The sequence below is a fragment of the Pseudomonas sp. MWU16-30322 genome (assembly GCF_020515535.1).
Taxonomy (GTDB): domain Bacteria; phylum Pseudomonadota; class Gammaproteobacteria; order Pseudomonadales; family Pseudomonadaceae; genus Aquipseudomonas; species Aquipseudomonas fluorescens_H.
The window spans coordinates 1-57,671 of sequence record NZ_JAIWYL010000016.1 but is presented as its reverse complement, the minus strand read 5'-3'; the positions used below and the strand labels follow the sequence as shown (position 1 = coordinate 57,671).

Annotated in this window: 39 protein-coding genes (1 of these 39 running past the window's edge); 20 read left to right on the top strand and 19 right to left on the bottom strand. The window is 62.1% G+C overall.

Features of this window, described 5'->3' with window-relative positions; translation table 11 throughout:
* On the bottom strand, positions 1-8,311 hold the 5' portion of the coding sequence (locus LCH64_RS26805) for a non-ribosomal peptide synthetase (protein WP_226501803.1). The gene continues 4,703 nt to the left of window position 1, outside the view; the window shows 8,311 of its 13,014 coding nt (coding positions 1-8,311); the start codon lies at positions 8,309-8,311; its stop codon lies off the left edge, out of view.
* 185 nt (positions 8,312-8,496) lie between these two features.
* A complete protein-coding gene (locus tag LCH64_RS26800) occupies positions 8,497-14,910 on the bottom strand; it encodes a non-ribosomal peptide synthetase (protein ID WP_226501802.1) in 6,414 nt (2,137 codons plus the stop codon).
* Between the two features lie 488 nt (positions 14,911-15,398).
* Here LCH64_RS26800 and LCH64_RS26795 point away from each other — a divergent pair, with 488 nt between their 5' ends.
* The 4 genes from LCH64_RS26795 (at position 15,399) to LCH64_RS26780 (ending at position 18,925) form a co-directional block, all read left to right on the top strand.
* The gene (locus tag LCH64_RS26795) at positions 15,399-16,193 is read left to right on the top strand and encodes a helix-turn-helix transcriptional regulator (RefSeq protein WP_201137895.1); all 795 of its coding nucleotides are present in this window, start codon (positions 15,399-15,401) and stop codon (positions 16,191-16,193) included.
* Between the two features lie 84 nt (positions 16,194-16,277).
* On the top strand, positions 16,278-17,684 hold the full coding sequence (locus tag LCH64_RS26790; RefSeq protein ID WP_201137896.1) for an efflux transporter outer membrane subunit: 1,407 nt from the start codon (positions 16,278-16,280) through the stop codon (positions 17,682-17,684).
* Positions 17,685-17,840: 156 nt separating this feature from the next.
* Positions 17,841-18,446, top strand: coding sequence for an SCO family protein (locus tag LCH64_RS26785; protein WP_226501801.1), 606 nt, complete (start codon positions 17,841-17,843; stop codon positions 18,444-18,446).
* Positions 18,446-18,925, top strand: a complete 480-nt coding sequence (locus LCH64_RS26780) for a copper chaperone PCu(A)C (RefSeq protein ID WP_226501800.1) — start codon at positions 18,446-18,448, stop codon at positions 18,923-18,925. The genes LCH64_RS26785 and LCH64_RS26780 overlap by 1 nt, the downstream gene beginning before the upstream one ends.
* A 65-nt stretch (positions 18,926-18,990) precedes the next feature.
* On the opposite strand, the gene LCH64_RS26775 is transcribed toward LCH64_RS26780, so the two are convergent.
* The gene (locus LCH64_RS26775) at positions 18,991-19,611 is read right to left on the bottom strand and encodes a hypothetical protein (protein WP_226501799.1); all 621 of its coding nucleotides are present in this window, start codon (positions 19,609-19,611) and stop codon (positions 18,991-18,993) included.
* Between the two features lie 22 nt (positions 19,612-19,633).
* Positions 19,634-20,125, bottom strand: a complete 492-nt coding sequence (locus LCH64_RS26770) for a hypothetical protein (protein ID WP_226501798.1) — start codon at positions 20,123-20,125, stop codon at positions 19,634-19,636.
* Between the two features lie 183 nt (positions 20,126-20,308).
* Between LCH64_RS26770 and LCH64_RS26765 the strand changes: the two genes are divergently transcribed.
* The 3 genes from LCH64_RS26765 (at position 20,309) to LCH64_RS26755 (ending at position 23,417) form a co-directional block, all read left to right on the top strand.
* Entirely contained in the window at positions 20,309-20,683 is a 375-nt protein-coding gene (locus tag LCH64_RS26765; protein ID WP_103521077.1) for a hypothetical protein, read from the top strand.
* A complete protein-coding gene (locus LCH64_RS26760) occupies positions 20,680-20,877 on the top strand; it encodes a helix-turn-helix transcriptional regulator (protein ID WP_003224191.1) in 198 nt (65 codons plus the stop codon). The genes LCH64_RS26765 and LCH64_RS26760 overlap by 4 nt, the downstream gene beginning before the upstream one ends.
* A gap of 329 nt (positions 20,878-21,206) precedes the next feature.
* Positions 21,207-23,417: an LTA synthase family protein gene (locus LCH64_RS26755; protein ID WP_226501797.1), complete on the top strand. Its 2,211-nt coding sequence runs from the start codon at positions 21,207-21,209 to the stop codon at positions 23,415-23,417.
* Between the two features lie 121 nt (positions 23,418-23,538).
* On the opposite strand, the gene LCH64_RS26750 is transcribed toward LCH64_RS26755, so the two are convergent.
* Complete coding sequence (locus tag LCH64_RS26750; RefSeq protein ID WP_226501796.1) at positions 23,539-25,575, bottom strand: TonB-dependent receptor; 2,037 nt, start codon at positions 25,573-25,575, stop codon at positions 23,539-23,541.
* A gap of 336 nt (positions 25,576-25,911) precedes the next feature.
* Here LCH64_RS26750 and katG point away from each other — a divergent pair, with 336 nt between their 5' ends.
* Entirely contained in the window at positions 25,912-28,182 is a 2,271-nt protein-coding gene (katG, locus tag LCH64_RS26745) for a catalase/peroxidase HPI (RefSeq protein ID WP_226501795.1), read from the top strand.
* 230 nt (positions 28,183-28,412) lie between these two features.
* Here the strand turns inward: katG and pepN are convergent, their stop codons facing one another.
* From pepN to LCH64_RS26715, 6 genes are read right to left on the bottom strand one after another with little or no spacing between them, the layout of a single operon-like run.
* The gene (gene pepN, locus LCH64_RS26740) at positions 28,413-31,070 is read right to left on the bottom strand and encodes an aminopeptidase N (protein WP_226501794.1); all 2,658 of its coding nucleotides are present in this window, start codon (positions 31,068-31,070) and stop codon (positions 28,413-28,415) included.
* A gap of 10 nt (positions 31,071-31,080) precedes the next feature.
* Positions 31,081-31,911: a DUF2797 domain-containing protein gene (locus tag LCH64_RS26735; protein ID WP_226501793.1), complete on the bottom strand. Its 831-nt coding sequence runs from the start codon at positions 31,909-31,911 to the stop codon at positions 31,081-31,083.
* Positions 31,908-32,168, bottom strand: coding sequence for a DUF1315 family protein (locus LCH64_RS26730; protein ID WP_003224178.1), 261 nt, complete (start codon positions 32,166-32,168; stop codon positions 31,908-31,910). The genes LCH64_RS26735 and LCH64_RS26730 overlap by 4 nt, the downstream gene beginning before the upstream one ends.
* A gap of 33 nt (positions 32,169-32,201) precedes the next feature.
* Positions 32,202-33,071, bottom strand: a complete 870-nt coding sequence (locus LCH64_RS26725; RefSeq protein ID WP_226501792.1) for a rhomboid family intramembrane serine protease — start codon at positions 33,069-33,071, stop codon at positions 32,202-32,204.
* A complete protein-coding gene (locus LCH64_RS26720) occupies positions 33,068-34,039 on the bottom strand; it encodes a metallophosphoesterase (protein ID WP_226501791.1) in 972 nt (323 codons plus the stop codon). Before LCH64_RS26720 ends, LCH64_RS26725 begins: the two co-directional genes overlap by 4 nt.
* The gene (locus tag LCH64_RS26715) at positions 34,039-34,929 is read right to left on the bottom strand and encodes an NAD(+) kinase (RefSeq protein ID WP_003224174.1); all 891 of its coding nucleotides are present in this window, start codon (positions 34,927-34,929) and stop codon (positions 34,039-34,041) included. Before LCH64_RS26715 ends, LCH64_RS26720 begins: the two co-directional genes overlap by 1 nt.
* A 115-nt stretch (positions 34,930-35,044) precedes the next feature.
* Here LCH64_RS26715 and LCH64_RS26710 point away from each other — a divergent pair, with 115 nt between their 5' ends.
* Positions 35,045-35,995 carry a DUF1853 family protein gene (locus LCH64_RS26710; RefSeq protein WP_226501790.1) on the top strand — a complete coding sequence of 317 codons (951 nt, stop codon included), beginning with the start codon at positions 35,045-35,047 and terminating at the stop codon, positions 35,993-35,995.
* A 103-nt stretch (positions 35,996-36,098) separates the two neighbouring features.
* Here the strand turns inward: LCH64_RS26710 and LCH64_RS26705 are convergent, their stop codons facing one another.
* Together LCH64_RS26705 and LCH64_RS26700 are read right to left on the bottom strand one after the other, a co-directional pair.
* Positions 36,099-37,382 (bottom strand): arsenic transporter, encoded by a 1,284-nt coding sequence (locus tag LCH64_RS26705; protein ID WP_226501789.1) that lies wholly within the window; start codon positions 37,380-37,382, stop codon positions 36,099-36,101.
* Positions 37,383-37,542: 160 nt separating this feature from the next.
* Entirely contained in the window at positions 37,543-38,100 is a 558-nt protein-coding gene (locus LCH64_RS26700; protein ID WP_003224170.1) for an NAD(P)H-dependent oxidoreductase, read from the bottom strand.
* Between the two features lie 183 nt (positions 38,101-38,283).
* Between LCH64_RS26700 and LCH64_RS26695 the strand changes: the two genes are divergently transcribed.
* Both LCH64_RS26695 and LCH64_RS26690 read left to right on the top strand, forming a co-directional pair.
* Positions 38,284-38,520, top strand: a complete 237-nt coding sequence (locus tag LCH64_RS26695; protein WP_003224168.1) for a hypothetical protein — start codon at positions 38,284-38,286, stop codon at positions 38,518-38,520.
* Between the two features lie 85 nt (positions 38,521-38,605).
* A complete protein-coding gene (locus LCH64_RS26690; protein WP_226501788.1) occupies positions 38,606-39,499 on the top strand; it encodes a LysR substrate-binding domain-containing protein in 894 nt (297 codons plus the stop codon).
* Here the strand turns inward: LCH64_RS26690 and LCH64_RS26685 are convergent.
* The 5 genes from LCH64_RS26685 to LCH64_RS26665 all read right to left on the bottom strand — a co-directional run bounded on the left by LCH64_RS26685 (position 39,465) and on the right by LCH64_RS26665 (position 44,873).
* Positions 39,465-40,079 carry a GNAT family N-acetyltransferase gene (locus tag LCH64_RS26685; protein ID WP_003224167.1) on the bottom strand — a complete coding sequence of 205 codons (615 nt, stop codon included), beginning with the start codon at positions 40,077-40,079 and terminating at the stop codon, positions 39,465-39,467. The genes LCH64_RS26690 and LCH64_RS26685 overlap by 35 nt on opposite strands.
* A gap of 14 nt (positions 40,080-40,093) precedes the next feature.
* The gene (locus LCH64_RS26680; protein ID WP_226501787.1) at positions 40,094-42,349 is read right to left on the bottom strand and encodes an Orn/Lys/Arg decarboxylase N-terminal domain-containing protein; all 2,256 of its coding nucleotides are present in this window, start codon (positions 42,347-42,349) and stop codon (positions 40,094-40,096) included.
* Between the two features lie 243 nt (positions 42,350-42,592).
* Positions 42,593-43,351, bottom strand: a complete 759-nt coding sequence (dnaQ, locus tag LCH64_RS26675) for a DNA polymerase III subunit epsilon (protein ID WP_003224164.1) — start codon at positions 43,349-43,351, stop codon at positions 42,593-42,595.
* Positions 43,352-43,561: 210 nt separating this feature from the next.
* A complete protein-coding gene (rnhA, locus tag LCH64_RS26670; RefSeq protein ID WP_003224162.1) occupies positions 43,562-44,023 on the bottom strand; it encodes a ribonuclease HI in 462 nt (153 codons plus the stop codon).
* Between the two features lie 91 nt (positions 44,024-44,114).
* Entirely contained in the window at positions 44,115-44,873 is a 759-nt protein-coding gene (locus tag LCH64_RS26665; RefSeq protein WP_003224159.1) for a methyltransferase domain-containing protein, read from the bottom strand.
* Positions 44,874-44,939: 66 nt separating this feature from the next.
* Here LCH64_RS26665 and gloB point away from each other — a divergent pair, with 66 nt between their 5' ends.
* From gloB to fabI, 8 genes are all read left to right on the top strand, one after another.
* Complete coding sequence (gene gloB / locus LCH64_RS26660; RefSeq protein WP_226501786.1) at positions 44,940-45,707, top strand: hydroxyacylglutathione hydrolase; 768 nt, start codon at positions 44,940-44,942, stop codon at positions 45,705-45,707.
* A gap of 99 nt (positions 45,708-45,806) precedes the next feature.
* On the top strand, positions 45,807-47,273 hold the full coding sequence (locus LCH64_RS26655) for a LysM peptidoglycan-binding domain-containing protein (protein ID WP_003224155.1): 1,467 nt from the start codon (positions 45,807-45,809) through the stop codon (positions 47,271-47,273).
* Positions 47,274-47,599: 326 nt separating this feature from the next.
* Positions 47,600-49,432 carry an extracellular solute-binding protein gene (locus LCH64_RS26650; RefSeq protein ID WP_226501785.1) on the top strand — a complete coding sequence of 611 codons (1,833 nt, stop codon included), beginning with the start codon at positions 47,600-47,602 and terminating at the stop codon, positions 49,430-49,432.
* Positions 49,429-51,270, top strand: a complete 1,842-nt coding sequence (locus LCH64_RS26645; protein WP_003224151.1) for an extracellular solute-binding protein — start codon at positions 49,429-49,431, stop codon at positions 51,268-51,270. The genes LCH64_RS26650 and LCH64_RS26645 overlap by 4 nt, the downstream gene beginning before the upstream one ends.
* A 4-nt stretch (positions 51,271-51,274) precedes the next feature.
* Positions 51,275-52,348 carry a microcin C ABC transporter permease YejB gene (locus tag LCH64_RS26640; RefSeq protein WP_003224148.1) on the top strand — a complete coding sequence of 358 codons (1,074 nt, stop codon included), beginning with the start codon at positions 51,275-51,277 and terminating at the stop codon, positions 52,346-52,348.
* Between the two features lies 1 nt (position 52,349).
* A complete protein-coding gene (locus tag LCH64_RS26635) occupies positions 52,350-53,369 on the top strand; it encodes an ABC transporter permease (protein ID WP_103485052.1) in 1,020 nt (339 codons plus the stop codon).
* A 1-nt stretch (position 53,370) separates the two neighbouring features.
* Positions 53,371-54,981 (top strand): ABC transporter ATP-binding protein, encoded by a 1,611-nt coding sequence (locus LCH64_RS26630; RefSeq protein WP_103485053.1) that lies wholly within the window; start codon positions 53,371-53,373, stop codon positions 54,979-54,981.
* 19 nt (positions 54,982-55,000) lie between these two features.
* Positions 55,001-55,795 (top strand): enoyl-ACP reductase FabI, encoded by a 795-nt coding sequence (gene fabI / locus LCH64_RS26625; protein ID WP_003202751.1) that lies wholly within the window; start codon positions 55,001-55,003, stop codon positions 55,793-55,795.
* A gap of 169 nt (positions 55,796-55,964) precedes the next feature.
* On the opposite strand, the gene LCH64_RS26620 is transcribed toward fabI, so the two are convergent.
* Positions 55,965-56,819, bottom strand: a complete 855-nt coding sequence (locus LCH64_RS26620; protein ID WP_226501784.1) for a LysR family transcriptional regulator — start codon at positions 56,817-56,819, stop codon at positions 55,965-55,967.
* Between the two features lie 109 nt (positions 56,820-56,928).
* On the opposite strand from LCH64_RS26620, the gene LCH64_RS26615 reads away from it, so the two are divergent.
* A complete protein-coding gene (locus LCH64_RS26615; protein WP_103522343.1) occupies positions 56,929-57,354 on the top strand; it encodes a VOC family protein in 426 nt (141 codons plus the stop codon).
* The last annotated feature ends 317 nt before the right edge of the window (positions 57,355-57,671 follow it).

Genomic DNA, 57,671 nt, shown 5'->3' with positions numbered 1-57,671 from the left:
CCGGCACATAACCGGCGCCGGCCTTGAGAATCGCCAGCAGCGCCACCAGCATCTGCGGGCCGCGTTGCAGGCACACGGCAATCCGGTCGTCCGGCTGCACGCCGAGGCCGAGCAAGTGCTGCGCCAGGCGATTGGCCTGCTGATTGAGTTGCGCATAGGTCAGTTGCTGCGTGCCCTGCACCACCGCCAATGCCTGCGGCTGCTGCTCGGCCTGCGCTTGCACCAGCGCCTGAATCGTTGCACCGCGCGGATACGCCGCCGCGGTCGGGTTGAATCCGACCAGCAAGCGCTCGTATTCCTCCACCGAAAGAATCGGCAAACGGTTGAGCGCACGCTGTGGCGTCTGCTCCAGTGCGTGCACCAGATGTTCCAGCGCGGTGTGCATGTAGCCGCAGATCCGTTGCGCGCCGATCTGCGCCAACGCCAGCACCGACAGGGAAAAGGCTTCGCCGAGATCGTCGACGCTGAGGGTCAGCGGATAGTTGCTGCGCTCTTCGCCACCGAGCAATTGCACGCCTTCCCAGATGCCCTGACCGTCACGCGGCTGCGCCTCGGCGGCGCTATGCCGATAGTTGAGCAAGGCGCTGAACAGCGGCGCCCCGGACACCGCGCTGCAACGCTGGGCCAGCGCCAGTGGCGCATGTTCATGGGCCAGCAGCGCGGTCAGCCGTGCATGGGTGGTCTTGACCGCAGCGCGCACGCCTTCGCTGACATCCACCCGCAGCGGCAAGGTGTTAATGAACACGCCGAGGGTGCGATCCGCGCCTTCACCGCCCTGCAGGCGACCCAACAGCACCGTGCCGAACACCACGTCGCGGCGGTTGGCAAGCACGCCCAACACCTGCGCCCAGGCCAGGTGCATCAGGCTCGCCGGGCTGACACCCAACTGCCGCGCCTGTTCTCGCAGGCGCAGGGTCAACCCGGCATCCACGGCTTGCTGCGCCTCCTCGATGTCGCCGCCATCGCCTTGCACGTCGTGCAGGCCGAACGGCAGGGTCGGTTCGTCGATATCGCCGAGCATGTCGCGGAAGAACGTTTCGTGCTCCTGCTCGCTGGCACCCAGACGCGCCTGCGCCACGTAGTTGCGATACGGCATCGGCGTGCCGAGGCTGTCGGCCTGATTGAACATGAACGCGCGCATTTCCTGGCCCACCACCTCCATGGCGGTGTGGTCGAGAATCAAGTGCTGGAACAGGATGATCGCCACCACCCGTTGCTGCGCCGGATCCTCGGCGTAGACGATGCGCATCAGCGGCGCCTGACTCAGGTCGAGGCGGTTGTGCCGGGCATCGAACCGCGCGTGCAACTGCTCGAGGAGGTCGCCCTGCGCCGGATCCAGCGGCACCGCTTGCACCACCAGCGGCGCCTGACGCCAGACCACTTGCTGCGGACTCGCCAGCCCTTCCCAGACCACACTGGTGCGCAGAATGTCGTGGCGCTCGATGACCTGCTGCAAGGCATGACTGAAGGTGCGCAGGCGCTCGACGCTGTCGAAGATCAGCCGCGATTGCAGCAAGTACGGATCGCCCTGTTCGGCGCTCAGGTGGTGGTAAAGAATGCCTTCCTGCAACGGTGCCAGCGGATAGATGTCCTGCACGTTGGCGGCCCCGCCCGGCACGGTGGCGACGATGCGCTCGATGCTGGCCTGATCGAGTTCAGTCAGGCTGAGCATGTCCGGGGTGATGTGCGTGCAGCCCGGCGGAATGCGGTTGGCCGGCACCTCGATTTCGCGACCGCTGCCCACGGCAGCCGCCAATGCGGCCAGAGTCGGCTGATTGAACAGCACGCGCACGTCGGCCGCGAGGTCGATCTGGCGCATGCGTTCGATCAGGCTCACCGCCAACAGCGAATGCCCGCCCAATTCGAAGAAGTTGTCGTGACGCCCGACCCGCTCGACTTTCAGCACGTTGATCCAGATCTGCGCCAGCGCCGTCTCGACCGGCCCTTGCGGGGCTTCATATTCGCGGCTGAGCCACGCGCCATGCTCCGGTTCCGGCAAGGCCTTGCGGTCGATCTTGCCGTTGGCGGTCAACGGCAATGCGTCCAGCCGCACGTAAGCCGACGGCAGCAGCGCACCCGGCAAGCGTGCCTGTAAATGCGTATGCAACTGTTGAATATCGACCGCCGTGCGCTCGGTGAACCACGCAATCAGCCGCCCGTCGCGGACCAGCACCACCGCTTCCTGCAGCGCAGCGTGGCTGCCGAGCGCGGCTTCGATTTCACCGAGTTCGATACGCACGCCACGCAATTTGACCTGATCGTCGTTGCGCCCCAGGTACTCGATGTTGCCGTCGGCCAGCCAACGCGCCTGATCGCCGGTACGGTACATGCGTGCCTGCGGCTCGTCGCTGAACGGATCGAACAGGAAATGCGCAGCGGTCAGCTCGGGCCGATTCAGATAACCGCGCGCCACGCCCGCCCCGCCGACATACAACTCGCCGGCCACACCCACCGGCACCGGGCGCTGCTCAGCGTCCAGCACGTAGACTTTGGCATTGGCGATCGGGCGGCCGATATGCAACGGCTGGTCAAGCTCTACCCGCCCCGAGGTGGCGACCACCGTCGCTTCGGTCGGGCCATAGTTGTTGATCACTGCGAAGGTTTGCTGGCGACTGAACTGACGCAGTCGGTCGCCACCGATCAGCAACGTACGCAAGGTCGGATGCTGCAATTGCCGGCTGAACGCGTATTCGGCCACCGGCGTCGGCAAGAAGCTGACCTGCAACGGTTGCGCGCACCACCAGTCGAGCAGCTCGTCGAGGTGCTCGTTGCGGATCGACGCCGGCGGCAGGTGCAAAGTGGCGCCGACACACAGTGCCGGCCAGACTTCCCAGGCCATCGCATCGAACCCGAAGCCGGCGACACTCGCGGTCTGGCTGCCGGCCTGCAAGTCGAAGGCTTCAGCGTGCCAGTGCACGAGGTTTTCCAGGGTCGCATGCTCGACCATCACCCCTTTCGGTTGGCCGGTGGAGCCGGAGGTGTAGATCACATAGGCCAGATTGGCCGGCGTCAGCGCCGGTACTCGCGGATTGATGTCGGGCTGACGCTGCCAGTCGTTGCCATCCAGATCGATGACCGGCACCGCACCCAGCAGATCACGGGTTGACGCCTGCGCCACGACGGCCACCGGGGCGCAGTCCTGCAACAGATAGGCGATGCGTTCCGGCGGATACGCCGGATCGACCGGCACATAACCGGCGCCGGCCTTGAGGATCGCCAGCAACGCGACCAGCATGTCCGGGCTGCGCCGGGCACACAGGGCGACCCGATCATCGGGCTGCACGCCAAGGCCGATCAGGTGATGCGCCAGGCGATTGGCCCGCTGATTGAGTTCGCCATAGCTCACCTGCTGCGCACCTTGCACCGCCGCCAATGCCTCGGGGTGCGCGGCCGCCTGGGCCTCGAACAAACGCGGCACGGTCTGCGCCTGCGGATAGTCGCGACCGGTGATGTTGAACCCGACCAGGACCCGCTGGCGCTCGCTCGGCGACATCACCGAAATCTGCCGCAGCGGCGTGGCCGGATTGTGCTCGAGGGCGGTCAGCAGGTTGTGCAGCGCGGTCTGCAAGTAATCGCAGACCCGTGCGCCATCCACTTGCGGCACCGCCTGCACGCTCAGGCGGAAACCGGTGCCGAGGTCATCGACGCTGACCACCAGCGGATAGTTGCTGCGCTCGCGCGAGCTGAGAATCTCGATCCCGTCCCAGGTCACGCCTGCCGGTTCCGCCGCGCTGTGGCGATAGTTGAGCAAGCTGCTGAACAGCGGCAGCGACGCGGCAACACCGCTGCAACGCTGGGCCAGCGACAGGGAGGCCTGCTCATGCGCCAGCAATTGCGCCAGACGTTCGTGAGTAGCGCGCACGCCTTGCTGCGCCGCGCTCGCGCCGACGCTGACCCGCAGCGGCAAGGTATTGATGAACATGCCGAGTGCGCGATCGGCGCCCTCGCCGCCCTGCATGCGCCCGAGCAGCACGGTGCCGAACACCACCTCTTCGCGCCCCGAAACCTGCGCCAGCACCTGGCCCCAGGCCTGGTGCACCAGACTGGCGGCGCTGATACCGAGGCGGCGCGCCTGCTCGCGCAACCGCTCGGCCACGCCAGCGTCCAGCGCCTGCTCACTGTCAATGATGGTACTGCCATCGCCATGTACGTCCTGCACACCGAAGGCCACGGTCGGCTCGTCGATGTCGCCGAGCATGTCGCGGAAGAACGCTTCATGCGCCTGGGCATTGGCCTGTTGTTGCGCCTGTGCCACGTAGTTGCGGTACTGCACCGGCGGCGGCAGATCGACGCCGCTCGGGTACAGGCTGTCGTTCATTTCCGCGAGCAACACCTCCAGTGCGGTGTGATCGAGCACGATGTGGTGCAGCAACAGGATGCCGACCCAGCGCTGCTGTTCACGGTCTTCGGTGTAGGCCAGACGCATCAGCGGTGCGCGGCGCAGGTCGAGGCGATAGTGCCGCGGATCGAAACGTGCCTGCATCTGCTCCAGCACATCGCCCTCCAGCAAGTCGGCATCAACCCGTTCCAGCGCCAGCGGCGCCTCGCGCCAGACCACTTGCACCGGTTCTTCAAGCCCTTCCCAGACCACGCTGGTGCGCAGAATGTCGTGGCGCTCGATCACCGCGTTCAACGCACGGACGAAGGCCTTGATCTGCGCCAGTCCGGCGAAGGCGAATTGCGCCTGCAACACGTACGGGTCACCGGCGCTGGTCGCCAGATGGTGATAGAGAATCCCCGCCTGCAACGGTGCCAGGCCATAGATGTCCTGCACATTGGCAACGCCGCCGGGCACAGTGGCGACCACGCGGTCGATGGCGGCCTGATCCAGCGTCGCCAGGGGCAGCATGTCCGGGGTGATCCGCGGGCAATCGGCAGGAATCAGATTGTCCGGCACTCGCAGGGCGTGACGGTGACTCAAGGTCGCCGCCAGTGCCGCCACGCTCGGCTGGCCGAACAGCACGCGCACGTCGCACTGCAAGTCGTGCTGACGCATGCGTTCGATCAGTTTCACCGCCAACAGCGAATGGCCGCCAAGTTCGAAGAAATTGTCATGCCGCCCGACCTGCTCGACACCGAGCAGGGTCTGCCAGATCCCGGCGATCAGCTCTTCCACTGGTCCCAGCGGAGCTTCGAAACCGCGACGGGCGAACGCCTCGCTGTCCGGTTGTGGCAAGGCTTTGCGATCGAGCTTGCCGTTGCTGGTCAGCGGCAACGTATCGAGGCGCACAAACGCGCTCGGCACCATGTAGTCGGCCAGCGACAGCAGCAACTCGTCGCGCAATTGCGCAGCGCTCGGCTCAGCGCCTTCGGCGGCCAGCCAGTAGGCGACCAGACGCTGATCGCCGGGGCTGTCTTCGCGGGCGATCACCACCGCTTCGCGCACCCCGGCGCAGGCTGCCAGGCGAGCTTCGATTTCACCGAGTTCGATGCGGAAACCACGGATCTTCACTTGATCGTCGTTACGCCCCAGGTACTCAAGGCTGCCATCCGCCGTCCGGCGTGCGAGGTCACCGGTCTTGTACAGACGCGCCTCGGCACGGCCGCTGAACGGGTCGGCAATAAAGCGCTCGGCTGTCAGCGTCTCGCGGTTGAGGTAGCCGCGGGCAACCCCGACGCCGCCGACGTACAACTCGCCGATCACACCGACCGGCACCGGTTCGCGCTGCGCATCGAGCACGTACAGCTGCAGGTCGGGGATGGCGACGCCAATCGGGCTGCGTCCGACCAGCAGCGCGTCCGCTGCTTCCAGTGGGCGATAGGTCACGTGCACCGTGGTTTCGGTGATGCCGTACATGTTCACCAGCCTTGTACCGGCATTGCCGACCCGCGCGTACCACGGTTTGAGCAGGCCCGGTTCCAGGGCCTCGCCGCCGAAAATCACTTCGCGCAACGAGTGCTGCAACGGGCTGCGCCCCTGCGCGGCGATCAACTGGCGGAAGGCGCTCGGGGTCTGATTGAGCACGGTGACGCCGCTGCGGCACAGCAGCGCGTAGCAGTCGTCCGGCGAGCGGCTGACCGCCTGCGGCACCAGCAACAATTGCCCGCCAAACGCCAGCGCGCCCCAGATTTCCCAGACCGAGAAATCGAAAGCGAAGGAATGGAACAGCGCCCACACATCTTGCGGGTTGAAGTTGAACCAGTCGTGGGTCGCCGAAAACAGCCGCACTACGTTGCGGTGTTCGACCATCACGCCTTTGGGCAATCCGGTGGAGCCCGAGGTGTAGATCACGTAGGCGAGATGACTTGGAGTCAGCTCGGGAATCTGCGGATTGCTGCTGAGTTCAGCCTGCAACTGCAGGCTGTCCAGATCGATGATCGGCACGTTGAGCGCGCCAACCCGGTCCAGCGTATCGGCCTGAGTCAGCACCGCCACCGGGGCGCTGTCCTGCAGGGTGTAGGCGATGCGCTCCAGTGGATACGCCGGGTCAATCGGCACGTAACCGGCGCCCGCCTTGAGGATACCGAGCAGGCCGATGATCATGTGCGGGCCACGCTCGACGCAGATCGCCACGCGCTGATCCGGGCGAATCCCCTGTGCCAGCAGGTGATGGGCAAGCTGATTGGCGCGGCGGTTAAGCTCGCCGTAGCTCAGCGTCTGCGCCTCGAACAGCAGCGCTGTGGCCTCCGGGCGCGCCGCCGCATGGGCTTCGAATTGCTGATGAATCAGCGGCGTTTCCGGGAACTGCGGCAACGGCGAGTTGACCCCGTGCAGCAGGTATTCGCGCTCGGCGGCCGGCAGAATATTCAGGCGTTGCAGCGGCGCATCCGGAGTCGATTGCAAGGCCTGCAGCAGGCTGTGCAACGCGGTCTGCAGATAAGCGGCGATGCGTTCGGCGCCCAGCGCCGCATCGGCTAGCGCGGTGATCCGCAAGTCTTCGCCGAGGTCGTCGATGTTGATCGTCAGCGGGTAGTTGGTGCGCTCGCGGGCGCCCAGCACTTGCACGCCGGGGGCCAGTTCGCTGACTTCGGCGATTTCTTCGCTGCTGCTGTGGCGATAGTTGAGAATCGCGCTGAACAACGGCGTCGGCACCGCCACCGCGCTGCAACGCTGGGCCAGTGCCAGCGAGGTCTGCTCATGGCCGAGCAACGCGGTCAGGCGCCGATGGGTCGCCAGAACCCCGGCACGCGCGCCGTCCTGCCCGACATCCACGCGCAGCGGCAAGGTGTTGATGAACATCCCCAGCGCCTGTTCGCCACCCTCTCCCGCCGCCATCCGCCCCAGCAGCACGGTGCCGAACACCACCGCCGTACGCCCGGACAACTGACCGAGCACCCGCGCCAGCGCCAGGTGCATCAGGCTGGCGACGCTGACGCCGAGCTGACGCGCCTGCCCGCGCAATTGCCGGCTGAAGTCGGTGTCGAGCATCAGCAAGGCTTCTTCAATGGCTTGGCCGTCGCCCTGCACATCCTGCAAACCACAGGGCAAGGTCGGCTCGTCGATGTCGGCAAGCATCTCGCGGAAAAACGCTTCGTGCACCTGCTCGTCCAGTCGCAGACGGGCCTTGGCCAGGTGATCGCGGTACGGCACCGCCGGCCCGACCTGCGCGGTCTGGCCGAGCAGATGCGCGCGGGTTTCGCGGCGCACCACATCGAGGGCGACGTGGTCCATGATCAGGTGATGAAACAGCAACAGCGCGACCACGCGACCGTTGTCCGGGTCCATGGCGTAGACCAGACGCAGCAGCGGCGCCTGCTGGATGTCGAGGCGGAAGAACCGTGGGTCGTGGCGTTCCAGCAATTGCGTCAGTGCATCCGCACCCGGGTCGAGGGCGATTTCTTCGCAATACAGACGAGCCTGCCGCTGCACCACTTGCAGCGGTTCATCCAGGCGTTCCCAGACGAATGAGGTGCGCAGGATGTCATGCCGTTCGATCATCCATTGCAGCGCCTCGGCGAAGGCGTCCAGATGTTCGCGGCTGTCGAAGGCGAACCGCGCCTGCGACACGTAAGGGTCGCCGGCGGGCGCCGACAGATGCAGATAGAGCATGCCTTCCTGCAGCGGCGCCAGCGGATAAATGTCCTGCAGGTTGGCGGCGCCGCCGGGCACATTGGCGACCAGCCGATCGATGGTCGACTGATCCAGCGTCACCAGCGGCAGCATGTCCGGGGTGATGCGAAACGCCGGGCTCAGCCAGTCGCCACCGTGTTGCGCGACCAGTTCCAGCAGCTGCGCCTTGTGTTCGCTGAGGCTGTCCCACAACGCATCGTCCAGCGCGTCGTCGCTGCCCAGAATGACCAGGTCTTCATCTTCCTGTTGAAGGCGGATCGCATGGGTGGAAATAACAGCCATCAGTTCGCTGAAATGCATGGGATAACCTGCTGTAAATACGAGAAAAAGGAGCGCGCAGCCGCGAGTCCGTGCCTGCTGCGCGCAGCCTGGAAAAACTAAAACATCGGGGCTTGCGGGGCTGACATGGGAAGCGGGGACAAGCCACAGGCTCGGCCGCCGCAAGCCCGCTCCCACAGGGTTTGGTTTACACAATCAATTCCGGGCTAGAGCCGGCGTTTGCGATTGAGGCTCGGGATGGTGGTTTGCGGGATGACCACTTGCTGCGCCTCGGGTGTGGTGCTGAGCGCCAGCGCCGCCAGGGTCGGCTGGCTGAACAGCGCCCGGGCGTCGGTGTGCAAACCGCTCTGACGCATGCGCGCCACCAGACTCACTGCCAGCAGCGAGTGCCCACCGAGTTCGAAGAAGTTGTCATGGCGACCGACCTGTTCGACGCCGAGGACTTCAGCCCAGATCTGCGCCAGCGCGGTTTCGACTTCACCCTCGGGCGCCACGTATGGGCGGTTGATCACCGCGTCTGCACCCGGTTCCGGCAAGGCTTTGCGATCGATCTTGTCGTTCGGTGTCAGCGGCAAAGCGTCGAGCAACACGAACGCGCCCGGCACCATGTATTCCGGCAGGCGCTCCAGCACATGGCTGCGCAACGTCTCAAGACTCGGTGCTTCCACGCCCGAGCGCACGGTGTACCAAGCCACCAGACGCTCATCACGGACCATCACCACCGCCTCGCGAATCGCCGGATGTTCGATCAGCCGCGCCTCGATTTCCCCCGGCTCCAGGCGCAAGCCACGCAGCTTGATCTGGAAGTCGTTGCGCCCGAGGAATTCCAGCTCGCCGTGGTGGTTGCAGCGCGCCAGATCTCCCGTGCGGTAAAGGCGATCCCCCGCCACAAACGGGCTGTCGATGAAGCGCTCGGCCTGCATTTCCGGCAACCCGTGATAACCACGCGCCACGCCGACGCCGCCAATGTGCAACTCACCGCTGACGCCTTGTGGCACTGGTTGACCGTACGCATCAAGCACATACAGCCGCGTGTTGCTCAGTGCTGTGCCGATTGGCACCACGTTGCCCGGCACCGGCATGTCTGGCTCCAGCGTCCAGCCCGTGCTGTCCACCGTGGTTTCAGTCGGTCCATAAACGTTATGCAACCGCACCCACGGCAGGCGATCGCGCACTTGGCGCGCCAGCGCTGCACTTAGTTCGCCGCCACCGTTAAGTACATCGGTCAGGCTGGTGCACTGCTCGACACCGTCCTGTTCGATGAACTGCTGCAATAGCGCCGGAACGAACTTGACTACGGTTACCTGCTGCTCGCGAATGGTCTGCACCACATACGCCGAATCGCGGTTGCCGTCCGGTCGCGCCAGCACCAGACGCATCCCGGAGCACAGCGGCCAGAAGATCTCCCACACCGAACTGTCGAAGCTGAACGGCGCTTTTTGCAGCAGCGCGCCGTGTTCGGTCGGAGTACTGAGCTGCGAACCCCAATGCACCATGTTGCAGGCGCTGCGATGCTCGATCATCACCCCCTTCGGCAGCCCGGTAGAACCGGAGGTGTAGATCATGTAGGCAAGGTTAGAAGCACTCAGGCCCGGCACCTGCAAGTTGCCTGCCGGCTGCTGCTCCCAACTGCCGTGATCCAGATTGATCAGCGTCACACCCCGCTCGCCCAGCAGTTGTCGCGTGGCGCCATGCACCAGCAGTGCGACAGGCGCGCTGTCCTGCAACATGTAGTTCAGGCGCTCCAGCGGATAGTCCGGGTCCAGCGGCACATAGGCGCCGCCCGCCTTGAGGATGCCGAGCAGGCCGACCAGCAGATCCAGCCCGCGCTCGACGCAGATCGCCACACGCGAGTCCGGTTGCACGCCGACTTCGCGCAGGTGATGGGCCAGGCGATTGGCGCGCTCGTTGAGTTGCGCATAGGTCAGGCTTCGCTCGCCGGCCTGTGCGGCAACGGCGTGCGGTTTGCGCTGTACCTGTGCTTCGAACAACCTGTGCAACGGCTGCTCCAGCGGACAATCGACCTCGGTGGCGTTGAACGTGATCAGCAAGCGTTGCAACTCCTCCGGCTGCAGGATCGGCAACTGATTCAGCGGCTGTTGCGGTGTCTGTTCCAGAGCCTGCAGCAAACCGTGTAACGCGGTTTGCATGTAGCCGCAAATCCGTTGCGCGCCGATCTGGACGACGGCCCTGCCGGTGAGGCGCATGCCGTTGCCAAAATCGTCCACGCTCATGGTCAGCGGGTAATTGGTGCGCTCCTCGTTGGCCAGGGTTTCGATGCCTTGCCAGGCCTGGCTGGATGGTTCCAGCAGTTCGGATTCGTCACTGTGCCGATAATTGAGCAGCGCGCTGAACAGCGGTGACGGCGAGGCCACGCCGCTGCAGCGTTGGGCCAGTGCCAGCGAAGCGTGTTCATGCCCGAGCAGCGCGGTCAGCCGCGCATGGGTGGTGCGCACCGCGTCCAGCACCCCGGCGTCGACATCGATGCGCAGCGGCAAGCTATTGATAAACACACCCAAGGCGCGGTCGGCACCCTCGCCCCCCTGCATGCGCCCCATCAGCACGGTGCCGAACACCACGCGCTGCTGGCCCGAAGTCGCCGCCAGTACCCGCGCCCACGCCAGATGAATGAGACTGGCGACGCTGACACCGGCCTGTCGCGCCTGGGTGCGCAAACGCTGATACACGTCCGCCGGCAGCACCTGCTGCGCTTCCTCGATACCGTTACCGTCGCCCTGCACTTCCTGCAGCCCGAACGGCAGGGTCGGCTCGTCGATGTCCGCCAGTTGCGCGCGGAAAAACACCTCGTGTTCCTGCTCCGTGACACCCAGCCGCGTCTGCGCCACGTAATTGCGATACGGCACCGGCGGCGCCAGCGCCACGTCCTGCCCCGACAGGCTGGCCTGCATCTCGCCGCGCATTACTTCAAGAGCGATGTGGTCCATGGCCAGGTGATGGAACAGCAGAATGCCCACCACCCGATCCAGCGCCGGATCGCGGGCATACACCAGACGCATCAGTGGCGCCTGACTGACGTCGAGGCGATAACGCCGGGCGTTGAAGCGCGCGTGCAACTGATCGAGGATCGGGCCGTTGGCCGGGTCCAGCTCGACCTCCTGCAACGGCAGAATCGCCTCGCGCCACACCACCTGCACCGGGGTGGTCAGGCCTTCCCAGAGCACCGCGGTGCGCAGAATGTCGTGGCGCGCCATGACCTGGCGCAGCGCAGCGGCGAAGGCTTCGACGCGTTCAAGACTGTCGAACGCCAGTTGCGATTGCAGCAGGTACGGATCGCCCTGAGCGGCGGTGATGTGGTGATAGAGAATGCCTTCCTGCAGCGGTGCCAGCGGATAAATGTCCTGCACGTTGGCGGCGCCGCCCGGCACAGTGGCCACGATCCGGTCGAGCGTCGGCTGATCCAGTTGCAGCAGGGGCAGCATATCCGGGGTGATGTGGGTGCAATCGGCGGTGATGCGGTTGGCCGGCACTTCGATCTCGCGACCGCTACCGACTGAAGCCGCCAGCGCCGCCAGAGTCGGTTGACTGAACAGCACACGCACGTCGCTGCTCAAATCGAGCTGACGCATGCGTTCGATCATGATCACCGCCAGCAACGAGTGTCCGCCGAGTTCGAAGAAATTGTCGTGACGCCCGACCCGCTCGACTTGCAGGACTTCGGCCCAGATCTGCGCCAAAGCGATTTCGACCTCGCCTTGCGGCGCCTCGTATTCGCGGCGGATCAAATCTTCCGCCCCAGGGGCCGGCAGCGCCTTGCGATCGACCTTGCCGTTGGCGGTCAGCGGCAACACCGCCAGACGCACATAAGCACTGGGCAACATGGCGCTGGTCAGGCGCGTTTTCAGGTGCGCGTGCAACGCGTTGATGTCCAGCGGCGCCTGCTCGGTGAACCACGCCAGCAGTTGCCCGTCGCGCACCAGTACCACCGCTTCGCGCACCGCCTTATGGCTGGCGAGTGCGCTCTCGATCTCGCCCGGTTCGATCCGTACGCCACGGATTTTCACCTGATCGTCGTTGCGCCCCAGATACTCCAGATTGCCGTCGGCGCGCCAGCGTGCAAGGTCGCCGGTGCGGTAAAGGCGCGCGCCCGGTTCAGCGCTGAACGGATCACGCAGGAAGCGCTCGGCGCTCAAGTCAGCGCGGTTCAGGTAACCGCGAGCCACCCCGGCCCCGCCGACGTACAACTCGCCGCTCACGCCAATCGGCACCGGTTGCTGCTGCTCGTCGAGCAGATACACCGTGGCATTGCTCACCGGTTTGCCGATGTGCAGCGCCTGCCCGGCGTCAATGCGCCCTGAAGTCGCCACCACGGTGGCTTCGGTCGGTCCGTAGTTGTTGATCACTTCGAACGATTGCTGACGCGGGAACTGACGCAAGCGATCGCCACCGATCAGCAGCGTGCGCAACGTCGGGTGATCGAGCTGGCGGCTGAACGCGTATTCAGCGATCGGGGTCGGCAAAAAACTCACGTCCAGCGGCTGCGCACGCCACCAGTCGAGCAGCGCATCAATGTCTTCGTTGCCATCGCTGAGCGGCGCCAGGTGCAGGATCGCGCCCACGCACAGCGCCGGCCAGACCTCCCAGGCCATAGCATCGAAACCGAAACCGGCCAGGCTTGAGGTATGGCTGCCGGCATGCAGGTCGAAGACATCAGTGTGCCAATCGACCAGATTGCACAGGGTGCGGTGCTCGACCATCACCCCTTTGGGCAGGCCGGTAGAGCCGGAGGTGTAAATCACATACGCAAGGTTTTCCGGGGTCAGCCCCGGCACCTTCGGTGCGCCGACATGGGCGGTGGACCAGGTCGGGTGATCCAGTTCGATCACCGGCACCGCCAACGCCGGCAGGTGCCCGCGCAACGCACTCTGGGTCAGCACCGCGATTGGCGAGCTGTCCTCCAGCAGATAGCTCAGGCGCTCGGCAGGATGCGCCGGGTCGAGCGGCACATAAGCGGCACCCGCCTTGAGAATGGCCAACAGCCCGACCAGGGTGTCGAGCCCGCGCCGGGCGACGATGGCCACCCGGTCATCCGGCCGTACACCGAGATCGAGCAGATGATGAGCGAGTGCGTTGGCGCGCTGATTGAGCTCGGCATAGGTCAGGCAATGCCCTTGATGAACCGCCGCCAGCGCCTGTGGTCGTTGCGCGGCCTGGGCCTCGATACGCTGATGGATGGTCGTCGCGCTCGGGTATTCCACTCGTGTCGCATTCCACTGCTGCAGCAGCGCACTTTCTTCGGGCGTGCTCAGCGCGAAATCCGCGACAGGCAGGTTCACCGCCTCCAGCCCTTGCTCCAGAATCAGCAACCAGCGGTCGGCCAGCGCCTTGACCTCATCGGCGGCAAAAAACGCTTCGCTGTAGATCAGGTAGAGGCGCGCGTCGTCATTGGTCAGATTACTCAGCAGGTGCACCGCAAGCGGCGTGGCCTCTTCCTGGTTCGAGGCCTTGATCATCCGCCCCGACGCCTCGCCATAGCGATAATCGTGAGTGCCCTGCTCGTAGGACACCGTGACCTCGAACAACTGCGAGCGCTCCTCACGCAGCAGGCCCAGGGCACGGTTCATCTCACTCACGGAAAAACGCTGATGGCGGAAATCCTTGCGCAGTTCCTCACGGATCGTACTGATCAATTCAGCGAAGGTGCGTTCGCGGCCGAAGCCCATGCGTACCGCACTGACCTGGGCGAACAGCCCAAGCGTGGACTTGAAGCGCGCGCCGGAGCGATTGAGGATCGGCAGCCCGACGACCCATTCGTCACGCTCGGCGGTACGGCTGAAATACACGTGCAGCGCCGCCAGCAACACATGGAATGCCGAAGCGCCAAATTCCCGGGCAACCTGTTTCATGCGCTGGTGCAGCAGCGCCGGCATGGGCTGCGCATGGACCTGCGTCTGCGCGGCATTGCCGGCCAGGCTCTGCTGATATCGCGGCAGCAACAGCGGCTCGGGCAATTGTCGGTACTTGTCCAGCCAGTAGGTGCGGTCCTGCGCATAACGCGGCGACGCGTGATAGCGCGCATTGTCTTCGATGAAGTCGATGTACGACGGCGCCGAAGCCGGCACAGGCCGGCCCTGCGCCAGCGCGTTATAGATTTCGTCCAGCGACTTGAACATTTCGCCGAAGCTCCAGCCATCGACGATCAAGTGATGAGCCTGAGCGGACAACCAATGGCGCTCGCCATCAAGGCGGATCAACAGAAAACGGAACAGGCAGCCGCCGTCCAGCACGAAGGGCTGATTGATGCGCGCCTGCACCAGGGCCCGCGCTGCCGCCTCCGGGTCAGTGTGCGTCGACACATCGTCGATCGGCATCGGCACCGGTAATGAGCGGGCAAACTGCTGCAGAGGCAAGCCATCGACACCGGCGCCCGGCAGCAGGATCGTGCGCATCGCGTCATGCCGGGCCACCAGCGCTTCGAGGGCGGCGTGCATGAGTGCCGGATCCAGCGGGCCGCTGAGGTCCATGTACCCGCCAATGTTGTACAGCGGCGAATCACCGCGACTCAGCTGATCCAGCCAGATATCCAGCTGCGCAGCGGTCAGCGGATACGTCTGGAGCGATGCGGACGGCGTGGCCGCCGCAGGAGCAGAAATAGGCGGCATAAGATCCTTCTCATGTGATTTTGCGCCTATTCAAGCATCGGCCCCGTTGCCGACATGACACGTGAAACCCGGACAACCCCACCCCGTGCGCGGGCCTGTCAGTGCTTGTTGACCCTGACTGGGCGGGAACTATCTAAAAGTTCGGACAGGAAACACTGAAAAACTTGTAGGAAAAATGCCACACATCAGCGCTGCCATCGGCCCTCTCAGTTACCTCACAACAACGTAAATGTCCCGGTTTTCAAGACTTTTCCGTGACCAAACAGTCAGACAGCGCACGACATCTGTACCAAATGGCGTCAGAAGCCCGGCGCCAAGTTTCAGAAATGATGGCACTTTGTGTCCCTGTTTTCCCCTACAGACGTAGGACAAATCCATAGGCTTAAATCCCGCCCCAGATCAGTTTCAAGGAGGGACGATTGCGTGGGCGGCTTTTGCATAAACAGCGGACGACTCGGTGATGACTCGGAACCAGGGATGACAAGGATATGAATCTGACCGGCAGCATTCGCAACATGGAAAACCCGCACTTCTACTGGCAACTGGGGGAACTGATTGCCAGCACGGGCGACGATCATTTCGCCAGCAATATGTTCCAGTTGGTCGACACCCTGGTGCCGGTCAATCGCGTCGACCTCAGCGAGTGGATCCTCGACGAGCGCCAGGCCAGCGTGGTCGAGATCAAGGCACTGGGTAGCGCCGGCCTGCCCCAGACCTTCCCGCCACCGGACCCGCTGAAGAGTCCGGACGATCATCCGTTGTTGCAGAAGATGATCGAGATGAATGATTCCCTGCTGATTCAACTCAAAGCATCACTTCAGCCACGACATCCGCAGCACAGCGTCCACCAGTGCAATCTGGTGTCCCGCACCTCCAACCGCCGCTGTGTCATCTCGTTCTACCGACCGCATACGCAACGGGTGTTTTCCCTGCCGGAGCTGTCGTTTCTCAAAAGTCTGTCCGACACCCTGCTGCCGCTGATTGAACGGCACGCACACCTCAGTCGGCAAATCATCGCCAAACAGCCGCGCCCACCGTTGGCCGATCTGGAGCAGGCACCGTTACAACAAATGCTGGATGAGCGCCTGGCGCTGGGCGGCATCGTGCTGTCGGCGCGGGAGAAGGAAGTCTGCCTGGGCCTGCTGACCGGCGGCACCGTGCCGCAACTGGCCGAGAAGCTGCGGGTCAAGAGCAGTTCGATCGAGACCTATCTCAAACGGGCGACCGCCAAACTCGGGGTCAGCGGACGGCACGGGCTGGCGCGCTGGATGGCCGGCGCGTAACCGCGGGGTCATGGTTCAGCGGTGTTCGATAGTGGTGTGGGGACTCAGTTCCCGGCACGTGTTTTTTCTGCATGAGAGCGTCCGATGTTGCGCATTTCCCTGCTGTCCTTCGCCGTCCTGCTGGCCGGTTGTTCGTTGATTCCCGAGTACCAGCGCCCTGCCTCACCGAGCGCTGCGCAGTATCCGCAAGGCACCGTTTACCCGGCACCGACACAGGCTGCACCGCGCACTGAAGACTGGCGCACCTTGTTCAACGACCCGGCGCTGCAACAGTTGATCGAAAGCGCGCTGGTCAACAATCGCGATCTGCGGGTGGCGGCGCTGAACGTCGAAGCGTTCCAGGCGCAGTACCGGATTCAGCGTGCCGATTTGCTGCCGGCGGTGTCGGCTACTGCCAGCGAATCGCGCCAGCGCATGCCGCCCAGCGTGACCCGCGGCAAAGCGCTGATCAATTCCACTTACGCGGTGAATCTGGGCGTCAGTGCCTATGAACTGGATTTTTTCGGCCGGGTGCGCAGCCTCAGTGAGCAGGCGTTGCAAACCTGGCTGGCGACCGAGCAGGCGCGACGCAGTGCCGAGCTGAGTCTGGTGGCCAACGTCGCCAATGCCTACCTGACCTGGCGCGCCGATCAGGAGCTGCTCGAGCTGAGCCGCCAGACCCTGGCCGCCGATGAGCAAAGCCTGCGCCTGACCACGCGCAACCGTGACGCTGGCAAGTCCTCGGCGCTGGAACAGGCGCAGGCGCAAACCAGCGTCGACAGTTCGCGGGCCAATCTGGCGCGTTATAAACGCCAGGTGGCGCAGGATCTGAACAGCCTGACGCTGCTGGTCGGCGCTCAGGTCCCCGAGAAACTGCCGGCGCGGCCACTGTCCAGCGATCTGGTGCAACAACTGCCGGCCGGGTTGCCGTCGGATCTGCTGCAACGACGCCCGGACATCCTTCAGGCCGAGTACAAACTGAAGGCGGCCAACGCCAATATCGGTGCGGCGCGGGCGGCGTTTTTTCCCAGCGTCAGCCTGACCGCCAGCGCCGGCACTTCCAGCCGCGACCTCTCCGGACTGTTCAGCGGCGGATCGGGGGGCTGGACTTTCCAGCCACAAATCAACCTGCCGATTTTCAACGCCGGCAGCTTGCGCGCGAGTCTGGATTACTCGAAGTTGCAGAAAGACGTGGCGGTTGCCGAATACGAGAAATCGATTCAAACCGCGTTTCAGGAAGTCGCCGATGGCCTGGCGGCGCGCAGCACTTATCAGCAGCAATTGCAGGCGCAGCGCGACCTGGTGCAGGCCACTCAGGACTACTACAACCTGGCGCAGCACCGTTATCAGAATGGCGTCGACAGCAGTCTGGTGTTCCTCGATGCGCAACGTTCACTGTTCAGTTCGCAACAGGGTCTGATCACTGACCGGCTGGCGCAACTGGTGGCCGAGGTCAATCTGTACACCGCGCTGGGCGGCGGCTGGCGGGCCGATGAGGCGAGTGTTCAGTAGTCACTCGTCACTTTTTCTTACACCTTTTGTCGCCCGATCCTGCGCCGCGCGGCGATCCGTGGCCGGGGTCTGCCTTCAGTTTGGTATCATGCGCCGCTTTTACGGTTAACCCCCCGCCAGTCCTGCCGACTGACGGGCTGCAAAAGGCGGTATTAGATGACGGCTTTGTTGACTCGCCGCAAGGTGCTTGCGGGAATGGGCGTGCTGGGACTGGGCCTGCTCGCCGGCTGCGACACCCGTGGCCAACTGTCGTACAAGTACGGCAAGGACCTGAGTGACAAGATCCTCGGACGCACCTTCAAGCTGAGGAACACCGACGGCGAAACCATGACGCTGTCGAGCTTTCGCGGGATGATGCCGATGATCTTCTTCGGCTTCACCCAATGCCCGGCGGTGTGCCCGACCACCCTCGCCCGCGCCGCGCAAATCAAGAAGCTGATGGGCAAGGACGGCGACCGTCTGCAAGTGATCTTCATCACCCTCGACCCGGAACGCGATACGCCGCAGATCCTCGACGCCTACGTCAAAGCCTTCGACCCGAGCTTCGTCGCACTGTACGGCACGCTGGAAGAAACCCAGGCCACCGCCAAGGAATTCGACGTGTTCTTCGAGAAAGTGCCGGCGGGCGACACCTACACCATCTCCCACACGTCCACCAGTTACGTCTATGACTCACGCGGCCAGTTGCGCATGGGTCTGTCTGTATCGCTTTCGGCACAAGAGTGCACGGAAGATTTGCTCACTGTTATGGAGGTCTGCTGATGCACACCGTTTTGAACAACATCAAACGCGCCATTTTCGCTGTGTCCCTGCTGGGCCTGGCTTTTCAGGCTAGCGCTCAGACCAAGGTCGACGACGCCTGGGTGCGTGCGACCGTGCCGACCCAATCGGCCAGCGGCGCGTTCATGACCGTCACCGCTGACAGCGACAGCAAACTGCTGAGCGTTGCCTCGCCGGTGGCCAAAGATGTGCAGATCCACGAAATGTCGATGAAGAACGACGTGATGAGCATGGGCCCGGTCAAATCGGTCGACCTGCCGGCCGGCAAGGCGGTCACCTTCGACCCGAACGGCTACCACGTGATGCTGATGGGCCTGACCGGCCAGCTCAAGGAAGGCGAAAGCGTGCCGCTGACCCTGACTGTGGAAAACGCCAAGGGCGAGAAAGAAACCGTCGAAGTCAAAGCTGAAGTCCGTGCGCTGACGCACATGGAAGGTCACGATCACAGCAAGATGCATTGATCTGACTTGGCGGCAATAAAAAGGGGCGGCCTGATCGATGATCAGGTCGCCCCTTTTTTTGCGCGTTACGCGTCTCGCGCAATCGCCAGCGAATCACTGTCCTGCTTGTTCAAATTCAACGGTGCAGTCATTCGAGGATTTCGCGCCAGCAACCGCTTGATCCTGCCCCGCAATGCTTGATGCAAATAGCGCTTGCTCAACTTCTCCAGGTGCAGGTCCAGACCACTGACCAGAAGCATTTTGCGTTTGGCGCTCTCGGCCTTCAGCAGGTAGTAGACGACCAATCCCGCCGGCGCGCCCCACCAGTTGAAGAACGCCCCCGCCACTGCCGAGGTCGCCAGGCAGGCAACATACGGGAGGCTGACCGGGATGCGATGAATGAATTCTTCGTGAAGCATTTTCCCCTCCGACAGCGGCGTGAGCCGACCCTCGCAGTGGTTGAACACACAGACCGCGCTCTTGCGTTCGCCACCCGGCAGGCAACCGTAGAGCACCGAGATCTCTTCGCCCCGCTTGACCGGCAAATGCTTGTTGAACAGATCCAGCGGCAGATCACCCTGTGCAGTCCTGACCCAATACCGATCCTGATACTCGCCGGCAGGCATCAAAAACCGTTCATGGCGAACCATCGTTCCTCTGAAATCACCGAACTCGATGACGACCTTTCCACTTGTGAACGCTTGCATGGCTATTCCTGACATGTCGTCTTCAACGCTTTCGAGCCAATGCGTCACGCACACTTTCTCGGGACATCCCCGAGCTGGACCGCGGCACGGCTTGATCCACTGGCGCCTGTGCCAGCGATTTCTTGCGCTTTGCCACCTGACGCCATTGATAGCCGAAGTACCCGGCGGCAATGAAGAACCCCGGCCAGCCTGCAACCGAGCCGACAACGATCCACAGCCCGAGGGTGATCAGCACGGATTTCCAGGTGAACAGCTTCAGGCTGTCATCGACGGGCACCGTTTCAACCGGCGTCTGCTGCGCCAGCGGCATCTGCTGCACCCCATCCAGATCAAAGCGCAATGAGAAGTCCGCACCCGGTACCTGGACATTTATTTGATTGCCTTCAGCGGTATGCACCCGAACTTCGCCATTGACGACCGACACCGAACTGAAACTGATCTGGGTTTCGTGATGAATCTCGCCGTTGACCAAGGTCACGACCGTTCGTTGTTCGCCTTTAGTGGTTTCACGCATGTCGATTCCTTGAGCATTCCACGTCGGACGACGTGCAGAGGGAAAGTCCGTTGGGCTCGAATGCTACTGAGTGGCCATTAGGCTGTCCAGAAACAACCCGGTCGAGGTTTATGGAAAGCTTGCTTTACATAAGGAAAAATTTTAGCAAGTATGTAAAGGGTCTTTTACATAGGAAGTTGAAGAATGAACCGGTACTACCTTGAAATGGGCACAGCGCTGATCCTCTATATGCTGGTGTTGACGGCCTCAGTGATCGCTACGCAATACCTGACGGATGCCAACATGATTCTGCGTTCAGCCGTCGCGCTGACACCGATTATCCCGGCAGGATTGATGTGCTGGAGCATCGTGCGCAACATGCGGCGCATGGACGAAATGCATCTGCGTATACAGTTCGAAGCGCTGGGATTTGCCTTCGCCGCCTCGGCGCTGCTGACCTTCAGTTACGGTTTTCTGGAAAACGTCGGCGCCCCACACATACCGTGGACTTGCGTGTGGCCCGTGATGGGCGCCATGTGGATTCTCGGCCTGCAAATCGCGCGACGTCGCTACCAATGAAAAATCGCCTCAAGGCACTCCGCGCCGAGCGCAACTGGTCGCAGGTCGATCTGGCTGAACGCCTCAAGGTGTCGCGCCAGACGATCAACGCCATCGAAAACGAGCGTTATGACCCTAGCCTGCCACTGGCGTTTCAGATTGCCCGGGCGTTCGAGTTACCGATTGAAAGCATCTTCGACGACGGTTTGAACTGATCGCCGAATTGGCTGACGGTGGGCGATGCCTCAGAGTTGTCAGCTGCCGGCATCGCCATGCGCTTCTTCGATTCCAGCTGCCGTCGTGGTGTGGCTTTCATACAGTGCGGGCGACTTCCTTAAACAGCCTGAAACAATAAATCTGCCGTCGACAGCAGCGCGCCCATTCGCCGCTATCGGGCTGACACGAACGCCGGTCATGGCCTCAGGCCCTTTACCGCGCTTGCGAGAGCAGATCAGCCGCGTGTTTAAAAGGGCGATCAGACAGCCCACCCTTGGTATCATCGCGCACACTTTTATGACGGTTTGATGGCTGGAAGGTCTTTTTTGTGAGCGTTCTTTTGCGTTGGTTGCGGCAGCCGCATGCCCGCCTGTTTTCCTTGATTCTGCTGGTGCTGATCGTACCGGTGTGCCTGCGCGCGGCGTTGGGCTGGTCGTCGCCGCTGGGCTATTTGTCCGACCTGGCCATTGGCAGTTTGTTGGTGGTGTTGCTGCATCGTCGCGCGTGGTGGCTGGCGTTGCCGTTGCTGCTGTTCTGGGGGTTGCTGGCGGTGGCGACGGCCGAGTTGGTCAGTGCTGTCGGCCGGCTGCCGAATCCTTCCGACCTGCATTACCTGATTGACCCGCAGTTCGTGGAAAACTCCACCGGTGGCGGTTTCGCCCATCCGGCGCTGGGCGTTGCCCTGCTGCTGGCGCTGCTGCTCTGGTTGCTGACGCGTTTCGTCAATCGCGCGCGACCCGCTGCTGCCCTGCCCCGTGCCGTGTGGGCCGCACCGGCGCTGCTGTTCGCCGCGCACTGGGGCGTGCAAAACCAGTGGCCGAGCGAAGAAGATCCATGGCGCATGTACAACCTGCCGCATCAATTGCTCGCCGCGCAAGTCGCCGACCTGCAGTTGCAGGCCGAGGAATGGCTGGACGGTGACGTCGAACCCGCCGCGCCGCAGATGGCCGGGCTGACGAATCTGGATCTCAACGGCCACAAGCTGCTGGCCGCGCCGGGTCAGGCGCGCAACGTGCTGATCATCACTCTGGAAGGCATTCCCGGCGCTTACATCCGCGCCAATCGCGAGGCCATCGGCAGTCATTATCAGGAAGACCTGATGCCCAACCTCAGCCGCTGGGCCGAGCGTGGCATGAACACCCCGGATTACGTGCTGCATACGCACCAGACCATTCGCGGCCTGTACGCCATGCTTTGTGGCGATTACGACAAGCTCAACAACGGCACGCCCAAAGGCGTGGAAATGCTCACCCAGCATGAGCGCAATCAGGCCTGCCTGCCGGCGCAACTGCGGCAGAACGGCTTCAGCACCCACTATCTGCAAGGCGCCGGTCTGCGTTTCATGGCCAAAGACAAGATCATGCCGCACATCGGTTTCGATGCGACCCATGGTCTGGAATGGTTCACCAACGCCAACTATCTGGAATTCCCGTGGGGCAAGGATGACAAGGCGTTCTTCGAAGGCGCGCTGGACTACGTTGGGCAACTGAAGAAGCAGAAAAAACCGTGGATGCTCACCCTGTTGACCGTCGGCACCCACCAGCCCTACTCCGCACCGGAAGAATATCTGGCGCGTTACGAAACGCCGAAGCAGGCCGCTGTCGGTTACCTCGACGATGCACTGGAGCAGTTCCTAAGCGGTCTCGAACGCCAGGGCGTGCTCAAGGACACGCTGGTGGTGATCACCTCGGACGAATCCCACGGCATTGACGGCGTGCGTCTGGCGTCGTCCTGGGGCTTCAACCTGACGCTGGCGCCGGAACACGAGCAACTGCCGCGACTGAATGCCGGGGTGTACGGTCATGTCGATCTGAGCGCGTCGATCCTCGACTATTTCGATCTGCCGGTGCCGTCGGCGCTGAGCGGTCGTTCGCTGTTCCGCGACTACGACAGCGGGCGCGAAATCATGTCCTACACCAACGGTAAACTGCGCTACCACAACGGCCAGGGAATCTTTTCCGAGTGCGACATGCCGCGCCGTTGTCGCTACTACGAAAGCGCAGGTTTCATTGCCGAGCGCGCCACCTTCAAAGGTACCGAAAGCAGCCAGCAGGCCCGCCAGATAGCCGCGCGGGCCATGGCGCTGGACCTGTCGCTGCTGCGCACCCCGCTCAATCAGCGTTACCAGTTCGGCAGCAACAACGTGATCCCGCTGCAGGCGCAGATCAACGATGACTGGGCCGACAACCTGATCGGTGCGCAATACCTGGAAATGCCCAAGGGCTCGCACACTCGCGTGCGCCTGACCGTGCGCTCGGTGGATCCGCAGCAGGCGGCGTACATTCAGCTCAAGGCCAAGGAGTTCGAACAGGACGTGCAACTGGGCCTGCCGACCGAGATGGTTGCCACGGCCGATCAGCCGCTGGAAATGGATTTCAGCTTCGACAACCCGCAACCGCGCAAGGCCTTTTCGTTCCACTTGCTGGGCTATGGACTGGGTGCGGTCGAGGTCACGGACTTCAGCGTGATTACCGAGTTGCCGGGGCAGGAAGATCCGCTGGATGCGCTGCCGGATGATGACACTGCGCAATCGAGCTGATGCCCCCCGTGTAGGAGCTGCCGCAGGCTGCGATCTTTTGATTTTGTTTTTTCAAGATCAAGATCAAAAGATCGCAGCCTGCGGCAGCTCCTGCAGGGGGAAGTGTTAACAGGTCAACTAATCAGAACGTCGTGCGCAACCCGACCTGAATGCTGCGCCCTTCTGCCGGTGCAATATCGCGCAGGATCGAACTGGCGTAACGCACGGTCTGGTTGGTCAGGTTCTCGGCGTTGACAAAGGCCAGCCATTTGCTCTGGCCAACATCGAAGTGATACCCCACATTCGCCCCCAGCGTGGTGTAGCCATCGGTGCTGCTTTCGTTGGTCGGCACACGATGCTGCGAGCTGGCGTGTTCGATATCGATCCGTGCCTGCCAGCGATCCAGTTCCCACAGCAAACCGCTGTTCAAGCGCAACGGCGCAATGCGCGGCAGATCCTGACCGTTGTCGAGATTCTTGGCGCGGGTGTAATCGCCCGACAGCTCCAGCGCGAACTTGCCGTAGGCATTTTCGCCAAGCGTCCAGCGATCCTGCGCCTCGATGCCGCTGAAACGTGCACGCACGCCCGAGTAGGTGTATTCGGGAATCCCGCCGGCATCCTCTTCGCCTTCGTCATTCAGGCTGCGGCCGGTGCCGAGCAAGCCGATGTAGTTGGAAAAGTGGCTGTAGAACACGCCGACGCTGCCCTTGTGCGTGCCGTTGTCGAAGCGCAATGCGAGGTCGCTGGACACGGCCTTTTCTTTCGACAGCCCGGCATCGCCGACTTCATAGGTGCCGGTCGCGACATGGGCGCCGTTGGCGTACAGCTCATAGAAGGTCGGTGCACGCTCGGTGTAGCCGAGTGTCGCGGCGACCGACCAGATCGGCGTCAGCGTGTAGACCGCGCCGGACGACAGGCTGCCGGCGGTGAAACGGCTGGAGCGGTCGGCGTTGGCAAAGCGCTCGTTGCCTTTGGCGTCCGGGTCGACCGTGGTGTGCTCCAGTCGCCCGCCGAGGGTGAACAGCAGGCGCTCGGTGGCTTGCAACTCTTCCAGAATGAACAGTGCGCCGGCGTCGGTATCGGTGTGCGGCACAAAGGCTTCTTCGCCCAGCGCCGAGAATTCGTTGCGGCTGACCTGGGCGCCGATCACCCCGTTGAACGGTCCCAGCGGCTGATGCCGGGCCTCGACCCGTGCTTCGTAACCCTTGTTCTTGAACGTGGTACCAACCTCGCCGCCCTCGATTTCCCGGTGCTGGTAATCGGTGTAGCCGGCGTCGAGCTTGATCGAGCTGAACGGCCCGTCGAGATTGCGCATTTCCGAGGCGAATGCGTAATGCTCCTGCTGCATGCGGATGCGCACGTCGTCTTCGGCGGGCGAGCCGTAGTTCGAATCGTAATTGCTGTAGGACAGACCGGCGTAGCCGTCATCCCAGGTGTAGGAACCGCCGACGGCGCCACCGTCCTGACGACCGTCGCTGTTGGCCAGCCGATGCTTGCGCGAATCGCCGTCGTCGTTGGCGCGTGCCGCGCCGGTCTTGGCGTAGCCGGGAATCTTCAGGTCATTGAACTCACGGGCGCTGGCGTCCAGATGCAAGGCGAACTGACCGTTGCCGGCCTCCAGTTTCCCGGCGCTGCTGCGGGTGGTGTCGGCGCCACCATAACGTAACTCGCCGGCCCCGTGGATTCCGTCGATGGCTTCGGTGGGGATGCGGTTATCGAAGGTGTTGACCACCCCGCCAATCGCACTGCCGCCATACAGCAACGCTGCCGGGCCCCGGACGATTTCAATGCGCTCGACGTTGACCGGGTCCAGTGGCACCGCGTGGTCGTACGACAGCGACGAGGCGTCCAGCGCGCCGACACCGTTACGCAAGATGCGAATGCGATCACCGTCCTGACCGCGAATGATCGGCCGACTCGCGCCGGGGCCGAAGTACGACGAGGACACGCCGGGCTGCTTGTTCAGCGTCTCGCCCAGACTGCCTTTCTGTTGAAACGTAAGGTCATCGCCGCTGAGGACGGTCGAGGGCGATGCCAGAGTCTGGCTGCCCAAAGGGTTGCCGGTGATGACTTGCGGTTGCAACTCGAGCGGCTCGGCGGCAAACACCGGTGAGGCGATCAGCAGCGCGGCGGCCAGCGGAGTCAGGCGTCGTTGAAGGGGTCGGGAACGGGCAGGCATTTCAAAACTTCCGTGAGCAGAAAAGTGAGGATCGCTGCCGGCGTGTTGCAAACAATACCGGCAGAAACAGAATGAAATCTTTTTTATGTTATACAATAACATTTCTTTCTGTCATCACGATTCTTCCAATTCGTTTTGCAGCAAACGCTCAAGCACGCGGATTTCAGGCCTGATTCAGGGAATCAGGCCGCCTGTGCAATAGCTCAAAGACGCTGAAAGACTGCGCCTATCAGCCTCCAATAGTCGGCCTATTAGCTGGTTGCCCGAGTCGGGTCTAGCCTTACTACTCCGAAGTCGGCACGAGCCGGCCGTACAAGACCTGATAAGGACTCGAACATGGCAAACGAATCGAAATGCCCGTTCAACCACGCCGCCGGTGGTGGTACGACGAACCGTGACTGGTGGCCGAATCAACTGAACCTGAAGATCCTCAGCCAGCACTCGCCCAAGTCCGATCCGCTGGGCAAGGACTTCGACTACGCCAAAGCCTTCCAGAGCCTGGACTTCCAGGCCCTGAAACAAGACCTGCGCGCGCTGATGACCGACTCCCAGGACTGGTGGCCCGCCGACTTCGGCCACTATGGCCCGCTGTTCATCCGCATGGCCTGGCACAGCGCCGGCACCTATCGCACCGCCGATGGCCGCGGAGGCGCCGGCTCCGGGCAACAGCGTTTCGCCCCGCTCAACAGCTGGCCGGACAACGTCAGCCTCGACAAGGCCCGCCGACTGCTATGGCCGATCAAACAGAAATACGGTCGCAATATTTCCTGGGCTGACCTGATCGTACTCACCGGCAACGTCGCGCTGGAATCCATGGGCTTCAAGACTTTCGGCTTCTCCGGCGGACGTCCCGATGTCTGGGAACCGGACGAAGACGTTTATTGGGGTTCGGAACACGAATGGCTCGGTGGCGACAGCCGCTACGGCAAGGACAAATCCGCCATGCAGGAACCCGGTGACGGCACGCTGGTAGCCGAACCGGACCTGCACGGCAAAGAGGAAAGCCGCACCGATCAGGGCGAACGCAATCTGGAGAATCCGCTCGCCGCGGTGCAGATGGGCCTGATTTATGTGAACCCGGAAGGCCCCGAGGGCAACCCGGATCCGGTGGCTTCGGGTCGCGATATCCGCGAAACCTTTGGCCGCATGGCGATGAACGACGAAGAAACCGTGGCGCTGATCGCTGGCGGTCACGCTTTCGGCAAGACCCACGGTGCCGGCCCTGCCGACAATGTCGGGCCTGAGCCGGAAGCGGCCGGCCTGGAAGAACAAGGCCTTGGCTGGCGCAACGCATTCGGTACCGGCAAAGGCGCCGACACCATCACCAGCGGCCTGGAGGTGACCTGGACCACCACCCCGACCCAGTGGAGCAACAACTACCTGGAAAACCTGTTCGGTTTCGAGTGGGAGCTGTTCAAAAGCCCGGCCGGTGCGCATCAGTGGAAACCAAAAAACGGCGCCGGGGCCGGCACCGTTCCCCATGCGCACGATCCGAGCAAAAAGCTCTCGCCGACCATGCTCACCTCCGATCTGGCGCTGCGCTTCGACCCGATCTACGAGCCGATCGCCCGACGTTTCCTGGCCAACCCGGATCAACTGGCGGACGCCTTCGCCCGCGCCTGGTACAAGCTGATCCACCGTGACATGGGCCCGCTGTCGCGCTACCTCGGCCCGGAACTGCCCAACGAAGAACTGCTGTGGCAAGACCCGATTCCTGAAGCCACTCACCCGCTGATCGACAGCAACGATGCGGCGGCGCTGAAAAGCAAAGTGCTAGCGTCGGGGCTTTCCGTCTCGGAGCTGGTTTCGACGGCGTGGGCCGCCGCATCGACCTTCCGTGGTTCCGATAAACGTGGCGGCGCCAACGGCGGGCGTCTGCGTCTGGCCCCGCAGAAATTCTGGCAGGCCAACCAGCCGGAGCAACTGGACAAGGTGCTGAAGACCCTTGAGGGCATTCAGAACGAGTTCAACGCCGGCTCATCCGGCAAGAAAGTTTCACTGGCGGACCTGATCGTGCTGGCGGGTAACGCTGGGGTCGAACAAGCGGCGAAAAACGCCGGACACTCGGTCTCTGTGCCGTTCAATCCAGGCCGCACCGATGCGACTCAGGAGCAAACCGACGTCGAGTCGTTTGGTTTCCTCGAACCGATTGCCGATGGTTTCCGTAACTACAGCAAGGGCAAATACACCGTTTCCGCCGAAGCGCTGCTGATCGACAAGGCGCAATTGCTGACCCTGTCCGCGCCGGAAATGACCGTTCTGGTCGGTGGTCTGCGGGTATTGGGGGCGAACGTCGGGCAACGCCAGCATGGCGTGTTCACCTCGCGAACTGAAACGCTGAGCAATGACTTCTTCACCAACCTGCTGGACATGGGCGTGGAGTGGAAGCCGACCTCACCGGCAGCGGACGAGTTCGAAGGACGCGACCGTAAAACCGGCAGCGTGAAGTGGACGGCGACGCGGGTTGATCTGGTGTTTGGCTCCAACGCGATCCTGCGTGCGCTGGCCGAGGTGTATGCGAGTTCTGACGCGAAGGAACAGTTCGTCAAAGACTTCGTGGCGGCGTGGGCCAAGGTGATGGATCTGGATCGGTTTGATCTGAAGTAACGCAATAACCCTGTAGGAGCTGCGGCACGCTGCGATCTTTTGATCCTGATTCAAACAACCAGAATCAAAAGATCGCAGCCTCGTTGCACTCGACAGCTCCTACAGGGGTTTGTGCACGACGCAAATGACTGTGGGAGCGGGCTTGCTCGCGAAAGCGGTGTATCAGTCGACATCTCCGTGTCTGACACACCGCTTTCGCGAGCAAGCCCGCTCCCACATGTCGTTACGCGTTACGCCAGGCTTTTGCTCACCACTTCGTACACATCGCTCGACAACTGCCCCGAAGCCCGAATCCGCTCCAGCTCAGCCTTCATCAACGCCTGACGGGCGCTGTCGTATTTACGCCAGCGAGTCAGTGGCGCCAGTTGGCGCGAGGCGATCTGCGGGTTGAAGCCGTTCAGTTCGATCACCAGATCCGCGAGGAAGCGGTAGCCCGAACCGTCGGCGGCGTGGAAGTTGATCAGGTTCTGCCCGGCAAACGCACCGACCAGCGCACGCACCTTGTTCGGGTTCTTGATGTTGAACGCCGGGTGCTGCATCAAGGCTTTCACGCGTTCCAGACCGCCCGGCAGCGTGCTGCCGGCCTGCACGCTGAACCACTGATCCATGACCAGCGGGTTGTCCTTGAAGTGTTCGGCGAAGGTCGCCAGTGCTTTGGCCTTTTGTTCTTCGAACGGCGAGTTGACCAGCACCGCCAGCGCGGTCAGGCGCTCGGTCATGTTGTCGCTGTTTTCGAACTGTTCTTGCGTAGCGGCCAGCACTTCCGGCTTGCCGCTGAGCATCAGGTACGACAGCGCAATGTTCTGCAGCGCGCGACGGGCAAAGTGCTCGGCCTCGGCCACATACGGCGTTTGCTTCGACAGATCACGGTTGGCCTGGTAACGCAGCCACAGCGCTTCGAACAGGTTGTCCGCCAGTTGCTTGCGGGCAAACTCGCGGGCGGAGTGGATCGCCTCGACATCCGCCACTTCGCTGATTTCGGTCAGATAGGCTTCGCTCGGCAGCGAGAGCATTTCGGCGACCATGGCCTGATCCAGCGACTCGTCGGACAGCACGGTTTTCAGCGCCGAGATCAGACGCGGATCAAGCACCAGGCTCTCGCCCTTCTGCTGCTGGGCGATCAGTTCCTGCAGCACCTGCACCGACAGCTGCTGACCGGCATCCCAGCGATTGAAGCCGTCACTGTCGTGCTGCATCAGGAACATCAACTGGTCGCGGTTGTACGGGAAGCTCAGTTTCACCGGTGCGGAGAAACCACGCAGCAACGATGGCAGCGGGTGTTCAGCGATGTCGACGAAGGTGAAGGTCTGCTCAGCCTCGGTCACCGAAATCACGCGGCTGGTGCCCTGGGCCGATGCTTCACCGGCCAGACGCAGGGTAATCTCGTTGCCTTTGCTGTCGAGCAGACCGAGTTCGACCGGGATCACGAACGGCAGTTTTTCCACCTTGTCCGGGGTTTCCGGGCAGCTCTGGCGGAAGGTCAGGCTGTAGGTTTTCGCCGCGGCGTCATACGACTCGCTGACCGCCAGACGCGGTGTGCCGGCCTGGCTGTACCAGCGCTTGAACTGGGTCAGGTCGACACCGTTGGCGTCTTCCATGGCCTTGACGAAATCGTCGCAGGTCACGGCCTGGCCGTCATGGCGTTCGAAGTACAGGTCACTGCCCTTGCGGAAACCTTCGGCGCCCAGCAGGGTGTGGATCATGCCGACCACTTCCGAGCCTTTTTCGTACACGGTCAGGGTGTAGAAGTTGGAAATCTCGATGAAGCTGTCCGGACGCACCGCGTGAGCCATCGGACCTGCATCTTCGGCGAACTGGTGGGTACGCAGGTACGCCACGTCCTGAATGCGCTTGACCGTGGCCGAGTTCATGTCCGAGGAGAAACCGGCGTCGCGGAATACGGTAAAGCCTTCCTTGAGCGACAGCTGGAACCAGTCGCGGCAGGTCACGCGGTTGCCCGACCAGTTGTGGAAGTATTCGTGGGCGACGATCGCCTCGACCCGCTGGTGCGCAGCGTCGGTGGCGGTTTCGGCGCGGGCCAGCACGGCGCTGGAGTTGAAGATGTTGAGACCCTTGTTCTCCATCGCGCCCATGTTGAAGTCGTTGACGGCGACGATCATGAAGATGTCCAGATCGTACTCGCGACCGTAAACCTCTTCGTCCCAGCGCATCGACTTCTTCAGGCTGTTCATCGCGTGCTGGCACTTGTCGATGTTTTCCGGCTCGACGTAGATGCGCAGCGCGACATTGCGCTGGGTCATGGTGGTGAAGGTGTCTTCGACGCACCACAAATCACCAGCCACCAGCGCGAACAGGTACGCCGGTTTCATGAACGGGTCTTCCCAGGTCGCCCAGTGCCGGCCATCTTCGCCAGGGCCCGAGGCAATCGGGTTGCCGTTGGACAGCAGCACCGGATAGCTGTGCTGCTCGGCGACCACCGTGGTGGTGAACTTGCTCATCACGTCCGGGCGGTCGAGGTAATAGGTGATCTTGCGGAAGCCTTCGGCCTCGCACTGGGTGCAGAACATCGTTCCGGACTTGTACAGGCCTTCCAGCGCGGTGTTGGTTTCCGGGTGGATCCTGACGCTGGTGTCGACCGTGAAGCTGGCGCTGGCCGGTTGCAGGGTCAGGGTGTTTTCGGTCAGCTGATAATCGCCGGCGCTCAATTCCTGGTCGGCCAGGGTCACCGACAGCAGCTCCAGTTGCTGGCCGTCGAGCACCAGCGGCGGCAGGCCCGGGCCACGCTCCGGGTTGCGGCGCATCACCAGTTGCGCGTGGACCAGGCTGTGGTCCTCGAACAGCTCGAAGGTCAGGTGCGTCTCGTCGATCAGGTACTCGGGGGCCTGATAGTCCTTCAGGTAAATCATCTTCGGTTGTTCGGTGCGCATGCTGGAATCCTTATTGATGCACGGCGAGCTGATAGGCCGTGTATTTGCGAATGTTGATCACGCCGGTGTCAAAAATCAGGTACTGACCCTTGATCCCCAGCAGCGTGCCTTCGGCAATCGGGTTTTTGTCCAGGTTGAAGCTGACGATTTTGGCCGGGTATTGCTCGACCGGATAGCGGATTTCTAGAGGTTCTACATCGGTAATCTTCTGAATAGCTTGTAGGCCGAATCGCTGCTGCAAGCCGTCCAGGCCTTCGGCACAGCTGTCGAACAGCTGGTCGCGCACCTGTGCCAGATCCACCACCGCCGCATCGCCCTTGAGCAAGGCGCGCCAGTTGGTCTTGTCGGCCACCTGACTGCGGAACAGGTCTTCGACGAAGCCCGACTGTTGCCGCGTCGACACACGCATGATCGGCAGCGCCTGACTCGCGCCCTGATCGAGCCAGCGGGTCGGCAGTTGCGTGGCGCGAGTGATGCCGACCTTGATCCCCGACGAGTTGGCCAGATACACCACGTGATCGGTCATGCAGAACTGCTGGCCCCACACCGGGTCGCGGCAGGTGCCGGCCTCGAAGTGGCAGCGCTCCGGGCTCATGATGCAGATGTCGCACTGCGCCAGTTTGGTCATGCACGGGTAGCAGTAACCCTGGCTGAAACTGGTTTTGGTCTTGCGCCCGCAATGGGTGCAGTGGATCGCTCCCAGGTACTCCAGACGCACCGTGGTGCCGATCATGGGATTGACCGGCACCTCGACGTCATCCAGACGAAACGCGTATTGCACATTCGGCCCGTCCAGGCGCGCCGACATTTTGCTGATTGCACCACGGCCAATCTCGATCAATGGATGGCATCCGACTTGAACAGGATGTTCGGCACTTCGATCGACTTCGACGCACATTCTTGCGGGCCCATGTAACCGGTGCGCTGGTCTTCAGGCAGGTTCTGGATTTCCCAGGCGATCATCGCCTGCAACGACAGCTCGCGCTGTTCGGCGGTGAGTTTGCCACCGTCGGACCACTTGCCGATTTCCACGGCCAGTTTCAGGCTCTCGTAGATGTCCGGGGTGATGTTCTTGATCATGTCGTTAAAAGAGGACATCTGGTTCTCCGTGCTCTTTATTCACTGAAAATTTTAGGCGGCCAGTTTACGGCGGTTATACAAACCGCCCAACAAACCGGTGAGGCATCCGATGAGTAACCCGCTGACGTGCGCGGCGTTGGCGATCTGGCCGAAACCAATCATCGAGACCAGCCCGGACATGCAAATCACCAGCCACACCAGCATCATCACCAGCACACCACGCGGCAGGCGATACGCCGGGTTCGGCGCCAGCAACTGGAAAATCCAGCAGTGGCCGAGCAATCCGTAGAGCACGCCGGACAGGCCGCCGAACAGGCTCGGGCCACTCCAGGCAAACTGCGCGTAGTTCGACACCAGGCTGAACAACAACGTCAGACCGAGCAGATTGATGCTGCCCTGACGCGATTCGATGCGCCGCCCCAGCTCCCAGTACCACATGCCGTTCATGGCCAGGTGCAGAATGCCGAAGTGCAGCAGCATCGGGGTGAACAGGCGCCACCACTGCCCCGCTGCCAGACTGTCGGCCAGCGGCGTGAAGTGGATGTACTCGCCGACCACGCGGAAATCGAGGAAGGTCAGCCAGCGCAGGGTTTCCAGGTTGTCGCCCAGATAGGTCAGGCCGCCGACCAGCAGGCTCAGCAGCAGGATGAACCCGGTGGCCTTGGCGTGTTTGAGTTGTTCGGCGAAGCCCGGACGCTTGAAGACCGGGGCCACCGGGATGTCCAGCTGTTGATCGGGGTCACCGGCCGGGAAGCGCTCGTACAGCGAGCGCACGTCCTCACTGATTTCCGCCGGCGCCCACAGCACCTGCTCGCCCGCCTCTTCGCTGACCCGATGCGGCACCTGCATCCGTTGCAGCAGTTTGACGAAACCGCTCAGATCCACCGCCAACGGCAGACGCAATACCGCTACCGCACTCATTGCAGCACCTCCGGCCGCTCGACATCGACCCAGACAAATTTATGCGGATCCAGGCGTGTTTCCTGATCCAGACGATAGGCCACCAGTTTGCCGTAGAGCACCGCGCTGTAGTCGAGGCACGCGAGATTCGGGCGGATCGGCGCCGGTTTGCCGCTGCGCCAGTAGTGGCCGACGAACAGCAATGGCTCATCGATGCCGTAGCGCAGCAGGTTGTTTTTTTCACTGGAAGTCAGCGGCTTCTGCGCCACCGGCTCCGGCAGTGCATCCGGCTGGAAGACGATGTCACCGTAGGTTTTCGGGTCGTCTTCCCAGAACTTGGTACGGAAGAACGAACGCACCAGACCATCGCCGCTGGTCATGGTCAAGCCATCCGGCAGGCGCATGTCGGTGCCGCGCAGCAGTCGATCAAACACCGTGCAGGCGAAGCTGTCCGGAACCGCCGAGGCCTGCAGAAAATGCTCGTCGACGCAGCCATCGGGAAACAACGCACGCAACGGTTCGATCAGTCCGGCATCCCAGCAAGCGTGCACCACGCGGAAACGTCCGGCGTCGACAAACAGCGGCAGTTGGTAGAACCAGCGCTGGAAATCGTGCCAGTCACCGGGGTGCCCTTCGAACTGGGTCAGGGTTTCCTGCAGCAGGCGCGCATGGCGCGGCGTGTGCTCACGGACGAACTGCTTGCCACTGCCCGGAGGCGCCGGCGTGCTCCAGCCCAGGGCGTTGAATTCGTGGTTGCCCATGATGCACAGCGCCTGCCCGGCCACGACCATGTCGTGGACAATGTGCAGCGCCTCGCGAATCCGCGGGCCACGGTCGATGATGTCGCCGACGAACACGGCCATGCGCGATGGATGCCGCCAGACCCCGCCCTGCTTGTGGTAACCGAGACGGTCAAGCAAGTGTTCGAGGGTCAGGGCGCATCCGTGCACGTCACCAATCAAGTCATAACTGCGCGCGGGATCGAGCATCAGTCGCCTCCACCACCCAACTTGCTGCCCCAGCCGAGCTTGGTCCGGCAGACTTCGTAGTAGTTGTGGTCGAGCGGGTGAATCAGCCGCAGCTTCTGCGCTTTCTTGCTCACGGTGATGGTGTCGCCCGGCGCGCAGGTGAAGTGGTTCTGCCCGTCGCAGGAGACTTGCGGGTAAATCTGCATGTTTTTCGACACGACGATTTTCAGCTCACTGTTGCCATCGACCACAATTGGCCGGCTCGACAACATATGGGGGTACATCGGCACGATCACAATGGCATCGAGCTTGGGATGCATGATCGGGCCACCGGCGGACAGCGCATACGCGGTGGAACCGGTCGGCGTGGCGACGATCAGGCCGTCGGCCTTCTGGCTGCAGACGAACTGGCCGTCGATGTACAGCTCGAACTCGATCATCCGCGTCGATTTGCCCGGGTGCAGTACCACGTCGTTCAGCGCATCGCCCTGGCCAATGGCCTCGGCATGCCGGCGAACTTCGGCTTGCAGCAGGAAGCGGTTTTCCACCAGATAATGGCCGTCGAGCACCTTGGCCACTTCGACTTCCAGCTCATCGGGGCGAATGTCGGTGAGAAAACCGAGGCTGCCACGGTTGATCCCCAGCACCGGAATATTGTGTTTGGCCAATGCGCGAGCGGCGCCGAGCAGGCTGCCGTCACCGCCGACGACGATGACCATGTCGCAGACTTCGCCGAGCATCTTGCGTGACGAGGTCTGCAGGCCGTGGCCCGGCAGAACTTCGGCGATGGTGTCTTCGAGAATCACGTGCAGGTGACGATCGAGCAGAAAGCGTTTCAGTCGGCGGACGGTATCCAGCACCTGGGAACTGCCCAGGCGACCGATGATGCCGATATTACGAAATTGCTCCATGGGACCTCTGCGGACAATCGAAAACGCGAAAAGCACGATTATGGGCGAAAGCCCGCCATAGACAAAATCCTTTCAGCCACAAGGGTGCGCTCGTGTTTAAGGCTATGCTCGCAAGATGATCCTGTTTCCCGACTTGCTCCAGTTGCCACACCAATTACGCCATCCGGAAGTGCGTGACCTGGCGTGGGTGATTCTCGCCCCGCCAATGTTGGCCGCGACGCCGTGGCCGCAGCGTCATCCGCTGGCCGGCAGCGATTGGGTGAGCGATCCCGCGCGTCTGGAGCAGTGGCTGCGGCAACTGGATCGCGACAGTTATGGCTTGCTGCACTGGCTGGCGCAGGCGCGTACCCGGCGGCTGGGCCTGTATTACGAGCGGTTGTGGCAGTTTGCCGTGGAGCATGCGCCGGGCATCGAGCTGATTGCCGCCAACCTGCCAATCCGCCGCGAAGGCCACACCCTCGGCGAGTTGGACATGCTGCTGCGCGACCGCGACGGCGTGCATCACCTGGAACTGGCGATCAAGCTCTACCTCGGCCCGCAGGAGGGCAACGGCCACGACCCGGCGCAGTGGCTGGGGCCGGGCTGTCACGATCGGCTCGACCGCAAACTGGCGCATCTGGCCGAACATCAACTGCCGATTTCGGCGCGCCCGGAAAGCCGCGAGGCGCTGGCCAAGCTGGACATCGAAGTGTTCAGTGCGCAGCTGTGGCTGGGCGGATATCTGCTGTATCCGTGGCCCGGTCAGGCCGAACCGCCCAGAGGCGCGCATCCGCAGCACCTGCGTGGCAGTTGGCTGCATCAGAAGGACTGGCCGGCGTTCGTCGCTCAACGCCCGGCCGGCCGCTGGCAACCCCTGCCCCGCCATGCCTGGCTGGCACCGGCGCACTATCCGGCGGATCAGACCTGGAGCGCTGAACACCTGCAGATGTGGCTGGATGACCTGGAACCGATGGCGCCGGCGCAACTGCTGGTGCGCCTGACCGAGAATGCGCAGGGCGAATGGGAAGAGGCAGAGCGGTTGTTTCTGGTGGCGGATCTTTGGCCGAATGTGCCGGGGCAGGTGTGAGAGTTGTAGTGCCTTAACCGGCCCTATCGCGAGCAGGCTCACTCCTACAGGGGAACGCATTCCAAGGTAGGAGTGAGCCTGCTCGCGATAGGGGCAACTCGGTCTAAAGCGAAAGCCGCAAAGCCAACGCCGCCAAGGTAACCAACAACACCGGCACCGTCAGCACAATCCCGACCTTGAAGTAATAGCCCCAACCAATCCGGATATCCTTGCGCGCCAGCACATGCAGCCACAACAAGGTCGCCAGACTGCCGATCGGGGTGATTTTCGGCCCCAGGTCGCTGCCGATCACGTTGGCATAGATCATCGCTTCCTTGACCACACCGCTGGCCTGACTCGCATCGATCGACAACAAGCCGATCAGCACCGTCGGCAAGTTGTTCATGATTGACGACAACAGCGCGGTCAGCACCCCGGTACCCAGCGCCGCGCCCCACACGCCGTACCCGGCGAACACATCCAGCCAGCCGGCCAGATACCCGGTAAGTCCGGCATTGCGCAGGCCATAGACCACCAGATACATGCCCAGCGAGAAAATCACGATCTGCCACGGTGCTTCTTTCAGCACCTTGCGCGTGGAAATCTTGTGGCCACGGGCGGCGATCCCCAGCAGCAGCGCCGCGCAGACCGCCGAGATCGCGCTGATCGGGATGCCCAGCTGTTCGAGGAAGAAGCAGCCGATCAACAGAATCACCAGCACCACCCAACCGGCGGAGAACGTGGCTTTGTCGTGGATCGCCGTATGCGGCAGGTCAAGCTGTTCGGGGTCGTAGGCCTTGGGAATGTCGCGGCGGAAGAACCACATCAGTACGGCGAGCGTTGCGGCCACGCTGACGAAGTTGACCGGCACCATCACTGCCGCATAACGGTTGAAGCCAATGTGGAAGAAGTCCGCCGAAACGATGTTGACCAGGTTCGACACCACCAGCGGCAGGCTCGCGGTGTCGGCGATAAAACCGGCGCCCATGACGAACGCGAGGGTCGCCGCCGGGGAAAAGCGCAGCGCCAGCAGCATCGAAATCACGATCGGGGTGAGTATCAGCGCCGCGCCGTCATTGGCGAACAGCGCCGATACCAGCGCGCCGAGCAGCACCATGTAGGCAAACAGCTTGCGCCCACTGCCCCGCCCCCAGCGCGCCACGTGCAGCGCGGCCCAGGCGAAGAACCCGGCTTCGTCGAGCAGCAGGCTGATGATGATCAGCGCGACGAAGGTGCCGGTGGCGTTCCAGATGATCTGCCACACCAGCGGAATGTCGCTCAGGTGCACGACGCCGAAGATCAGGGCCAGCACCGCGCCGAGCGTCGCGCTCCAGCCGACCCCGAGGCCTTTGGGTTGCCAGATGACAAGGGTGATGGTCAGCAGGAAGATCAGTGACGCAGCGAGCATTCGCGACAGCCTTCAATTATTCAATGAGTGGAGATCCAAATGTGGGAGCGGGCTTGCTCGCGAAGGCGGTGTGTCAGATGACAACTTTGTGTCTGACACACCGCCTTCGCGAGCAAGCCCGCTCCCACAGGATCTCTGGTTTGTCGCAGCTCTGACCAGATTATTTTTTGTGTTGTTCCACAAATTCCCCATACGCATTGATGAAATTCTGCAGGAACGGCTTGACTGACTCGCTCAACTTGCCCGCCTCGTCAAACGCCGAACCCGCGCCACCCAGATACGCCTCGGGCTGCTGCATGCATGGCACATTGAGAAACACGAAGGACTGGCGCAAATGCTGGTTGGCGCCAAACCCGCCAATCGCCCCCGGCGACACGCTGATCACCGCACCCGGCTTGCCGCCCCAGACGCTTTTGCCATAAGGCCGTGAGCCCACGTCAATCGCATTCTTCAAAGGTGCCGGCACCGAGCGGTTATATTCCGGGGTGACAAACAGCACCGCGTCGGAAGAGCCGACTTCCTGGCGAAAAGTGCTGTAGGCTGCGGGCGGTGAATCGCCGTCGATGTCTTCGTTATAAAGTGGCAGATCGCCTATTTCGACAATCTTCAGTTTGAGGTTCGCCGGTGCCAGCTCGGCCAGCGCCAGTGCGACTTTGCGGTTGATCGATGCTTTGCGCAGGCTGCCGACGACTACAGCGACGTTGTAGACATTGCTCATGGAAGACTCTCGACTGTCGGAGGGAAGAGCCAGTAGTTATAGATGATCCGAAGCCGATTCCACCAGTGAGCGAAGGAAATTCCTCCGCGCTGATTATTTTTTTCCTGTAGGAAAACTTACAGGGCTTGATGACGGTCTACCAAGCCGCAAATCAAGTGTTTTATCTCCAGAGGTTCTAAGCAGATGGCAGCAGTACTCGTCGGTCAGTTCCATGCAAGAGATGCGGAAGGCCGCGTTTATTCCGTGCATGAGTTCCAGGAATCCACCCCGTCGGCAGACGGTCTCACCGGCATGGAGCCTGTCACCACCTACAAGCTGGCCATTGGCGATCGCGTCAAAAAGCTCAGTGACAGCGAGTTTTTGCTGGTTCAGTCGGACATCACGCTGATCCGCGAACCTGAGACAACCGCCGCTCAATAACCGCGCGTTATGAGCAGAAGTCATATGCGCAGACTTGGGGTAGGATTCAGCCACTGACCCCACCTGCTGAACATGGACTTCACGCATGCGTTTACGTCATATCGAAGTGATTCAGGCGCTCTTGCAGACCGGTCACCTGGGCACCGCCGCCGAATGGCTGCAACTGCCGGTGGCCGACGTCGAAGAGCGATTGCGCGAAGCCGAGAGTCAGTTGGGGTTCATGCTGTTCGCCAGCGTCCGTGGCCGCCTGCAGTCGACGCCTGAAGCGCGGGCGTTGCAGGTGGAAATCGCTCACGTCTATCAAGCGCTGGAACCAGTGCAACGGCTGGCCAGCAGCCTCAAGCAATACCTCGCCCCACCCCTGCGCATCATCGGCACGCCGCCGCTGGCGCACCACCTGTTGCCGCAAAGCATCGCGCTGCTGCGCCGGCGTCTGCCCGATGCCCCCTGCCGTTTGCTCAGCTCTCCCACGTGCGACATCGTCCGCAGTCTGCTGCTGCGCGAAAGCGATCTGGGCCTGAGCCTGCACGACCCGGAACATCCCGACATCCATGCGCAGCCGCTGGCCCACGGCAAGCTGCAACTGCTCGCGCCCCACGGCTGGCTGCAACCGAAGCAGAAATACATTTCCCTGCAGGATCTCGCCGGCCAGGCGATGGTCGGCCTCGAAGGCCACGACCCGTTGAGCCCGGCGCTGGAGAACAAACTCCAGGCCCTGCGCCCGGCGCCGAGCATTCAGACCCGGGTGCAAACCCATCAGATGATGCGCAGCATGGTCGAGGCCGGCGAAGGCCTGGCCATCGTCGACCCGTTCACCGCCCTCGGCGCACGGGCCGGCGGACTGGATGTCTGCCCGTTGTCACCGGCGGTGCCGATCAGCCTGTTTGCCCTGACCTATCGACACAGCGCCACGCCGGCAGCCATTCAGACGCTGCTGGCGATCATCACGGAACAAGCCGAGGCGATGCTGGCGAGCTGAGCGGGTTTTCCAGCGGGTTATCGAACAGTCGATACCAGAACAGCGCGATTTCCGCAGTGTTCGGGTCTATCCCGCGATAACGCAAATGGTCGATACCGCCAATTTCGTAGCCACAACGCTCATACAAACGACAGGCACCGAGGTTGTTGTTCTGCGTCTCGAGCATGATCCCCGGCAGTTTCTTCTTGCGACTCCAGAACTGCGCGACATCCAGCAACGCCTTGGCCACACCATGCCGGCGCGCCGGGGCGTGCACCGCCAGCTCATCGATGTGAGCAAAGCCGTTCCAGTTGGTGCTGATCACCAGATGGCCGACCGGCTCGTCATCCAGGTACGCCATGAATATCGCGCTGTCGGCGCCATCGCGATAGCTGCTGAACTCTTCAGGATCGATGCCGTAGCACTTGCGGTATGGCACGATCGGCGTCACCGCCCAGCGCTCGACCGGTTGGCCAATGACTGCCGCGCCGTACGCGGCGACCTCGAAACTGAAGTCGCTACCCCAGATGTACGCCGCGAAACCATCGTCGGCGACGCGCACCGACAGCCCTGGGTATTTCGGATTCATGACCGGTTGCATACTCGGAAAAGTCCTCATTCCTTGACGCAATCGACGGTGTACTGCCGCCCATTGCCCTCGTCTTCATGTTGCAGTCCATGCACATCAGCGACAAAACCGGGGAAGCTGCTATCGAACGTGCGGGCAAACTTCAGGTAGTCGATGATCGAGCGGGTCGCCTCGGTAAAGCGTTCGCCCGGCATGATCAACGGAATCCCCGGTGGATACGGCACCAGCATCACCGCTGCAATCCGCCCTTCCAGCTCATCGATCGGCACTGCCTCGACTTCGCCGCGCACCAGATGATCGTAGGCGTGGGCCGGTTTCATGGCGATTTCCGGCAGTACCGTGTACATGCGTTTCAGATGCTTGGCGGTGGCGTTGCTGCGGTAACAGGCGTGCAGTTGATCGCACAGGTCACGCAGGCCCATGCCGCGGTAGCGCGCGGTGTCTTGCTGCGCCACGCAAGGCAGGCAAGTGGCCAGACTGACGTTGGCGTCGTAACTGCGCTTGAACTCCAGCAACTCGGTGAGCAGCGTGCTCCATTTGCCCTTGGTGATGCCCATGGAGAACAGCACCAGGAACGAATACAGCCCGGTCTTCTCCACCACCAACCCGCGCTCCCATAGGAACTTGCTGACCACCGCCGCCGGAATACCCTTCTCGCTCAGCGCGCCGCCGGCATTCAAACCGGGCATCACCAGGGTCACTTTGATCGGGTCGAGCAGCACATAGTCGTCGCTGACTTCACCAAAGCCATGCCAGTCGGCGTCCGGTTGCAATAGCCAGTCCTCGGTTAGCACCCGGTCGATACCTTCGACACCCGGCGGCTGCCAGATCGAGAACCACCAGTCATCCGCCGCAATGTGCTGGCGCAGATTGGCCAGTGCCCGGCGAAAACTCAGGGCTTCATCGAAGGTTTCCTGCAACAGCGAGCGCCCGGCCGGGCCTTCCATCATCGCCGAAGCGACATCCAGCGAAGCGATGATGCTGTACTGCGGCGAGGTCGAGATGTGCATCATGAACGCTTCGTTGAAACGGTCACGGTCCAGTTGCCGCGCACCGCCGTCCTGCACATGAATCATCGAGGCCTGGCTGAACGCAGCAAGCAGCTTATGGGTGGAATGAGTGGTGAACACCAGCGGGCTGTCTTCTGTGCGCGAGGTGGCCATGCCATAACGCCCGGCGAAGAACTCGTGAAACGCCGCGTAGGCGTACCACGCCTCGTCGAAATGCAGGACTTCCACGCTGTTGCCCAGGCTCTGTTTGATCAGCTCGGCGTTGTAGCACAAGCCGTCGTAGGTCGAGTTGGTCACCACCGCCAGTTTGACTTTCGGCGCACGGCCCTTGGTCAACGGGCTGGCGTCGATTTTGGCCTGGATCGATTCGCGGCTGAATTCGCTCAGCGGAATCGGGCCGATGATCCCCAGCTCATTGCGCTCCGGGCACAGGTACAACGGGATCGCGCCGGTCATGATGATCGCGTGCAGCACTGACTTGTGGCAGTTTCGATCCACCAGCACCAGATCATCGCGACCGACCATCGAATGCCAGACGATCTTGTTGGCAGTCGAGGTGCCATTGATCACGAAAAACGTGTGATCGGCACCGAAGTTGCGCGCCGCACGCTCTTCCGCTTCAGCGAGCGGGCCGGTGTGATCGAGCAGCGAACCCAGCTCCGGCACCGATACCGACAGGTCCGAACGCAGGGTGTTTTCACCAAAGAACTGATGAAACGCCTGCCCCACCGGGCTCTTGTGATAGGCCACGCCGCCGCCATGCCCGGGGGTGTGCCAGGAATAGTTGGAATCGGCGGTGTGCTGCACCAGTGCCTTGAAGAACGGCGGCAGCAGACCATCCAGATATTTGCGCGCCGCCCGCGCCACTTGCCGGGCGAGAAACGGCACGGTGTCTTCGAACAGATAAAGAATGCCGCGCAGCTGATTGAGCTCGGCCATGGCATCGGCCGGGGCGTTTTCCAGGGTCACCTGTTCGCCCAGGGCGAAGATCGGCAGATCCGGCGCCCGCACCCGGGCCAGACCGATCAGTTCGGCCATGTTTTGTAAGAGATGGGAATTGGTGCTGGCGTCTTCGGCTGCGATCAGCATGCACGCCAGGCCGTGATGGGTCGAGGCCACCAACCGACCTTCGGTGTAGTCGATGGCCGAAACGATATTGAAACCTTCCTGCTCCAACTCCCGGGCGATGCCACGGATACGGTCACCGGCGACCGTGTCGGCCTTGATGTCGCGGTGGACGATCAACACCGGAAACTTCAAATCTTTGTACATGAGGCTCAGTGTCCCGAGGCGGCAGATCAACGTCTGCCAATGCACTCAGGGTAGAGGGTTGCAGCGAAAGTGGCGAGGGTGGCCACTTGGCTTCATGCGCCTGACTCGGCTTTTGTGGCGAGCGAGCTTGCTCCCGCTGGGGCGCGAAGCGGCCCCCGGTATTCGTTCAGCAGCAATGTGCATTCAGGTTTTATGACTGCTTCGCAGCCAAGCGGGAGCAAGCTCCCTCGCCACAAAATGTGTTCAGGCCTGAGCGTCAGCCTCGGCGATCTGCGTCCACAACGCCGGGCCACCCGCAGACTTGGCGATGATTTCGAGTCGAGCCATATGCGCCGCCAGTTCTTCTTCCGTCGCCCGAATGATCCGCGCAGGCTGACGATCCGCCGGCAGACGACGGATTTCGGTGGCGGAGTTGTCCGCGCCCTCACCCGTACCATTGCCATCGGAAGCGTTGCCGGCCAGCGACAGGCTGGTCTGGCCACCGGTCATGGTCAGGTAGACGTCGGCGAGAATCTCAGAGTCGAGCAAGGCGCCGTGCAGTTCACGGCCGGAGTTGTCGACGCCATAACGTTTGCACAACGCGTCAAGGCTGTTGCGCTGCCCCGGGTGACGTTCCCGGGCCATCATCAGGGTGTCGAGGATGGTGCAATGCCGGGTGATGTCAGCGCGATCGTGCTGACCCATCAAGGCGAATTCGTTGTTGATGAAGCCAACGTCGAACGCCGCGTTATGGATGATCAGCTGCGCGCCGTTGATGAACTCGAAGAACTCGTCGGCGACTTCGGCGAAACGTGGCTTGCCGACGAGGAATTCGTTGGTGATGCCGTGGACGCCGATCGCGCCCTCGTCACTCTCGCGATCCGGTTGCAGATAGACGTGAAAGTGCCGGCCCGTCAGGCGCCGACCGATCAGTTCGACACAGCCGATTTCAATGATCCGGTGACCATCGGTCACCGGCATGCCGGTGGTTTCGGTATCGAGTACAACGGATCTGGTGGCCATCAGTGTTCAATTCTCAACGGGGTCAATCGTGCAAAAGCGGCGATGTTAACACGCTCGGTGGGGGTGTTTCAGTCAGACCGTGTCGCCCCATTCGCGAGCAAGCCCGCTCCCACACAAGATCTGCGGTGGTCACAATGTTGATGTAAGCAGGAGACCCAGTGTGGGAGCGGGCTTGCTCGCGAAGGCCACGACTCGGTGCAACGGAGGGAATCAGCTCTGCTTGTACCCGCGAACTTCATCCACCCCACGGTTGGCCAACTGGTCAGCCCGTTCGTTACCGTGGTGACCAATGTGCCCGCGCACCCACTTCCAGGTGACCTTGTGCCGGTTGACCTGCTCATCCAGCTCTTTCCACAGGTCGGCGTTTTTCACCGGTTCTTTCGCCGCTGTCTTCCAGCCGCGTTTTTTCCAGTTGGCCATCCACTCGTTGATGCCCTTCATCACGTATTGCGAGTCGGTCACCAGCAGCACTTCGCACGGCCGCTTCAAGGCTTCGAGGCCACGGATGGCGCCGAGCAGTTCCATGCGGTTGTTGGTGGTGTTGGCTTCGCCGCCCCACAGTTCCTTTTCGACGCCCTTGCACACCAGCAAGGCGCCCCAACCGCCCGGGCCGGGGTTGCCCTTGCAGGCACCGTCGGTGAACAGTTCTACGCTATCGACGCTTTCGCTCATGCCACTCTATCCAGAAAAATGCCTGGCCCCGTCAATCGCGGATCGACGATGGCCGCGGCCGGAACAAGTCCGGCCACTATAAAAAGAAGGTTTACGGTTCGATACGACGGCGGTTGACCTTGGCCATCGGCAGCGGAATCAGCTTGCCCATTGGCTCGCGGCGCTCCTGACGCACCGGACGCAGGCCAACCACGATCTTGCGCGCGACCAATAAATAGAAGCCACCGCCCGACAGTTGCCAGTCGCCGGCCTTGCGTTCCCAGCCGGCCAGTCGGGCCTGCCACTTGGGCGACGCGAGCGGCGGACGATAGCACCCGAAGCGGCGTTTCTCCAGCGCAAAGCCCAGCAGATTGAGCCAGTCGGCCACCCGCGACGGCGAGATGCAGCGTGCCTGACGCAACGCATCGTGGGCGAATACATGGCGCAAGCCCCAGGTGCTCCAAGGGTTGATACCGATGATCAGCAGATGCCCGCCGGGGCGCACGCTGCTTGCCGCTTCGCGCAGCAAACCGTGGGGCGACAAACAGAAATCCAGACCGTGCTGCAACACCACCACGTCGGCAGCGTGCTCACTCAATGGCCAGGCCTGTTCCTCGCAGACGATCTCGACCCCCGGCAATGGCGCGCCGAGCCGCACGTTGCGCTGCACCTGCGGCGCCGACGGCGGAGTCTGGGCCGACGGCCCGTAATGCACCAAATAGCCGCCGAAGAACCGCCCCAACTCGTCCTCGAGCATGCGCCGTTCTTCATCCAGCAGAAATTGCCCGAGCGGGCCGGCCAGCCATTCTCGGGCCGCGCCGATCAACGCCAGCCAGTCGGGATCGGCCTGAGCGAACGCTTTATCGGTCATGTCATTCTCCAACGCCGCTAGAAGCTCTAAGATGCGCCAATGTTTTCCGCTTGGCGAATTCCGACGATGATACAGATCAGTGCCCTGCCCGCGTTCACCGACAACTACATCTGGTTGTTACAGGATCACCGCACCCAGCGCTGCGCCGTGGTCGACCCGGGCGATGCCGCGCCGGTGCAGGCCTGGCTGGCTGCACATCCGGGCTGGGTGCTGATCGACATTCTGATCACCCATCACCACCATGATCACGTCGGCGGCGTCGAACGCCTGAAAGCGCTGAGCGGCGCCAAAGTCTACGGCCCGGCCAGCGAAAACATCCCTGGGCGCGACGTGGCACTCAAGGACAACGACAAGGTCAGCGTCCTCGGCTGGGACTTCGATGTCTATGCGGTGCCCGGTCACACCCTCGGCCACATCGCCTATTACCACCACGGCCTGCTGTTTTGCGGCGACACCCTGTTCGCCGCCGGTTGCGGACGCCTGTTCGAAGGTACGCCAGAACAGATGCACCACTCGCTCAGCCGCCTCGCCAGCTTGCCCGAGGATACGCTGGTGTATTGCACCCATGAATACACCCTGAGCAATCTGAAATTTGCCGCGGCCGTCGAACCGAGCAACCCGGACATTGCCGCCCGTCTGGAAAAAGTCACTCAGCAACGGGAAAAAGGCGTGATGACCCTGCCCTCGACCCTGGCCCTGGAAAAGCTCACCAATCCGTTTTTGCGTACCACTGAAACATTAGTTACACAAAAAGTGGACGAACGGGCAGGCGCTCAAAACCGGGCGCCGAGTGAGGTTTTTGCGGCTCTGCGGGCGTGGAAAGATACGTTCTAAGTGACTCACCATCTGGTACAAAAATTCTGAATGGTTGACCGCAGGGGGTGCGCTTTCTAGAATCGCCCGACATTTTTGCCCGGAACTTACTTCCAGCCAATGTCGTCATCCATACGTAAGTCCGTCAATTCAGACACGTTGACCCGCCTGGCTCAAGCCATCGCGGTCGCTGTGTCCGCCACGTTGGCGGGCTGCTCCAGCCATGCTCCGCAGTCCGAGGCGAGCCATACGCCGAACATTGCTGCGCGGGCCAAGCAGAAGCCGATCTGGCTGAGCGAAAAGCCAAGTCCGCAGGTGCCTCAGGACATCTGGGAGCGCATGCGCGGTGGTTTCCAGCTGCAGGACGGCCTGGGCGTCAACCCGCGCATCGAGCAGCAGCGCCTGTGGTTTGCCAGTAACCCGTCCTTTCTGGAAAACGCCGGCGAACGCGGCAGTCTCTACATTCATTACATCGTCGAGCGCCTCGAAGAGCGCAACATGCCGCTGGAACTGGCCCTGCTGCCAGTGATCGAGAGCGCCTACAACCCGATGGCCTACTCCCGGGCCGATGCTTCGGGCCTGTGGCAATTCATTCCGTCCACCGGCCGCTACTACAACCTGCGCCAGACCCGCTTTTATGATGGCCGTCGCGATATCACTGCCTCGACCACCGCAGCGATGGACTACCTGACCCGCCTGCATGACATGTTCAACGGTGACTGGCTGCTGGCCCTGGCCGCCTATAACGCGGGTGAAGGCACCGTCAGCCGCGCCATCGAGCGTAACGAAAAGCTCGGCCTGCCAACCGACTACTGGAACCTGTCGTCGCTGCCGGCGGAAACCCAGGCCTACGTGCCCAAACTGCTGGCCTTGTCGCAAGTGGTGCTGGCCCCGGAAGCGTACGGGGTGAACCTCAACCCGATCGCCAACGAACCGTATTTCCAGGTCGTCGAAATCAACCAGCGCATGGACCTGTCCAAGGTCGCGGCGGTGGCCAACATCGACGAAGACGAACTGTTCCAGCTCAACCCGGCATTCAAGCAGCGCACCACCATCGACGGTCCCCAGCACCTGCTGGTGCCGACCTCCAAGGCGCAACTGCTGACCGCCAGCCTGCAGACCATGCGACCTGAAGAACTGATCAGCCCGCGCTCGCTGAAACCGGTGTTCGACGGGGCCGACCCAAGTGAAGTGGCGAAGCTCAAGCGCGCCTATCGGGTCAAGCGCGGTGACAACCTCGGTTCCATTGCCAAGGCCAACAAGGTCGAAGTCAAGGATCTGCAACGCTGGAACAAGTTGTCCGGCAAGAACCTCAAGGTCGGCCAGACCCTGGTGATGCAAGACACCACCAAGCGCGCCCCGGCTCGCAACAGTGGCCGGGTCAACACCGTGATCGCGGCCAACAGCAAGACCAAAGGCAAGGCTGACAGCCAGCAGCAGACCCAGTACAAGGTCAAGCGTGGCGACACCTTGTATGTGGTGGCCAAGCGTTTCAACGTCGAGATGCAGCATCTCAAGCGCTGGAACCCGGGTGCCGGCAAGGCCCTCAAGCCTGGGCAGATGCTCACGGTTTATCAGCCGCATTGACAGAAGAGCCCCTGAATTTCAGGGGCTTTTTTTATTGCCGATACTCAGGCACCAATAAGTCCCTTGTGGCGAGGGAGCTTGCTCCCGCTGGGACGCGAAGCGGCCCCCTACAATCTTCCCGACAAATTCGACCTACCGGATTTGCGACTGCTTCGCAGCCGAGCGGGACGGTGCGACGTTTCGACAAGCTCCCTCGCCACAGTTGATCTGTAGTCAGGGCTATTCAGCGCACAATTAACAGCCCATTAACCCGCTATCTTTTTCCTGTCCAGACAAGCTGTTACTGTACGGCCCACAAAGCCCAAGCCGCCTGGATCGGATCTGACTTGAAGCGTCCCCTCCTCCTGCTCCTGATCAGCCTGGCCTTGAGCTCACCCGCAAGCGCGACGATTACCGAGAGTCACGGTTATGCGCAGTTCGGCACGCTCAAGTACCCGGCCAGATTTACCCACTTCGACTGGGTCAACCCGCAAGCGCCCAAGGGCGGTACGTTGCGGGTGATGGCGTTCGGCACCTTCGATACGGTCAATCCGTACACCTTCAAGGGCACAAGCCCGGTGACCACCCCGAATTTCCTGCAGTACGGCATCAATGAACTGAACGAACCGCTGATGATCGGCACCGGCCAGTATTCGCCCTCCGGTGACGAACCGGCGTCGAGCTATGGCTTGATCGCGCAATCGGTGGAGTACAGCGAAGATCGCAGCTGGGTGGTGTTCAATCTGCGCCCGGAAGCACGTTTTCACGATGGCACGCCGATCACCGCGTACGACGTGGCGTTCTCCTATCGCTTGCTGCTCAAGGAAGGTCATCCGCTGTACCGCACCGCGTTGCAGGAAGTCTCACGCGTGGACATCCTCAACCCGCAGCGCATCCGCTTCGTGATGAAGCGCGCCGGCAATCCGCTGCTGATCCTGCGCCTCGGTGAGTTGCCAGTGCTGCCGCAGCATTACTGGAAGGATCGCGACTTCAAGGCCACTACCTTCGAGCCACCGCTGGGCAGCGGCCCGTACCGCATCACCTCGGTGACGCCGGGGCGGCAGCTGATTTTCGAGCGGGTCAAGGATTACTGGGGCAAGGATCTGCCGGTCAATCGCGGCAAGTACAACTTCGATCGCGTGGAAGTCGAGTTCTACCGCGACAGCGACGTGGCGTTCGAAGCGTTCAAGGCCGGCGAATTCGACATCTACATCGAGCACCAGGCGAAGAACTGGGCCAACGGCTACAACTTCCCGGCCGTGCGCCGTGGCGAGGTGATCAAGGCGCAGATCCCGCACCAGATCCCGACGCAGAGCCAGGGGCTGTTCATGAACACCCGGCGCCCGACCTTTGCCGACGTCAAAGTCCGCGAAGCCATGGGCCTGATGTTCGACTTCGAGTGGACCAACCGGGCACTCTTCAGCGACGCCTACCAACGCTCCACCAGCTACTACCCCAACAGCGAGTTCAGCGCCAGCGGCCTGCCGGTCGGCCATGAATGGCTGATGCTCAAGCCGTACAAGGATCAATTGCCGGCGAAGCTGCTCACTGAACCGTTCAGCCTGCCGCAGACCGATGGCCGCGGCATCCCCCGGGAAACCATGCGCAAGGCCCTGGCGCTGCTCGCCGAGGCCGGCTGGAAACTCAATGGCCAGCGTCTGCAAAACGCCAAGGGCCAGCCACTGAGCTTCGAACTGTTGCTGGTCAACCCGAACCTTGAGCGGATCCTCCAGCCGTACATCGAGAACCTCAACAGCATCGGCATCGACGCGCGCCTGCGCACAGTGGATCGCGCGCAGTACAAACAGCGTCTGGACCAGTTCGATTTCGACATGATCCTGATGACGCTCAACCAGACCCTCAGCCCGGGCCTGGAGCAATGGCAGTACTTCCATTCCAGTCAGGTCGGGGTCAAGGGCAGCAAGAATTACGCGGGCATCGCCAACCCGGTGGTCGATCACCTGCTCGAACAGTTGCTCGCCGCGCAAACCCGCGACGAACAAGTTGCCGCCGGCAAGGCGCTGGACCGCGTGCTGTTGTGGCAGCACTACAGCATTCCCAACTGGTACCTCAATTATCACCGACTGGCCTACCGCAACCGGTTGGCCTTCGTCACCACGCCGCCCTACACCCTGGGTCTGAACACGTGGTGGCTGAAATCTTCGGAGAAAGCTCAATGAACGCCATCCGCGCCCTGCTTGTGCAGGCCAGCGGTCTGCTGTTCGCCGGGCTGGCCTGCGCCGCCCCGCAACACGCCGTGACCCTGTACAACGAGCCGCCGAAGTACCCGGCCGACTTTAAGAACTTCGACTACGTGAACCCCGACGCGCCCAAGGGCGGGATCTTCCGCCAGGCCGGGTTTGGTGGCTTCGACAGCCTCAACCCGTTCATCAGCAAAGGCGTGCCGGCCGATGACGTCGGGCAGATCTACGACACCCTGACCAAGCACAGCCTCGACGAACCGTTCACCGAATACGGCTTGATTGCCGCCAAAATCGAAAAAGCCCCGGACAACAGTTGGGTGCGTTTCTACCTGCGCCCGGAAGCCCGCTTCAACGACGGCCACCCGGTGCGCGCCGAAGACGTGGTGTTCAGCTTCCAGACCCTGACCAAGGACGGCTCGCCGCTGTTTCGTGGCTACTACAGCGATGTCGACGAAGCCATCGCCGAAGACCCGCTCAAGGTGCTGTTCAAGTTCAAGCACAACAACAATCGCGAGTTACCGCTGATCCTCGGTCAGCTCCCGGTGCTGCCGAAACACTGGTGGGCCAATCGCGATTTCACCAAAGGCAATCTGGAGATTCCGCTGGGCAGCGGCCCTTACAAGGTCGCCGAAGTGAAGGCCGGGCGCTCGGTGCGCTATGAACGGGTCAAGGACTACTGGGGCAAGGACCTGCCGGTCAATCGCGGGTTCTACAACTTCGACGTGATGACCACCGATTACTACCGCGACAACACCGTCGCCGTCGAAGCGCTGAAGGCCGGCCAGTTCGATTACTGGCTGGAAATGACCGCGAAGAACTGGGCCAACGCTTACAACATCCCGGCGGTCACCGAAGGTCGCTTGATCAAGGAACAGATCGCCAACAGCAACCCGACCGGCATGCAGGGCTTCGTTTACAACCTGCGCCGTCCGGTGTTTCAGGATGTGCGGGTGCGTCAGGCGCTCGGCCTGCTGTTTGATTTCGAATGGACCAATAAACAGCTGTTCAACGGTGCCTACTTCCGCACCCGCAGTTATTTCGAGAACTCGGAAATGGCCGCCACCGGCCTGCCCGACGCCGAGCAACGGGCGATCCTCGAACCGTTTCGCAGCAAGCTCCCGGCCCAGGTGTTCAGCGAAGCTTTCGAAAACCCCAAGACCGACGCCAGCGGCATGATCCGCGCCCAGCAGCGCGAGGCCTATCAGCTGTTGCAAGAGGCGGGCTGGAAGATCGTCGACGACAAAATGGTCGACGCCACCGGCAAACCGGTGGTCATCGAATTCCTCCTCGCGCAGACCGAATTCGAACGCGTGCTGCTGCCGTTCAAGCGCAACCTGGCCGACCTCGGCATCGATCTGGTGATCCGCCGTGTCGATGTTTCGCAGTACATCAACCGTGTGCGCTCGCGGGACTTCGACATGATCGTCGGCAGCTTCCCGCAGTCCAACTCACCGGGTAACGAGCAACGCGAATTCTGGATGAGCGCCGCCGCCGACAAACCGAGCAGCCGCAATACCATGGGCCTGAAGGACCCGATCGTCGATCACCTGGTGGAAAACCTGATCAACGCCGACTCGCGCAGCAGCCTCGTGGCTCACGCCCGGGCGCTGGATCGGGTGCTGCAATGGGGCTATTACGTGATCCCCAACTGGCACATCAAGACTTGGCGCGTGGCCTACTGGAATCACATCGGCCACCCGAAAGTCTCGCCCAAATACGACATCGGGATTAACACCTGGTGGGTCAAGCCTGACGCGAAACCCGCCATAGAAGTCGAAACCAAACTGCAAGCCGACCCTGTGGGCACGGAGTAATCAGATGCTGGCGTATATTTTTCGGCGACTGCTGCTGATCATCCCTACCCTGTTCGGGATTCTGCTGATCAACTTCGTGATTATCCAGGCCGCGCCCGGCGGCCCGGTGGAGCAGATGATCGCCAAGCTCGAAGGCTTCGAAGGCGCCACCAGCCGCATCGCCGGTGGCGGTGCCGAAGTGTCGGTGGCCGGCTCCGCCTATCGCGGCGCGCAAGGTCTGGACCCGGCACTGATCAAGGAAATCGAGCACATGTACGGGTTCGACAAGTCGGCCCCGGAACGCCTGTGGATCATGGTCAAGAACTACGCGAAGCTGGACTTCGGCGACAGTTTTTTCCGCGACGCCAAGGTTATCGACCTGATCAAGGAAAAGATGCCGGTATCGATCTCGCTCGGGCTGTGGAGCACGCTGATCATGTACCTGGTGTCGATCCCGCTGGGGATCGCCAAGGCCACGCGGCACGGCAGCCACTTCGACGTGTGGACCAGTTCGGCGATCATCATCGGCTATGCGATTCCGGCGTTCCTGTTTGCGATTCTGCTGATCGTGGTGTTTGCCGGCGGCAGTTATCTGGACTGGTTCCCGCTACGCGGGCTGACCTCGAACAACTTCGATGAACTGAGCCTGGGCGGCAAGATCCTCGACTACTTCTGGCACCTCGCGCTGCCGGTGACGGCACTGGTGATCGGCAACTTCGCGACCATGACCCTGCTGACCAAAAACAGCTTCCTCGACGAGATCAACAAGCAGTACGTGGTCACCGCCAAGGCCAAGGGCCTGACGCGCAATCGCGTGCTCTACGGCCACGTGTTCCGCAACGCCATGCTGCTGGTGATTGCCGGGTTCCCGTCAGCGTTCATCGGCATCTTCTTCACCGGCTCGTTGCTGGTGGAGGTGATCTTCTCCCTCGACGGCCTCGGCCTGATGAGTTTCGAAGCGGCGATCAACCGCGATTACCCGGTGGTGTTCGGCACCCTGTTTATCTTCACCCTGCTCGGCCTGGTGGTGAAACTGATCGGCGACCTCACCTACACCCTGGTCGATCCGCGCATCGACTTCGCCAGCCGGGAGCATTGAGATGAACCTGTCCCCTCTCAACCGCCGCCGGTTCGAACTGTTCAAGGCCAACAAGCGTGGCTGGTGGTCGCTGTGGCTGTTCCTGATCCTGTTCGGCCTGAGCCTCGGTGCCGAGCTGATCGCCAACGACAAGCCGCTGGTGGTGCATTACGACAACAACTGGTACTTCCCGGCGATCAAGCGCTACCCGGAAACCACCTTCGGCGGCGAATTCCCGCTGGAAGCCAACTACAAGAGCCCGTACATCCGCGAACTGCTCAAGGCCAAGGATGCGTGGGTGTTGTGGGCGCCGATCCCCTACAGCTATCAGAGCATCAACTACGACCTGAAAGTCCCGGCCCCGGCCCCGCCGTCGGCGGACAACCTGCTGGGCACTGACGATCAGGGCCGCGATGTGCTGGCGCGGGTGATCTACGGCTTCCGCATTTCCGTACTGTTTGCCCTGACGCTGACCGTGCTCAGCTCGATCATCGGCGTGATTGCCGGCGCGCTGCAGGGTTTCTATGGCGGCTGGGTCGATCTGGCCGGGCAACGCTTTCTGGAGATCTGGTCGGGATTGCCAGTGCTGTACCTGCTGATCATCCTCGCCAGTTTCGTCCAGCCGAATTTCTGGTGGCTGCTGGGGATCATGCTGTTGTTCTCGTGGATGAGTCTGGTCGACGTGGTGCGCGCCGAGTTCCTGCGCGGGCGCAACCTAGAATACGTGCGCGCCGCGCGGGCGCTGGGCATGCAGAACGGTGCGATCATGTTCCGCCATATTCTGCCCAACGCCATGGTTTCGACCATGACCTTCATGCCGTTCATCCTCACCGGCGCCATCGGCACCCTGACTGCGCTGGATTTCCTCGGCTTCGGTTTGCCGGCCGGCAGCCCGTCGCTGGGTGAACTGGTGGCCCAGGGCAAATCCAACCTCCAGGCACCGTGGCTGGGCATTAGCGCGTTCGCCGTGCTGGCGCTGATGTTGAGTCTGCTGGTGTTTATCGGCGAGTCCGCTCGCGATGCCTTCGATCCGAGGAAGTGAAATGAATCAGGACAATCTGATCGAAGTGCGCGACCTCGCCGTCGAGTTCGGCTTGAACGAGCGGCGGCACCGAGTAGTCGAGGGCGTGAGTTTCGACATCAAGCGCGGTGAAACCCTGGCGCTGGTCGGCGAGTCCGGCTCGGGCAAATCAGTGACGGCGCACTCGATCCTGCGCCTGCTGCCCTACCCGCTGGCCCGACATCCAGCCGGCAGCATCAACTATGCGGGGCAGAATCTGCTCGGCCTGAGCGAAAAAACCATCCGCCACATCCGCGGCAACCGGATCGCGATGATTTTTCAGGAACCGATGACTTCGCTCAACCCGCTGCATTCGATCGAGAAGCAGATCAACGAGGTGCTGGGCATCCACAAGGGCCTGACCGGTAAAGTCGCAACCAAGCGCACGCTGGAGCTTTTGGAGATGGTTGGCATCCCCGAGCCGCACAAGCGCCTCAAGGCCCTGCCCCACGAATTGTCCGGTGGCCAGCGCCAGCGAGTGATGATCGCCATGGCCCTGGCCAACGAGCCGGAGTTGCTGATCGCCGACGAACCGACCACCGCACTGGACGTGACCGTTCAGCTGAAAATCCTCGATTTGCTCAAGGAACTTCAGGCTCGATTGGGCATGTCGCTGCTACTGATCAGTCACGATTTGAACCTGGTGCGAAGAATTGCGCATCGCGTATGTGTCATGCAGCGCGGTTGCATCGTCGAACAGGCATCGTGCGCAGAGCTGTTCCGTTCGCCGCAGCATCCGTACACTCGGGAATTGCTCGGCGCGGAGCCCAGCGGAGGCCCGGCGACCAATAAAATCGGGGCGCCGCTGCTCGAAGTCGAGAACCTGAAAGTCTGGTTCCCGATCAAGAAAGGCCTGCTCAAGCGCACGGTGGATTACGTCAAGGCAGTGGACGGCATCAATTTCAGCCTGCCTCAGGGACAGACTCTGGGGATCGTGGGGGAAAGCGGTTCCGGCAAATCCACGCTGGGTCTGGCGATTTTGCGGCTGATCGGCAGCAAAGGCGCCATTCGCTTTGAGGGCAAACAGCTAGACTGCCTGACGCAGAACGAGGTTCGTCCGTTGCGTCGGGAGATGCAGGTGGTGTTTCAGGATCCGTTCGGCAGCCTGAGCCCGCGGATGTGCGTGAGCGACATCGTTGGCGAAGGCCTGCGGATTCACAAGATGGGCACCGCCGCCGAGCAGGAAGCGGCGATCATTGCGGCATTGAAGGAGGTAGGTCTGGATCCGGAAACCCGGCACCGCTACCCCCACGAATTTTCCGGTGGGCAACGGCAACGTATCGCCATTGCCCGGGCTTTGGTGCTGAAACCGGCGCTGATCCTGCTGGACGAGCCGACGTCGGCGCTCGACCGCACGGTGCAGCGGCAAGTGGTGGAGCTGTTGCGTTCACTGCAAGCCAAGTACAACCTGACGTATTTGTTCATCAGCCATGACCTGGCTGTCGTCAAAGCGCTGAGCCACCAGTTGATGGTGGTCAAGCATGGCCAAGTGGTCGAACAGGGAGCTGCGCAAGATATTTTTGCCGCCCCCAAACATCCGTATACACAGCAGTTGCTGGAAGCCGCTTTTTTGGCACCAGCCACTGCGCAATAACCTGAAAGAGGAGCAACACATGGGTTTTCTCGCCGGTAAGCGCGTACTGATCGTCGGTGTCGCCAGCAAGCTGTCCATCGCATCCGGCATCGCTGCCGCCATGCATCGCGAGGGCGCTGAGCTTGCCTTCACTTATCAGAACGACAAACTCAAGGGTCGCGTTGAAGAGTTCGCACAGGGCTGGGGTTCGAGCCCTGAGCTGTGCTTCCCGTGCGACGTGGCCAGCGATGAAGAAATCGCCAAGGTCTTCGAAGAGTTGAGCAAGAAGTGGGACGGCCTGGACTGCATCGTGCACTCCGTCGGCTTCGCCCCGGGCGACCAACTGGACGGCGACTTCACCGAAGCCACCACCCGTGAAGGTTTCCGCATCGCTCACGACATCAGCGCCTACAGCTTCGTGGCCCTGGCCAAGGCTGGCCGCGAAATGATGAAAGGCCGCAACGGCAGCCTGCTGACCCTGTCGTACCTGGGCGCCGAGCGCACCATGCCGAACTACAACGTGATGGGCATGGCCAAGGCTTCGCTGGAAGCTGGCGTGCGTTACCTGGCCGGCTCCCTGGGCCCGGACGGCACCCGCGTCAACTGCGTATCGGCCGGCCCGATCCGTACCCTGGCAGCCTCGGGCATCAAGAACTTCCGCAAGATGCTGGCCGCCAACGAAGCGCAAACCCCACTGCGCCGCAACGTCACCATCGAAGAAGTCGGCAACGCCGGCGCCTTCCTGTGCTCCGACCTGGCGTCGGGCATCAGCGGTGAAATCATGTACGTCGACGGCGGCTTCAACACCACCGCGATGGGCAATATCGAAGAGTAATCTTCGGTCTGCCAATAAAAAACCCGCCTCTTAAGGCGGGTTTTTTGTGCCGGTAACACTGCCCTCCCTGTGGGAGCGGGCTTGCTCGCGAAGGCATTCCTTCAGGCAATTACTCATGGCCTGACACACCGCTTTCGCGAGCAAGCCCGCTCCCACAGGGGATAGGGGATTACTCGAGGCACTGCGCAAACAGTTTTTGAATCGGCTGATTACGCTGGCTATAGCGCTGCAACAGGACCATCTCGCGGTAGAACGTCAGCTCACCCAGCTCGATCACCCTGACCTTGAGCGGATGCTCCAGCCACAATCCGGCCTTGGGCAACAGCGAAACGCCCAGCCCGGACTCGACCATCTTCACGATCGCTTCCAGCTCATCCAGCTCCAGCGCCACGTCAACCTCGATCCGCTGCTCGCGCAGAAACCGCGTCACCAACCGCCCGCCGAATGAATTGCGGTCATAGCGCACCTGCGGCTGTTCGGCGAGCAGGCGCAGCGGATCGTCGCCCTCGACTTGCAGCGGCACGATCAGCACAAACGGCTCGCGACGAATCACCTGCGCCGACAATTCCTTGGGCAGCTCGAACGGCGGTTTGATCATGATTGCCAGATCCACCTCACCGGCATCAACCTGACTCAACAGATTCAGCGACACCCCCGGCACCAGTTTCGGCTCCAGCCCCGGTGCCTGCTGACGCAAGCGCAACAGCGCCTGGGGCAACAACCCGGTTTGCGCGGTGGCCACCGCGCCGATTTTCAACTCGCCCCGAAACTCGCTGACATCCTCGCTCTCGCCCATACGGCTGAAGATCGCGAGCATCTCCTGCGCCATCGGCAAGGCGCGCTGCCCGACCGGATTGAGCGTCGCCTGGCGACCGGTGCGGTCGAACAGGCGAATGCCCAGGGCCTGTTCAAGATTGCGGATCTGCGCGCTGACTGCCGATTGCGTAAGACCGATGTGCAAACCGGCGGCGGCAAACGTGCCGTGGCGCGCCACCGCGAGAAAGGTCTTGAGTTCACGCAGCATGCACACCTCGACTGATCGAAATAATTTGAGCTCGACGCAAAAACTATCGTCTTTCAATCACATTTCACAGCACTAAACTCAATCCACTTCCCCTGATCGAGAATCCCCCATGCAGCTCAGCCCTTTTCACTTGGCCATCCCCGTCTATGACCTGGCCGCCGCACGGCACTTTTACCGCGAAGTCTTCGGGCTGGAGGAAGGTCGTTCCAGCGAGCATTGGGTCGACTTCAATTTCTTCGGCCATCAACTGGTGATTCATCTGGCGCCAAAAAACGCTTCCCAGGAAGCCGCACACACCAATGCGGTGGACGGGCATGACGTGCCGGTGCCGCATTTCGGGGTGGTGCTGGGGATGGCGCAGTGGCAGGCGCTGGCCGAACGCCTGACGTCACTGGGCACGCGGTTCGTGATTGAACCGGGGATCCGCTTTCAGGGATTGGTGGGCGAACAGGCGACGATGTTTCTGTACGACCCGTGCGGCAATGCGCTGGAATTCAAGGCGTTCAAGGACATCGGACAGTTGTTTGCCAAATAGAGCATCGCTGGCCAGCCAGCTCCCACAGGGTCCTGCGCAGCACCGGGATTTCGTGAACACCCGAGAAACCTGTGGGAGTGGGCTTGCTCACGAAGAGGCCGGTACATTCAACATGTATCCCACCTGACCGGACGCTTTCGCGAGCAAGCCCGCTCCCACAGGGGGCCTGCGCAGCACCGGGAGTTCGTGAACACCCGAGAAACCTGTGGGAGTGGGCTTGCTCACGAAGAGGCCGGTACATTCAACATGGATACCACCTGACCGGACGCCTTCGCGAGCAAGCCCGCTCCCACAGGGGGCCTGCGCAGCACCGGGAT

What these genes read in the sequence shown, in the direction of transcription:
- LCH64_RS26800 (WP_226501802.1), bottom strand. Translation starts at nt 14,910, where the DNA reads ATGCCGCCTATTTCTGCTCCTGCGGCGGCCACGCCGTCCGCATCGCTC.
- LCH64_RS26795 (WP_201137895.1), top strand. Translation starts at nt 15,399, where the DNA reads ATGAATCTGACCGGCAGCATTCGCAACATGGAAAACCCGCACTTCTAC.
- LCH64_RS26790 (WP_201137896.1), top strand. Translation starts at nt 16,278, where the DNA reads ATGTTGCGCATTTCCCTGCTGTCCTTCGCCGTCCTGCTGGCCGGTTGT.
- LCH64_RS26785 (WP_226501801.1), top strand. Translation starts at nt 17,841, where the DNA reads ATGACGGCTTTGTTGACTCGCCGCAAGGTGCTTGCGGGAATGGGCGTG.
- LCH64_RS26780 (WP_226501800.1), top strand. Translation starts at nt 18,446, where the DNA reads ATGCACACCGTTTTGAACAACATCAAACGCGCCATTTTCGCTGTGTCC.
- LCH64_RS26775 (WP_226501799.1), bottom strand. Translation starts at nt 19,611, where the DNA reads ATGCAAGCGTTCACAAGTGGAAAGGTCGTCATCGAGTTCGGTGATTTC.
- LCH64_RS26770 (WP_226501798.1), bottom strand. Translation starts at nt 20,125, where the DNA reads ATGCGTGAAACCACTAAAGGCGAACAACGAACGGTCGTGACCTTGGTC.
- LCH64_RS26765 (WP_103521077.1), top strand. Translation starts at nt 20,309, where the DNA reads ATGAACCGGTACTACCTTGAAATGGGCACAGCGCTGATCCTCTATATG.
- LCH64_RS26760 (WP_003224191.1), top strand. Translation starts at nt 20,680, where the DNA reads ATGAAAAATCGCCTCAAGGCACTCCGCGCCGAGCGCAACTGGTCGCAG.
- LCH64_RS26750 (WP_226501796.1), bottom strand. Translation starts at nt 25,575, where the DNA reads ATGCCTGCCCGTTCCCGACCCCTTCAACGACGCCTGACTCCGCTGGCC.
- katG (WP_226501795.1), top strand. Translation starts at nt 25,912, where the DNA reads ATGGCAAACGAATCGAAATGCCCGTTCAACCACGCCGCCGGTGGTGGT.
- pepN (WP_226501794.1), bottom strand. Translation starts at nt 31,070, where the DNA reads ATGCGCACCGAACAACCGAAGATGATTTACCTGAAGGACTATCAGGCC.
- LCH64_RS26730 (WP_003224178.1), bottom strand. Translation starts at nt 32,168, where the DNA reads ATGTCCTCTTTTAACGACATGATCAAGAACATCACCCCGGACATCTAC.
- LCH64_RS26725 (WP_226501792.1), bottom strand. Translation starts at nt 33,071, where the DNA reads ATGAGTGCGGTAGCGGTATTGCGTCTGCCGTTGGCGGTGGATCTGAGC.
- LCH64_RS26720 (WP_226501791.1), bottom strand. Translation starts at nt 34,039, where the DNA reads ATGCTCGATCCCGCGCGCAGTTATGACTTGATTGGTGACGTGCACGGA.
- LCH64_RS26715 (WP_003224174.1), bottom strand. Translation starts at nt 34,929, where the DNA reads ATGGAGCAATTTCGTAATATCGGCATCATCGGTCGCCTGGGCAGTTCC.
- LCH64_RS26710 (WP_226501790.1), top strand. Translation starts at nt 35,045, where the DNA reads ATGATCCTGTTTCCCGACTTGCTCCAGTTGCCACACCAATTACGCCAT.
- LCH64_RS26705 (WP_226501789.1), bottom strand. Translation starts at nt 37,382, where the DNA reads ATGCTCGCTGCGTCACTGATCTTCCTGCTGACCATCACCCTTGTCATC.
- LCH64_RS26700 (WP_003224170.1), bottom strand. Translation starts at nt 38,100, where the DNA reads ATGAGCAATGTCTACAACGTCGCTGTAGTCGTCGGCAGCCTGCGCAAA.
- LCH64_RS26695 (WP_003224168.1), top strand. Translation starts at nt 38,284, where the DNA reads ATGGCAGCAGTACTCGTCGGTCAGTTCCATGCAAGAGATGCGGAAGGC.
- LCH64_RS26690 (WP_226501788.1), top strand. Translation starts at nt 38,606, where the DNA reads ATGCGTTTACGTCATATCGAAGTGATTCAGGCGCTCTTGCAGACCGGT.
- LCH64_RS26685 (WP_003224167.1), bottom strand. Translation starts at nt 40,079, where the DNA reads ATGCAACCGGTCATGAATCCGAAATACCCAGGGCTGTCGGTGCGCGTC.
- LCH64_RS26680 (WP_226501787.1), bottom strand. Translation starts at nt 42,349, where the DNA reads ATGTACAAAGATTTGAAGTTTCCGGTGTTGATCGTCCACCGCGACATC.
- dnaQ (WP_003224164.1), bottom strand. Translation starts at nt 43,351, where the DNA reads ATGGCCACCAGATCCGTTGTACTCGATACCGAAACCACCGGCATGCCG.
- rnhA (WP_003224162.1), bottom strand. Translation starts at nt 44,023, where the DNA reads ATGAGCGAAAGCGTCGATAGCGTAGAACTGTTCACCGACGGTGCCTGC.
- LCH64_RS26665 (WP_003224159.1), bottom strand. Translation starts at nt 44,873, where the DNA reads ATGACCGATAAAGCGTTCGCTCAGGCCGATCCCGACTGGCTGGCGTTG.
- gloB (WP_226501786.1), top strand. Translation starts at nt 44,940, where the DNA reads ATGATACAGATCAGTGCCCTGCCCGCGTTCACCGACAACTACATCTGG.
- LCH64_RS26655 (WP_003224155.1), top strand. Translation starts at nt 45,807, where the DNA reads ATGTCGTCATCCATACGTAAGTCCGTCAATTCAGACACGTTGACCCGC.
- LCH64_RS26645 (WP_003224151.1), top strand. Translation starts at nt 49,429, where the DNA reads ATGAACGCCATCCGCGCCCTGCTTGTGCAGGCCAGCGGTCTGCTGTTC.
- LCH64_RS26640 (WP_003224148.1), top strand. Translation starts at nt 51,275, where the DNA reads ATGCTGGCGTATATTTTTCGGCGACTGCTGCTGATCATCCCTACCCTG.
- LCH64_RS26635 (WP_103485052.1), top strand. Translation starts at nt 52,350, where the DNA reads ATGAACCTGTCCCCTCTCAACCGCCGCCGGTTCGAACTGTTCAAGGCC.
- LCH64_RS26630 (WP_103485053.1), top strand. Translation starts at nt 53,371, where the DNA reads ATGAATCAGGACAATCTGATCGAAGTGCGCGACCTCGCCGTCGAGTTC.
- fabI (WP_003202751.1), top strand. Translation starts at nt 55,001, where the DNA reads ATGGGTTTTCTCGCCGGTAAGCGCGTACTGATCGTCGGTGTCGCCAGC.
- LCH64_RS26620 (WP_226501784.1), bottom strand. Translation starts at nt 56,819, where the DNA reads ATGCTGCGTGAACTCAAGACCTTTCTCGCGGTGGCGCGCCACGGCACG.
- LCH64_RS26615 (WP_103522343.1), top strand. Translation starts at nt 56,929, where the DNA reads ATGCAGCTCAGCCCTTTTCACTTGGCCATCCCCGTCTATGACCTGGCC.